Consider the following 57,671-nt stretch of genomic DNA (forward strand, 5'->3'; position numbering starts at 1 on the left):
TCATGAGCGAGCTGGAGAGCGTGAAGCAGGCGCTGGCGCGGGCCGTCGAGCAGGCGGCCGGGGCGGCGGAGCTCGCCCGGCTGCTCACGGATTACCAGCGGCGGCTCGACGAGGCGGCCCATTCTGAGGCCGAAGCGGTGACCAGGCTGCGGGAGGCCGAGGCGCGGCTCAAGGTGGTCGGGCGGCAGAACACGCAGCTCGCGAAGAACCTCGCCGAGCAGCGCTATCAGACCGAGGTAGCCAACTGGAAGCTCGTCTCGGTCCAGGAGAGCCGCTGGATCAAGCTCGGCGACGCTCTCCACACCAAGAACCCCGGTGTCGTGGCCAAGACGCTCAAGACGCCGGTGAAGAAGCGTCCCGCGCCCAAGCGGTCGGACTTCAAGCCGGAGCTTCCGGCGGTCGCCGAGGAGAAGGCCGCGGCAGCCGTACCGGACGCGAACGCGCCGGAGGTCTCCGCCGCCCTCGCCGACGGGTTCGCGGTGCCGAAGGGGCCGCTGGCCAGGCCGTACCTCACGGTCGCCGCGATCGTGGACAGGCAGACCGAGGCGCTGCTGCGCTACGAGTGGCGGCAGGTGACCAACTTCGGCCCGGACAACTGGGAGACGATGCTCGACCAGCATCAGCCGCACGTGCTGTTCGTCGAGTCCGTACGGCCCGGCCCCCGGCAGGGCAACGGAGGGCGCTGGCTGGAGGCGCTGTCGGGGCAGTCGCGTGCGCTGCGGGACCTGGTCGAGGCGTGCCGCAAGCGGGGGATCAAGACCGTTTTCTGGCATTCGAGCGGCGCCGTATCGCGGTCGGTCCCGGCGGCTGAGCATTTCGAGTACGTCGTGACGACCTCGGAGGCGCGGGCCCGCGAATGGAAGTCCGCGTTGCGGCACGAGCGTGTGGGCGTCCTGCCACACGCGATCCAGCCTCGCGTCCACAACCCGATCCCGGCTGTCGGCGGCCGCACCGGAGAGGTCGTTACCCTCGGCTCCGTCACCCTGCCGGTCCACACGCCACCGGCGATCGAGACGTCCCCGGCAGGCGCGGCGTCCGGAGCGGGCCAGGCCGGCCTCACCCCCCAGCCGGGGGCCCCGGTGGCCGGGCACGGAACGTCGCGGCCCTGGGCCGTTCTGGCCGGGCAGGGCGACGACAAGACGACCTACGACGACATGCTTACGGCCTACCGGCGGCCCGCCCTGGTGGTGGCCGGCGCCGACGCCGAGCCGAGAGTGATCGCGGAGGTCGCCGCCTGCGGCACCCCGGTGCTCCAGGTGAGAGCGGGAGCCAAGGGCGAGGAGACCGTCGCGGCCGCCGACGTCCTCCTCGCCGATCCCGAACGGCTGGCCAGGGAGGCGCACCTGGCGTGGCGTGCCCGGCCGAGTGTGACTCCGCTGCTGGACCCGATCCTCGACATCCTCGGCGTGCCGAGCGTCCGGAACAACGAGACGATCAGCGTCATCACCGCCATCGACGGTGAGGCCGAGCTGGAGCGCCTGCTCACCCAGGTCGGTCGGCAGGCGCACCGGCCGGGCCAGCTCGTCATCGTCGCCGACGGCGTGGACGCCGCCCTGGTCGAGAAGACCGCCCGCCAGCACCCCGCACTGGCGGCGGAAGGCGCGGGAGGCACGCAAGGCGCCGCCATGCCGGACCTCGTCGTCCGGGTCGCCGCCGCTCCCATCACGCGGGGTGCGGGTCTGGACCGGGCGCTGCGGCTCGCCGAGGGCGACTTCGTGGCGGTCCTCGACCCCCGGGACCTGTACGGCGAGCACTATCTGGCAGACCTCGTCCGGCACTTCGCTTCGACCGACGCCGAGATTCTGGGCAAGGCCGCGTTCTACGCCCATCTGCCGGAGGCAGGCGCGACGCTCCTCCGGCAGCCGGAAGCCGAGCACCGGTTCCTCCCCGAGGTGGCGGGAGGGACGGTCCTGGGCCGCCGCCAGACGCTCGTCGACCTGGGCTTCGCCGACGTCTCCGAGGAGTGGGGCGAGGTCCTGATGCGGCAGTGCCGCGCCGACGGGGTCCGCGTCTACTCGGCCGACCGGTACTCGTACGTCTGCGTGCGGAGCTCGGCCTCGGCGGAGGGTGGCCTGCTGGGCTCGGCCCGCCTGGAGGGATACCTCCCCGCCGAACCTCTCGCGTTGCTCTGAGGACGACAACCGGCGCCGGCAATGCATGATCACGCACATGTACGGCCGGGCCCGCGGCCATGTGCGGGAATCCGTGCATGATCACGCCAGGTGGTTGGTGTGGCGGGGTGGTTGGTGCGGCTGGGTGGTTAGTGTGGGCGGTGTGACGCCCGCGCGGCTCGGCCGGTTTCTGGGAGCGCCGCCTGTGCCCTCTGGTTCGTGGGAGCGGGAGGCGGCGCTGGCGTCCCCGATCGCGCTCAAGGCCGCGTACGGCAGGCCGCCGCGCGACGTGGCGGAGGAACTCGCGGCCCGGCTGCGCGGCCGGGAAGGGATCGCCGCCGTCCGGGTCCAGCCCAACGGTTTCCTGCTGATCGTGCTGACGACCCCCGGCGAGATCGTCCGGGAGATCGTGGAGCGGGACTCCGCGCCGTTGCCGGATAGGGCAGATCAGCTGGATGGGGCGGCCTCGGGCAGCCCCGCGGACCAAAATGATCGGGAGCGTGCGGGGCGGGTGCCGTCCCCGCTGTGGCCTGACCTTCCTCGCACTTGGGATAACCCGGGCTTCGTCGTGAGGTTCGCGCATGCGCGGGCGGCGGCCGTACGCCGATGGGCGCGTGATCTCGGTGTGCCGTGGGAGGGCTTCCGGCCGGAGTCGCTGGACGACCCTCGCGACCGCGCGGTGCTGAGGGCGCTCGCGGAGTTGCCCAGCCGTACGGCGAGCCGCGACCCGGCGTGGACGGCCTACGCCGAGCAGCTCGCGCTGGCCTACCACGACGCGCACGAGCGCGCTCCGGCCACTCCGATGGGGGACGGCCCGCCCACCGAGGTTCACACATCACGGCTGTGGCTGGCGAGAGCCGTACAGGTCGTCCTGGTAGATATTCTGGGTCCGGCGTTGCCGGACAGACTGTGACAGACGGGGCCAAGAGGCGTCTCGTCACGTGGGCGGCCGTCTCATGCGGACGGTGAGGTCGGATAGCCTCGTTCGGGTGAGTCGATTCGCCCACCCCGCCGGCGACAGGCATGCCGAGGTGCTGCCCGAAGAACGTCCGCCGCATGTGCCCGCCGACCTGAACGCGCTCGATCACGTGATCTGGCCGCGAACGTCCGGCCGGACCGGTGGCGCCATCACGATCGGCGGCGTCGACGTCAGGGATCTGGCGAAGGAATACGGCACTCCTCTCTACGTCATCGACGAGGAGGACTTCCGCTCCCGCTGCCGGGACCACAAGGCCGCCTTCCACGACGGCGAGGTCCACTACGCGGGCAAGGCGTTCCTGTGCCGTGAGGTGGCCCGCTGGATCGACCAGGAGGGTCTCGGCCTCGACGTGTGCAGCGCGGGCGAGCTCGCGGTCGCGCTCAGCGTCGGCTTCCCGCCCGAGCGCATCACGATGCACGGCAACAACAAGTCCCTGGCCGAGCTGGACAAGGCCGTCGAGGTCGGCGTCGGCCACATCGTGGTCGACTCCTTCGAGGAGATCGCCCGGCTGGGCTTCCTCGCCGACCGGCACGGCACCCGGCCCAAGGTCATGATCCGCGTGACCGTCGGCGTGGAGGCGCACACCCACGAGTTCATCGCGACCGCCCACGACGACCAGAAGTTCGGCCTGTCGCTGAGCAGCGGCGCGGCGGCGGAGGCGGCGCGGCGGATCCTCGCCCTTCCGCAGCTCGAACTGGTCGGGCTGCACTCGCACATCGGGTCGCAGATCACCGACACCGCCGGGTTCGAGGTGGCCGCCCGCCGTCTGGCCGGCCTGCTGGTCCAGATCAAAAAGGAGCACGGCGTCTTCCTCCCCGAGCTCGACCTGGGCGGCGGTTACGGCATTCCGTACGTGACGGGCGACGAGGCGCCGGACATCAAGGTCATCGCGGACGGCCTCACTGAGATCGTCGCCAAGATCTGCGCGTCGGCGGGGCTTCCCGTGCCGCACCTGACGGTGGAGCCGGGCCGCGCGATCACGGGACCCGCGGGCGTGACGCTCTACGAGGTCGGTACGGTCAAGGACGTGGAGGGCCTGCGGACCTACGTCAGCGTCGACGGCGGCATGAGCGACAACATCCGCACCGCGCTGTACGGCGCCGACTACACGGCCGTGCTCGCCTCCCGCGAGACCGAGGCCGAACCGATGCTGTCCCGCCTGGTCGGCAAGCACTGCGAGAGCGGGGACATGATCGTTCGCGACCTGTGGCTGCCCGCGGACCTCGCTCCAGGTGACATGATCGCGGTAGCGGCGACCGGCGCGTACTGCCGCTCGCTGGCGAACAACTACAACTACCTGCCGAAGCCCGCGGTGGTCGCGGTGTCCAGGGGCAAGGCACGGCTGATCGTGCGCCGGGAGACCGAGGACGACCTGCTGAGGGGGCAGCTGTGACCACTCGCCCGTCGACGGGTGAAACGAGGAGGGCCCGTGACTAACCCCATCGGCAAACCGGCGCTGAAGGTCGCGCTGCTGGGCTGCGGCGTCGTCGGTTCGCAGGTCGTGCGGCTGCTGGGCGAGCAGGCCGACGACCTGGCCGCCCGCGTCGGCGCTCCGCTGGAGCTGGCCGGGGTGGCCGTGCGGAGGCTCGGCCGCAAGCGCGACGCGGAGATCGACCCCGCCCTGTTGACGACCGACGCCGAGGGCCTGGTCACCCGCGACGACGTGGACATCGTCGTCGAGGTGATCGGCGGCATCGAGCCCGCCAGGTCGCTGATCCTGGCGGCGATGTCACGTGGCAAGTCGGTGGTGACCGCCAACAAGGCGCTGCTGGCCGAGGACGGCGCGACCATTCACCGGGCGGCCCGCGAGAACAACGCCGACCTCTACTTCGAGGCCAGCGTGGCGGGAGCGATCCCGCTGCTGCGCCCGTTGCGCGAGTCGATGGCCGGTGACCACGTCCGCCGGGTGCTGGGCATCGTCAACGGCACCACGAACTACATCCTCGACAAGATGGACTCCTCGGGCGCCTCGTTCGGAGACGCGCTGGAGGAGGCCCAGTCGCTCGGGTACGCCGAGGCCGACCCGACCGCCGACGTGGAGGGCTTCGACGCCGCCGCCAAGGCCGCCATCCTCGCCGGGATCGCCTTCCACAGCCGGGTGACGGCGGCCGACGTGCACCGCGAGGGCATCACGGAGATCACCGCGGCCGACGTCGCCTCGGCCAAGGGCATGGGCTACGTGATCAAGCTGCTGGCCATCTGCGCGCGCTCCGACGACGGCCGCTCGGTCGGCGTGCGGGTCCACCCGGCCATGATCCCCCGGTCGCATCCCCTGGCGGGGGTCCGGGAGGCGTACAACGCCGTGTTCGTGGAGGCCGAGTCGGCCGGGCGGCTGATGTTCTACGGCGCCGGCGCCGGGGGAGCACCCACGGCCTCGGCGGTCCTGGGGGACATCGTCGCGGTGGCCCGCAACCGCCTCGCCGGGACCCGCGGCCCCGAGGAGTCGACCTACGCCGACCTGAAGGTCCACCCGATGGGAGACACGGTCACCCGCTACCACGTGTCGGTGGACGTGGCGGACAAGCCGGGCGTTCTCGCCCGCGTGGCCGACGTCTTCGCCAGCCACGACGTGTCCATCCAGACGGTCCGGCAGGAGGGCCGCGGCGACGACGCCCAGCTCGTTCTGGTCACCCACAGGGCGAGCGACGCCGCCCTGTCGGCCACGATCGAGGACCTCCGGGAGCTCGACATCGTCCGGGCCGTGGCCAGCGTGATGCGCGTCGAGGGCGACGACACCCCCTGAGCCGTAACGTGGCGGATTCAGGCGATCACTGGATAATCTACGTCGGTTCCCTCTGATCGCCTGAAAGCTTCTTGCGCGCACGCCGTGCGCGATGCCCCCGGAGATTTGATGACGACTGTCCATGCGCGCACTGATCTCGTGGCGCGCTAAAAGGTGGTGTTGACCTAGAATCGCCCGGTGTTCCCTTCGTCCCCCGCTTCGTTCCTGCGGCGTGCCGGTGCCGTCGCGCTGGTGGTGCCAGTGCTGGTCATGGCCGCCGGGCAGATGGCCGAGGCCAGGACGACAGGGGCCGTGACGACAGGGGCCGCGACGACCGAGCACGGATCGCCCAAGGTGACGACCGTCGTGGCCTTGACCTTCGATGACGGCGACGCGAGCCACGTGCGGGTGGCCCGGCTGCTGAAGAGCAGAGGTATGGCCGGGACGTTCTACGTCAACAGCGCGCAGATCGGCACGGCTGGCAAGCTGACCCGCGCGCAGCTCGCCGCCATCGCCAGGGCGGGCCACGAAATCGGCGGCCACACCTTGACGCACCCCAAGCTGCCCGAGCTGACGCCCGCGGAACAGCGCGCCGAGATCTGCGATGACCGGCGGGCGCTGCTCGCGATGGGCTTTCAGGTTCGCACGTTCGCCTACCCCTACGGCGCGTGGGACGGCAGCGCCAAGCGGATCGTGCGCGCGTGCGGGTACAACGGCGCGAGAGGAGTGGGCGGTCTTTCCTCGCGCCCGTGCGCCGGTTGCGAGGTGGCCGAGCCGTACCGTCCAGAGAGCCTCTACCTCGTCCGGACCCCGGGATCCGTGCGGGAGACGACCACACTCGCGCAGATCAAGGAGTCGGTGCTCAACGCGGAGAAGGCGGGTGGCGGCCTGGTGCCGCTGGTCTTCCACCGGTTGTGCGCCGATGACGGCGGGTGCGGCGTCTATTCGGTGAGCGACCGGACCCTCACCGCGTTCCTCGACTGGCTGGCCGGGCGCAGGACCCGGGGGACGGTCGTGCGGACCCTCGGCGCGGCGATCGGCGGCAAGGTCCGGCCCCTCGCATGATCAGGCCGAGGCGGCGATCCAGGACTACGGCGCCCAAGCGGCTCATATGCCACAATGCGAGATCGTTGAGCAGACTGTGAAGACCGGCCGAGGGCGGGCGTCATGACAAGCCCCAGAGGCTTCCTCCGCACGCCGAGCGCGGAGATGGCGGACGCGTCCTGGGACGGGAGCCGGTGGGTCGTCGCCGGAGCCCCGCTCCAGGCAGAGCTCGCGGAAGACGACGTGGCACGCCTGCGTGGCCTCCGCGGCGTCCACGTCCACTGGCCGCCCGGCGTGGTGCCTCACGACGTGATCGTCCGGCTCGCCGCCGCCGGGGTCCCGCTCCACTCGGCCTCGGTGCCCGGCTGGCTCGCCGACGCCACGCTCCGTGAGCTGATCACCGACCCCGGCTGGCTCGCCTCCGAGACCGACAGCGCTGGAGCGCCGGTCGCCGACCTCCGCCGCGAGGAGCACAGCGTACGGCTCCGCAGGCACGCCCTCCGCCACGCCGGCCGTACGGGCTCGAACGCCGGCACGGGCTCGAACGCCGGTCTGTCCGGCGAGGGCCGGGCCGGGGGCAGCGAGGGCAGGGCCGCGGCGAGCGGCGGCGGGCCGCGCATCGGCGGCAGGCTGGGCGGCGGGGGGCTGGTCAGCGTCGTGGTGGCGAGCAGGCGGCCGCGGATGGCGGCCTTCGCGCTGGCGCAGATCGCCCGGCAGCGTGACGTGGACCTGGAGGTCGTCTACGCCGCGCACGGCTTCCCCGCGGACGTCGTACGGCAGGCCGCCGAGGGCTTCCCCTTCCCGATCGAGGTTGTCGAGGTCGGCGGCGAGATCCCGTTCGGCGACGTGCTGAATGAAGCGGTACGGCGGGTAACCGGCGACTATGTCGCGAAATGGGATGACGACGACTGGTACGGCCCTGACCATCTCTCCGACCTCCTCCTGGCCAGGGCGTACTCGGGAGCCGACGTGGTGGGGACGGCCGCCGAGTTCTTCTACCTGGAGCCGCTGAAGGTGACCGTCCGCAGGACCGACTACACGAGCGAGGTGGCCTCCCCGCACGTGGCGGGAGGGACGATCCTGCTGGAGCGCGCCGCGTTGCGCGAGGTCGGCGGCTTCCAGCCGCTGCCGCGTGCCGTCGACGAGCGGCTCCTCAAGGACGTGGAGGCGGCGGGAGGGGCGATCTACCGGACGCATGGCCTGGGCTACGTGCTCAGGCGCTCCACGATGGAGGAGCACACCTGGCGGCTGCCGCTGGCGCACTTCCTCCGAGTCGCGACCAACCAGTGGCGCGGTTTCCGGCCGAGCCGGATCCTGGAGGCGGAATGACGCCGGCCGAGACACCGCGAGTTCGCGGAAACGACTACTCCGTCCTCCGGCCGCCCGACGTCGGGACGTGGACGCCCGGCCTGCGGGTGAGCGTCGTCGTGCCCGCCTACAACGGCCAGGAGAAGCTCGACCTCGTGCTGGCCGGGCTCGCCGACCAGACCTACCCGGCCGCGCTGACCGAGGTGATCGTCGTCGACAACGGCAGCGTGCCCCCGCTGCGCCTGCCCGAGGTCCGCCCGGAGCGGACCCGGCTGATCGTCTGCGCCAGTCCTGGACGGGCCAACGCCCGCAACGCCGGCCTCCGGGCCGCCGAGGGCGACGTCATCCACTGGCTGGACTCCGACATCGTGCTGGAGCGCACGGCCCTGGAGGCCCACATGCGCTGGCACCATCTCGCGCCCTACCTCGTCGTGACCGGCTACCTGCGCTTCTCCGCCGCGCCGCTCCCGGAGCCCCGTGAGATCGTCTCCGCCGGGGAACGGGGGAAGCTGTTCGAGCCGGCCGAGCCGCACGACTGGATCGTCGAGCTGGTCGAGCGCACCGACGGCCTGCGGACCAACGCGCACCGGGCGTTCAGCATCCACATCGGCGGCGCGACGTCGGTCAACGCCCGGCTGATCGAGGCGGCCGGGCCCATGGACGAGGAACTGATCCTCGGTCAGGACACCGAGATGGGCTACCGGCTGTCCCAGGCGGGGGCGGTGTTCATCCCGGAGCCCGTGGCCCGCGGCTACCACCTCGGCCCCACGATGCGGATGCGCGACGCGAAGTCGATCGGCCGCAACAGCCACGCGCTCATTCCCGACCGCATCCCGCACTACCGGTGGCTGCGGTCCCATCCGGCCCGGCAGTGGCTCGTGCCGTACGCCGAGGTGGAGATCGACGCGAGCGCCGCCACCTATGAGGACGTCCGCGCGACCGTCGACGCGGTGCTCGCGGGCACGGTCCCGGACGTCGCCGTCGTCCTGGTGGGGCCCTGGGACGAGCTCGATCCCGAGCGCCGCTCGCCGCTCACCGATCCCCGCCTCGATCTCGTGCTCATCCGCGGCCACTACGCGAACGACGGCCGGGTCCGGCTGGGGGAGACGACGCGGGCCGGGGAGGCGGGGCCCACCTTGGACAGTGCGCCGTTCGTGCTTCGCCTGCCGCCAGGCTGGGTGCCCGGCGAAGACAGCCTGGCGGGCCTCCTCGACCTGGCCAGGGACCGCGGCCTCGGCCTGCTGTCCGTGCTGCTGGAGGAAGGCCCCGAAGGGATCGTCGCCGCCCGCCTTGAGCGTACGGCGGCGTTCGCCCGCGCCCGGATCGTGGCGGAGCCCGGCGAAGATCTCGACGGCGCCGTGACCGAGGTGTACGGCTCTATGTGGGTGAGCGGGGAGACGTGGGGCTTCCTGCCCGCCGCCTCCGCGCGAACCCCGGTGGGCCGCCGGACCGCCTATCGCGCCCGGATCGAGGCCGAAGCCGAGGTCGAACGCCTGACCAAGGAGGTCGAGCGGCTCAAGGGCAAGGTGGCCGACTGGCGGGGCGACGCCCAGCGCTGGCGCGCGAGCGCCGTCGAGTTGCGGCGCGAGGTCGGCAGTCTCCGTAAACAGGTGAGCGCGTTGAAGCGGGCCCAGGGCTTCAGGGGCCTCGCGCGCCGCCTCCGCCGGCCGTTCACCGACACCTGAGCCAGGCCATAGAAAGCCGCTGTCCTTAATTATCCGTAATTGGCGGCACATCCGTCCTGATCACGGCACTGCTGGACTAAATACCGGCTTGACCTGTGGAAACGGCAGATAGGGAACGTTCGGACGCTGAAGAGAGTCGCCGAGACGCGCGTTGGCGTGCTTGAGTCAGATCTTTATTCGCGTAATGACAGGTTTAACGATCCGGCTATACCATCGCCGTTCGTGACTGAAGCCGATCTTTCAGGCCCAAGGCTGGCCAACGATCTGTTCTTCGTCATACATGACGACATAACGGGTCGAATGCGACTGCATCCGCGGCTCACCGGGCTTGGGCTGGCCGCCGCCGTCCTGGGCGAGCTGATGCTGGCCGGGAGGATCTCCGTGGACCTCACGGCCGGCGAGGTGCGGCTGGCCGTCCTGCACGGCACGCCCACCGGCGACGAGGTCACGCAGAACGCTCTCGACCACGTCGTCGCCGAGCCCGCGCATCGCTTCCGGATCTGGCTGCAGTTTCTCGCCCGTACGGCACACGCCGACGTGGCGGCCCGGATGACCGCCGCCGGGCTGCTGCGCCCGGCGAGGCGCCTGCAGTCCAGACAGGTGCCCGCCGACCCGAACGCGGCGGCGTGGCCGATCGGGCGCCTCAACCTGGCGATCCAGCGCCGTCAGCCGCTCAGCGCACAGGACGGCGTCCTGCTGGGCCTGGTCGTCGCGACCGGCGGTGGCCGGCTCGTCCTGTGGGACCGGAACCCGCGATACCTCTCCGACTCGACCGCCGCGCTTCCGGCGCCGCTCCAGGAACTGATCGCCCAGACCGAGGCCGCTATCGGCGACTCCGTCATCAGCCGTAGATAACCCAATGCTCAGGAGGAGCGGCGGAACCTTCCGAGGCGGTCGCGGAGGGGGGTGAGCCGCTTACCCCTCGGACGAGGCTGCGCGGCGCGGGTCTCCGCCGGCTCACAGGGCTCCTTCTGCTCACGGGCGGGCCAGAAGGAGGCCGCGGCGCTGTGCCGTACGCCGTGGGTCTCCTCGATCACCTCGTCGAGGGGCTCTCCGGGAGCGGCGACCAGGAGGGCGCGGCCGACGGCCTCGGTCCGTTCGAGGCGGGCGGCGTGGCCGTCGGCGAAGGCGACCTTCAGAACGCCCAGCCGGTCGCCGGTCACCCGCTCGATCATGCCCTCCAGCGACGCCGGTTCGAGCGGCACGTCGATCGGACCGATGTAGCGGAACGGGGCAGGCGCGGCCGTGGGCGTCACCTCGTCCGCGAGGCGGACGCGGGGGTCGTGGCGGTAGCCCTCGCGGAGCATCCGCAGCTCGAACGCCGGATCAGTGAGCACGGAATGGCGGCCGGCCGGCAGCTTCGACCAGGGCGCGACGAGGGTGACCGACACATCCGGGAGCGTTCCCGACAGAGCCGCGCGGACGGCCTCGTGCGTCTCCCGTTCGGTCGCGTCGCCGACGTCCAGCACCACCTCGACGTACGGCACGAGCCAGCCCCGGCCCGGGTCCTTGCGGAGATCGCGGCGGAGCGGGATGCGCTGCGCGAGATAGGGCTGCACCGCGCGGACCGTCGCCGTCCGGTCCCGCCGCTGCGCGGGCAACCCGAGATGTACGGCTTTCGCCTCCAGGTCCGGGACGAAGACGGCGCCCTGCTGGGCCAGCCGATAGGCGAACTCGGTGTCCTCTCCCCGGATCACGAGGGGGTCGATCGCGCCCGCGGCGTCGAATAGTGACCGGTGGAGCGACACGGTCGGCCCGGTGCACACGTGGTAGGGGTTCTTGCTGCGGCGCAGCCCGTCGAGACGGACGATCGTCTTCTCCGTGGAGCTGGGGATCGCCCGCGACATGTCCACGATCTCGTCCACGACGTCGTCCAGCACGGCCCGCCGCACGTCCCCGGCCGTGACCGCGGGCTCCTCGACGAACTGCTTCGCCCCGATGGCGACCACGTAGTCGGTCAGGTGATGCCATCGCATCAGCGTTTCCAGGTGGTCGCGGTGGATCACCATGTCGGCGTCGAGCCGCTGGATGACCGTGCCCCCGGACGCCTGCACGCCGCTGTTGATCGCGTGGCCGGGCCCCCAGCCATCGGGGGCGGCGGGGACCAGGCGGGTGTTCTCCGGCCGGATCTCGGGCAGGCGCAGGGGAGGATCGCTGCCGTCGTCGACGACGAGGACCTCGACGAGATCGGCCGGGTAGGTCTGCGCGGACAGGGCGGCAAGAGTGAGGTCGAGCCGGTGCTGCCCGCCGTGGGCGGGGATGACCACGCTGACCGAGAGCTTCGGCGTCCATCGCCCCACGGCAGCGGGCTTGAGCGGGGAAAAGTCGTTGTGCCGGATCATCGGTCGGGCCCTGCTGCCCGTCACAATGGCAACTCCTCCGTTGTTACACATCCAGTCAAATTACCGGGCAACCCTAGCGAGAGAGTCTGAGCGTTTCCTAAGGTGACGCTCAGCATGTCCATCAGGTGGACAGCGCTTCTCGCATTTCAGGCGGTTGGCCGTAGACTCGTTGGCCAATACCCCAGGTTGCACGCGTGAGCAAGCGCGTGGAGGGAGCAATACATGTCCAGGGCATGGCGTGGCCTCATCGAGGAGTACCGTGACCGGCTTCCGGTTTCCGCGACGACGCCCGTGGTCACCCTGCTCGAGGGCGGCACGCCTCTGATCCCCGCGCGGCGGGTCTCCGAGCTCACCGGTTGTGAGGTCCACCTCAAGGTTGAGGGTCTGAACCCCACCGGCAGCTTCAAGGACCGCGGCATGACCGTGGCGATCAGCAAGGCCGTGGAGGAGGGCGCCCAGGCGGTGATCTGCGCCTCTACCGGCAACACCAGCGCCTCGGCGGCGGCCTATGCCGTACGGGCGGGGCTGACCTGCGCCGTGCTCGTGCCGCGCGGGAAGATCGCGATGGGCAAGCTGGCCCAGGCGCTCGTTCACGGGGCCAAGCTGCTCCAGGTCGAGGGCTCGTTCGACGACTGCCTGGAGATGACGAGGAAGCTCGCGGAGAACTACCCGATCGCGCTGGTCAACTCCGTCAACCCGCATCGCCTCCAGGGTCAGAAGACCGCCGCGTTCGAGATCGTCGACACTCTCGGCGACGCGCCCGACGTTCACTGCATCCCCGTCGGCAACGCCGGCAACATCTCGGCCTACTGGATGGGCTACAAGGAGTACGCCGACGACGGCGTGGCCACGAAGAGGCCGCGGATGCTGGGATTCCAGGCCAGCGGCGCCGCGCCCCTCGTCGGGGGGGCTCCCGTCACCCACCCGCACACGATCGCCACCGCCATCAGGATCGGCAATCCCGCTTCCTGGAAGCTCGCGGTGGCGGCGCGCGACGAGTCGGGCGGCGACATCCAGGCCGTCACCGACCGTCAGATCGCCGCCGCCTACAAGCTGCTGGCCCAGGAGGAGGGCGTCTTCGTCGAGCTCGCCTCGGCCGCGAGCGTGGCGGGGCTGCTGCAGGCGCACGAGCAGGGCCTGCTCACGGCGGGGGAGCGGGTGGTCTGCACGGTCACCGGCAACGGCCTCAAGGACCCCGACTGGGCGATCTCGGGCGCTCCCGCTCCCGTGACGATCCCCATCGACGCCTACGCGGCCGCCTCCGCCCTGGAACTCGCCTGACCCTTGCCTCTCCTCCCCCACCTCTTGGCCGTGATCATGTACAGGTTCCCGGGCTGGGCCGCCGACGTGGCCAAACCCGGGTCGTGATCATGCGCAGGGTCCCGCGAAGGCCCGTTGACCAGCCGTAATCCCGTTCGTGATCATGTACGCGGCTGACCGCGCATGGTTTCAGGTGACGCACGTGAGTTCAGGTGACCAATGACGAGTAGTGCGAACGACGGGCGTGACGGCGTCGTCGTCCGTGTCCCGGCGACCAGCGCCAATCTCGGCCCCGGCTTCGACAGCCTCGGCCTCGCGCTCGATCTGTACGACGAGGTGGAGGCCGAGTTGCCCGACGCCGAGGGCGTGAGCGTCGAGGTCGAAGGGGAAGGCGAAGGCGCCGGAGAGCTGGACCGCGGCGAGGGGCACCTGATCGTCCGCACGATGCGGACCACGTTCGACCGCATGGGCGTCCCCCAGCCTCCCGGCATCCGGCTCCGCTGCGTCAACCGGATCCCGCACGCCCGCGGCCTCGGCTCGTCCTCCGCCGCGATCTGCGCGGGCATCCTCGCCGCCAGAGCCCTCGCCCGTACGGCGGGCGCTTCCGGCCACCCGTCGTACGGCGGCTCGCAAAGCGGTTCGGCGGGGGCGGGAGCCGTACGGGACCTGTCGGACGCCGAGGTGTTCGCGCTGGCGACGGAGCTGGAGGGGCACCCGGACAACGTGGCGCCCTGCCTGGCCGGCGGGCTGACCATCGCCTGGACGGACCAGTCCGGAGCAGCGAGTATGGTGAAACTGACGCCACACGAGGACGTCCGGCCGGTCGTGATGATCCCGGGGTTCCGGTTGTCCACGGAGGAGGCGCGGGGGCTGCTGCCGAAGGACGTACCGCATTCGGACGCCGCGGCCAACGCGGGGCGGGCGGCGCTGCTGATCGCGGCGCTCACTCAGAGACCGGAATCCGGCCTCCTGCTCGCCGCCACCGAAGATCGGCTACACCAGGATTACCGGGCGCCCGCCATGCCGCGGACCGCGGATCTGGTACGACGCCTCCGTGCCGCAGGGGTGCCTGCCGTGGTCTCTGGGGCCGGTCCGACCGTTCTCGTGTTTTCGACCCGGGATACCCAGGATTTGATCGCGCCAGAAGTGGGTAATGATTGGCACATCCAGCCAATGAACGTCGACCCGATCGGTGCGGGCGTTCGGTTTCCCGAGACACGCTGATGCCTCTTCGACCTTCAGGGAATAGCTGTGCGCGCTGGTGATGTTAAGGTGATAGCCGCACCAGGTGCCCCCGTGTTGGGTGCGTGCTTGTCATTCGCACATCGCTGCACTTCGCCTCGCGTCCTTCGACGCGGGCAGGGCGATTTCCCCGAAACCGTTTCCTCCAGTTGGCTCACCTCCGGGTGGCATGACGGGAGGCGGCGTTCTCGGAGACATGCGCGTTCGAACCACCAAGACATCTGGTCGGTGGCGGCAATCCGGGGGACGACCCCCGGGCACCTACCGCTCGCGAGTCCCAAGGGTCATCGACACATGGAATTCGCGAAGCCCGACCCGGTCTGTCCCGCCGGGTCGCACCACCGGGACGCCTGGACCATCAAGCCCGGCGCCCGACCCCTGGGAAGGACCCTTAGTTGAGCGACACCACCGAACTCCTCTCCGACGGCCAGGCCGCCGGCGACACCCCCCCGACCGCCCCGGCCCGACCGCGTCGTCGCTCCGGCACCGGCCTGGCCGGCATGGTGCTTCCTGAGCTGCAGGCCATGGCCAGCGGCCTCGGCATCAGCGGGACCGGACGGATGCGCAAGAGCCAGCTCATCGCGGCCATCCAGGAGAAGCAGGGCGGACCGGGAGAGACCTCCGCTGAGCCGAAGGCGACCGTCGAGGCCCCCGCCGCCGTTGAGCGCCCCGCCCGTGGCCGCCGGGAACGTTCCCGTGCCGCCGCGCCCGCGAGCGAGCCCGCCGCCGTCGAGCCCGCCGCGGTGATCCGCGAGGAGCGCCCCGCGCTGGAGCGCGTGGACAGCGCCCCCGCCACCGTGACCGCCGCTGCTCCGGCCGACACCACGACCGGCATCTCCGCCGCCTCCGCCGCGGCATCCAGCACGGTCGTGGCCGACCCGCAGGCCGACGCCGCCGCCGGTGAGGCCCGCGCCGACGGCCGCGGCGAGCGCACCGACCGCCGCGAGCGCCGCACCCGCGGTGGCGAGCGTGGCGAGCGCAGTGACCGTGGCGGCGACCGCGCCGAACGTGGCGCCGACCGCCGTGAGCGCTCCGGCGACCGCGACGGCCGCGCCGACCAGCGCGCCGCCGACGTCGGTGACGGCCAGACCCGTGGCCGCGACCCGCAGAGCCGCAGCGACAACCGCGACAGCAGGAACGACAGCCGCGGTGACGTCCGAGGCGACAACCGGGGCGACAACCGTGGTGACGTCCGAGGCGACAACCGCGGTGACAACAGGGGTGACGCCCGAGGCGACAGGGGCGACACCCGGGGCGACCAGCAGGGTGACGACCCCCGCGGCCGCCGTGGCCGGTTCCGGGAGCGTAACCGTCGTGGCCGTGACCGCTTCGACAGCAACGAGCCCGTGATCAGCGAGGACGACGTCCTCATCCCGATCGCCGGCATCCTCGACATCCTCGACAACTACGCGTTCGTGCGCACGAGCGGCTATCTGCCCGGCGCGAACGACGTGTACGTCTCGCTCGCCCAGATCCGCCGCAACGGCCTGCGCAAGGGCGACGTCGTCACCGGCGCCGTCCGCCAGCCGCGCGACGGCGAGCGCCGCGAGAAGTTCAACGCGCTCGTCCGCCTCGACACGGTCAACGGCATGGAGCCGGAGCAGGCCCGCCAGCGGCCCGACTTCAACAAGCTGACGCCGCTCTACCCGCAGGAGCGCCTGCGTCTGGAGACCGAGCCCAACGTCCTGACCACCCGGATCATGGACCTGGTCTCGCCGATCGGCAAGGGCCAGCGCGGCCTCATCGTCTCGCCGCCGAAGGCCGGCAAGACGATGGTGCTCCAGGCGATCGCCAACGCGATCACGCACAACAACCCGGAGTGCCACCTGATGGTCGTCCTCGTGGACGAGCGTCCGGAAGAGGTCACCGACATGCAGCGCTCGGTGAAGGGCGAGGTCATCCACTCGACCTTCGACCGTCCCGCCGAGGACCACACCACGGTCGCCGAGCTCGCGATCGAGCGCGCCAAGCGCCTCGTGGAGCTGGGCCACGACGTGGTCGTCCTGCTGGACTCGATCACCCGTCTGGGCCGGGCGTACAACCTCGCCGCTCCCGCGAGTGGTCGCATCCTCTCCGGTGGTGTCGACTCCACGGCGCTCTACCCGCCGAAGCGCTTCTTCGGCGCCGCACGCAACATCGAGAACGGCGGCTCGCTGACGATCCTCGCCACGGCGCTGGTCGAGACCGGCTCCAAGATGGACGAGGTCATCTTCGAGGAGTTCAAGGGCACCGGCAACATGGAGCTCAAGCTCAACCGGTCCCTGGCCGACAAGCGGATCTTCCCCGCGGTGGACGTCGACGCGTCCAGCACCCGCAAGGAGGAGATCCTCATGGCCAAGGATGAGCTGGCGATCGTCTGGAAGCTGCGCCGGGTGCTTCACGCCCTCGACATGCAGCAGGCGCTGGAGCTCCTTCTGGAGAAGATGAAGGAGACCAAGTCCAACGCCGAGTTCCTGCTCCAGGTGCAGAAGACGACGGTCAGCAACGACCGCGACTAGTTCTCCGCGTTACCGACGCCTCGGGTGGCCCGCCGCCCGGGGCGTCGTCGTTGTGTACGGCCCGGCATCGGGCTGTCGCATCAGGCGGCAGGCCGTACATGTGCATGATCACGCTCACGATGAGGCTGTGGGGCGTGCGCGCGCGGGAATATGTGCATGATCACGGGGTGGGCCGGGCCTGGTGGGGCGGTGTGCGGAGGAGCGTGTGCATGATCACCTCCATGGGAGGCGGGGTTTCGGTGACGCTGAACGCAGAAGACGCAGAAGGCCCGCGCGGATCGCTCCGCACGGGCCTTCCATGGTCCTGTACGGCTTGCGCCAGGGGTTGATGACGCGAGCCGGGCAGTCGGTGTTACTTCAAGTGGTTCAGTGAGCTACTTCACGTCGACGAACTTGATGTTCGACAGCGAGCCGTACGTGCCGCTGGTGCCGGTCGCCTGGGTGCGCCAGTAACCGTCGTACTTCGGCTTGACGACCTTGGTGTACTTACCGGTGGACGTCGTGCCGATGTAGCCGACGAACTTCCACTTCGTGGTGCCCTTCTTCTTGAAGTAGAGCTTCACGATCTTCTTGCTCCACCCCTTGGAGCCGCGGTAGACCGTGCCCGAGAGCTTGGTGGTCTTGCCCTTCTTCACCTTGGCCGGCGAAGCCAGCAGCGTGATCTTCGACTTGGCCTTCGTCGAGCCGGACTTCTTGACCTCGAAGCCCTTGACGAAGCTGTACTTCTTGCCGCTTCGCTCGACGCTGACCTTCAGCTGCCAGTCGCCGGTCGCGGTGCTGTAGTCGAACGCGGTGCTGTCGTGGTACGACTTGTTGTCAGACTCGAGCCCGGTGCCGAGCGCGTACTTCTCGTTCGTGTCCTCGCTCTCGAGGCGCACATCGGTGACCTTCTCGTCACCGTACTTCTCGAGCGTGAACTCGACGTAGACGTCGACTTCCTTGCCCGACTTGAGGTAGACGGGGTCGGGGTCGACGCTAGCGCCAGTGACGCGGGTGGCCGGCTTGACCTCGAACGTCGCGGTGTCGCTGACGGCTGGTGCCGAACCGTCGGGGTCGACCGTGACCTTGAGAGTCCACTTGCCGCTGGCCGTGGTCGGCTTGTCGCTGGACGAAACCGGGATGGTGCCCTTGACCTCAACCGGATTCGCGGGAGGAGTCGGCGCCGGCGACGTGTTCGGCAGATCGTTGAGCTTGGTGACCGTCGCCGCGTGTCCCGCGCTGCTCGTCGACTCCCCTTCCTTCCAGAACTCCGCCTTGATGTCGGGAGCCTTGGTTCCTCCCACGTACGGGTCGGTGACCTTGAACGCGAAGGGAATCGAGTCGCTCCCGCTGGGCGGGATGAAGTTCAGCGTCGAATCGACGCCGAGGCTGCTGATAGGCGAGTCGGCGTTTGCGGGGGAAGCTACGGTGATGGCCGCACCTGTAGCGAAGACTGCCGCCCCCGTTGCGGCGGTGATTACCAGCCGCAGGCTCTTCCTCATGGATACCCCTTACATTGGTAAAATTGAGGGAAAAGTCGGGTTTGAACATCGGAGCCTAGTGGGGCTGATGTGACTCGTCCACCTGAACGATAAGGTTCCTCCCGGTTCGCGCGGAGTTCCACTGCAGTTCAGCGCTGGTGTGCGGCCTTGACAAGAGACGAGGAATAGCCGACGGCCTGGGAAGGTTGAGGGATCTGGCACACTGGAACCCGAACCGCAGCGGTACCGGTTCCCGCCCGCGCATCACGAGTGTGCCGATGCGCGAAAGCCGTACGAGGCGCAAGCGACCCGGCGACCGCACCTGAGCGTTAGGACTGAGACATGAAGCCCGACATCCACCCGGAGTACGTGGTCACCGAAGTGACCTGCACCTGCGGGAACTCCTTCACCACGCGCAGCACCGCGAAGAGTGGGATCATCCACGCCGACGTCTGCTCGGCCTGCCACCCGTTCTACACGGGCAAGCAGAAGATCCTCGACACCGGTGGCCGGGTGGCGCGCTTCGAGGCGCGCTTCGGGAAGAAGGCCCAGAGCAAGTAGCTCGCTCAGGACGCCGGCTCGGATGCGGCCCTCGACAAGGGGGCCCATCTGGGTCGGCGTTCTTGGTGATTACGGCCGAAATCCCGATGAAAGGAGCGTGCGGTGAACCTCGACGAGATCATCAGCGAGTACGAGGACCTGGAGAAGCGGCTCGCCGATCCCGCCGTGCACGCCGACCAGGCGAAGGCCAGGACGTACGGCAAGCGCTACGCGGCGCTCACGCCCATCGTGGCGACCTATCGGGAGCTGGAGGGGGTCCGGCAGGACCTCGCGGCGGCCCAGGAACTGGCGGCTGAGGACGCGTCGTTCGCGGAGGAGGCGGCCGACCTCGAAAGCCGCATCCCGATACTGGAGGAGAAGCTGACGCATCTCCTCGTCCCGCGTGACCCGAACGACGACAAAGACATCATCATGGAGATCAAGGCGGGCGAGGGCGGCCAGGAGTCGGCCCTGTTCGCGGGCGACCTCCTGCGCATGTATCTCCGCTATGCCGAGCGGATCGGCTACAAGACCGAGATCATCGACGCCCAGCACTCGGACCTCGGCGGCTACAAGGACGTCACGGTCGCGATCAAGGGCAAGGAGGGCGTCTGGGCCCGGCTCAAGTTCGAGGGCGGCGTCCACCGCGTCCAGCGGGTGCCGGTGACCGAGTCCCAGGGCCGCATCCACACGTCCGCCGCCGGAGTGCTCGTCTACCCCGAGGCTGAGGACGTCGACATCCAGATCGACTCCAACGACCTGCGGATCGACGTGTTCCGGTCCGGTGGCCCCGGTGGCCAGAGCGTCAACACGACCGACTCGGCCGTCCGGATCACCCACATCCCGACCGGTGTGGTCGTCTCCTGCCAGAACGAGAAGAGCCAGCTCCAGAACAAGGAGTCGGCGATGCGCGTCCTGCGCGCCCGGCTGCTCGCGATCGCCCAGGAGGAGGCCGAGGCCGCCGCCATGGCGGAGCGCAAGTCGCAGGTGCGCACGGTCGACCGTTCCGAGCGGGTCAGGACCTACAACTACCCGGAGAACCGCATTTCCGACCACCGTGTGGGCTACAAGGCCTACAACCTCGACCAAGTCCTGGACGGCGATCTCGACTCGGTGGTACAGGCATTGCTGGACGCCGAACTGTCGGAGAAACTCGCCGCCCACTCGTGAGACAGACACATGCCCTCACACGCATACCGTGGGACAGATGCCGTGACACGCCCGTCGTGACACGCGTCGTCCACGCGGATGCTGTAAGACGCAAGACATAGCCCGTGCCGTACGCCCATGCCGTAAGAGACCGATGACCTTCCTGCTCGACGAGATCGCCCTCGCCACCGCCCGGCTCGCCGAGGCGGGCGTGCCGTCACCGCGCACGGACGCCGAAGAGATCGCGGCTTTCGTCCATGGTGTGACGCGCGGCAAGCTGCACACGGTCAAGGACGCCGACTTCGACGCGCTCTTCTGGGAGGGCATCGCCCGCCGGGAGGCCCGGGAGCCGCTCCAGCACATCACGGGCCGCGCGTACTTCCGCTACCTGTCGCTGGAGGTCGGCCCGGGGGTCTTCGTGCCGAGACCGGAGACGGAGGTCGTGGCGGGCTGGGCGATCGACCGGCTGCGCGAGATGGACGTCGCCTCACCGGTCGTCGTCGACCTCGGCACAGGGTCGGGGGCCATGGCGCTCTCGATCGCCCAGGAGGTCGCGCTGGCCCAGGTGCACGCCGTCGAGATCGACCCCGTGGCGTACGGCTGGGCCAAGCGGAACATCCTCGAACACGGTCAGGGCCGGACGTCGCTCCACCCCGAGGACCTCGCCGACTGCCTGCCCGAGCTCAACGGACAGGTGGATCTGGTGATCTCCAACCCGCCGTACATCCCGCCGGGCGCCATCCCGCGCGATCCCGAGGTGCGCGACTACGACCCGTCCCGCGCGCTCTACGGGTCGGGCAGGGACGGCCTGGACGAGGTCAGAGCCGTGGAGCGCACGGCCCGGCGGCTGCTCAGGCCGGGAGGCTTCGTGGCCGTCGAGCACGCCGACGAGCAGGGAAACTCGGTGTACTGGCTGTTCCCGGAGGAGAACGGCTGGCGCGATGTCCGGCTCCGCCAGGATCTGACCGGCCGCGACCGTTTCGTCACCGCCCGCCTCACCCACGACTGAACCCACGTGATCATGCACAGGCTCTTCGCGGCCCCCACCAACTGAGCGTGATCATGCACAGGTTCCTGGAAATGCACGCGACCAGCGACGATCGTTGGCGTGATCATGCACACTTTCCCTGGAACAGTGCTTGACCTCGGTCATCGGCCAACGTGATCAAGCGGCTGCGGCTGCATGATCGCGATAGGCGTTTCCCCATGTGGAGGCCGGTCAACGGGAAGGTGTGCATGATCACGCGCAGTGTTGGGGCAGGTGGAGACGCCGATGAGGGAGCCTGTGCATGATCACGGCGAAGGTGGGGCGCGGACGTGGGAAGATGGGGATCGTGAGTCGACGGTACAACTGTGCTAACCAGGGTGAGCGGACCTCTGGACTGATCGACGGCGCCTCGGTGGTGCGGCGGGGCGAGCTCGTCGTCCTCCCCACCGACACGGTCTACGGCATCGGCGCGGACGCTTTCACCCCGTCCGCCGTGACTGCCCTGCTGGAGGCCAAGGGCCGGGGCAGGGACATGCCGGTCCCCGTGCTCGTCGGCACCGTCCGGGCAGCCAACGCGCTAGTCGAGGGCCTCGGCACGTACGGCCAGGACCTCGTCGACGCCTTCTGGCCCGGCCCGCTGACCCTCATCCTGCGGGCCAACCGGTCGCTGTCGTGGGATCTCGGCGACACCAAGGGGACGGTCGCCGTCCGGATGCCGCTGCACCCGGTCGCCCTGGACCTCCTGAAGGAGACCGGCCCGATGGCCGTCTCCAGTGCCAACCGGTCGGGGGCCGCGCCCGCGACCACCGCGGCCGAGGCCGAGGAGCAGCTAGGCGAATCGGTCTCCGTCTACCTCGACGCGGGTCCGTGCACGGACAACGTGCCGTCCACGATCCTCGATCTCACCACGGCCGTGCCCCGGGTCCTGCGCAAAGGCGCGATTCCCGTCGACAAGCTCCGCGGCGTCGTCGGCTACCTCGCCACGGAGGACTGAGGCCCCAGCCTCGGTATCGGTTCCGTACGGCGGTGCGGGCCTCGGGCGTTTGAATCAGGGCGATTCATGCCATCTGGCTATCGGGGTTTTGTACGGCTGCCTCCCCGGCTACCGTGAAGTGCGCCGATATCTCTGTGGAGGCGTGCCCATGGCGAAGCTCGACGGGATGGATCCGAAACTCGTCCGCGAACTGTTGTCGGAGGTCCAGCACGCCGCGAGGCAGATGGACATCATCGAGGCCCGGGTCACGCAGTTGACACGCGGTGCCGGCATCGCCGTACAGACGACACACCGCCCGTCACAGGTCGCCGACGCCTGTTCGACGATGGTCAGGGACGTGACGAACCGTCTGGTTCTCCTGGAGAAGAAGGAGAAACAGCACGGCGCCAACGGCAATGTGGCGGCCGGCAAGGAGTCCTCGTTCACGGAGCAGGACACCACCAAGCCTTCGGACGACCCCAAGCCGCCCGCGGACAAGGCCACCGGTGCCGCTTCCGATCACAAGACGGACCACAAGACGGACCACAAGGCCGATCACAAGGCTGGCGACAAGGCTGACCATTCGGGTGCCAAGTCGGGCCACGACCAGCCGTCCGCGAAGCACTCCGAGGCCCCGTCGACCGCGCCCAAGCACGACTCCGCCAAGCATGACTCCGCCAAACCCGAGTCTGCCAAGGGTGAGACCGGCCACAGGGTCCACGGTGCGAGCGACGGCGAGACCCACGCGAAGACTCACGACAAGACGCACGGCACGGCCGAGGGCACCCTCGCCGAGAAGACCCACGGCACAGCCGAGGGCGGCCTCCCTGAGCTCTCCCACGCTCCCAAACACGACGGCACCAGCACCGGCGCTGCCAACGGCGCTGCGAACGGGACCGGAAACGGCGCTGCCAACGGCGTCGGGAATGGCACTGGCCAGGGCGTGGGCAACGGCACCGGCAACGGGGTCGCCAACGGCGTAGGCAACGGCACGAACGACGGCACCGGCAACGGGATCGCCAACGGCGTAGGCAACGGCGTTGCGAACGGAACCGGGAATGGCGCTGCCACCGGGACCGGGAATGGAAGTGTCCCGGGAGCCGGCAACGGAGTCGGCGACGGCACTGGTCACGGCACTGGTCACGGCGCGGGCAACGGCACCGGCGACGGGGTTGCCAACGGCGTGGGCAACGGCACCAACGACGGCACCGGCAACGATGCCGGTGGCTCTGGTGGCACGTGCGACGGCCCAGGCAACGGCGGCAACGGGGCCGGGAACGGCACGGGCAACGGCGTTGCCCAGGTTGGCAATGGCACGGGCAGCGGCGCCATCCAGGGTGTCGGCAACGGCATCGGGGACGGCACCGGTCACGGCGTCGGCAACGGAACCGGGAATGGCGTCGGTAACGGCACGGGGAACGGCGCTGTCCAAGGAGTTGGCCAGGGCGTCGGCAACGGCGTCGGGAGCGGTGGGGCGGGTGGCGCCCACGTCACCGGTGTGGGCGGGCACCAGGTCGATCATCCCGGCCAGGGCGGCGGTGTCGGCCAGGGGGGTGCCGAGCAGGGCACGTCCGACGGGACGAAGTCGGGCAGTGAGCAGCCCTCGACCTCGCGGGACGACTCGCAGATCATCGACACACCGAAGAAGGACCACCCCGACGACATCGACCAGACGGTGGGCCGCCAGGTGATCGTCGTCGATGGCGTCAAGGTCGTCTCGACGCCCATGAACCAGCCGGACGGGGACTCCATCGCCTGGATCAACGACCACATGGACCAGGCCAAGCCCATGGAGATGCCGAGCATCCACGCTCACCCCGGCAGCGGCACCGGCCCTCACCCGGACGGCCCGCCCGGCTTCGTCGAGCCCCTGGAACCCGGCACTCCGATCTCCGGCACGGCTGGACACGCCGGTCATGCGGGCGACCCGGCCCACACAGGGCACGTGACCGGCCACACCAATCCTCCCGGCCACTCCACCAATCCCGCCGGCCAGTCCGGCTCGGGCCACACCGGCAGCACCGGCACCACCAACCACCATCCAGGGCTGGCGCCGGGCGACCCGGAGGGGGACTACGTCGGCACCCCCGAGGACAACCTCACGGAGGATCCGTACGCCACCGGCAACGGCGACTCGGTGCCCGGCACGCCCGAGCACCACGGGAGCGGGAGCACGGGCGGGTCGAGCGGCAGCGGCGGGCTCGGCTACGCGAGCACGTCAGCCGGCCCTTCCGGCTACGGCGATCCCAGGTCGGAGGCGGCGGCCCAGCCGGGCGACGTGCTGTCCTACCCGGCGGGCCCGGAGGACGACAACGTGCTGCGGACGCTGGTCGACCACCATCGGGAGATCGAGCCCATCGACATGCCGAGCGTCAGCGTCCCCGAGGGGGAGTGGGGCAAGGGCGAGTGGGCGCCGATGAAGCTCGAGCCGGATGGCCCGTCCGGCAGCGTCGATCCCGGGGACCCCGGCAGGGCCATCCCACCGCCGGGAAGCTGACGGCATGCCCGGCCGCGTCCCCGTCCCCGATGGCCCGGTTCACCACACGTTCGACCGCATGCCCGTCCCCGCCCGACCCCGGAGACCCCGCGCAGGCGGAGTCGCCGGAGTCACCCGAGTCACAGAAGAGGCTGAAAGCTCAGTGGAGGCGCAATCGTGATGTACGTCGACCCTCCGGCACCGACTCCGCTGCAGCCGGGGGAGGCGCCGCCCGCGCCGTCGGACACGGAGTTGCTCGCCCCCGGCGGCCAGCCGACCGGCTGGGTCTTCAACCCGGAGTATCAGCGTCTCGTGGACCTGTGGTTACAGGTCGTCCCGCTGATGGACCAGCTCACTGGCTCGTTGGACAAGCCGTACCAACAGGCGCGGAGCAGGGACGTCTGGGACGCCCCGGTCGCGGGGCGGTACGTCCAGGACCTGGCCGAATGGCGCAACCGGCTCGGGATGTACCGCCAGGCGGTGCTGACCGCGATCAGCGACCAGGCGGCCGACACCCCGCGCTGGGTGCCGAGCCGCGCGGGCGCGCCGCACGCCTTCTCCTGACCTCGCTTCCGTACAGCTTGTGCAAAGGGCCGCCGGACAGGGAGCGATCCGGGGGCCGGGGTTTACATTGAGAGGAGTGTCGTCGCTGGGATGTGAGCCGGTTCTATGGACAAGACGGAGCCGTTCTACGGGCCAGATTTCTCCCAGCTTGCACGGCAGGACCCGGACGTCGCCCAGGTGCTGCTGGACGAGCTGGCCAGGGCGCGCGGCGGGCTCCAGCTCATCGCCAGTGAGAACTTCACCTCCCCCGCGGTGATCGCGGCGCTCGGATCGACCCTCACCAACAAGTACGCCGAGGGCTATCCGGGCCGCAGATACTACGGCGGCTGCGAGGTGGTCGACCGGGCCGAGCGGCTGGCCATCGACCGGGCGAAGCTGCTGTTCAAGGCCGATCACGCCAACGTGCAGCCGCACAGCGGCGCCTCGGCGAACCTCGCCGCGTACGCGGCGCTGCTCCAGCCGGGTGACACGGTGCTGGCGATGGCCCTGCAGCACGGCGGCCACCTGACCCACGGGTCCAAGGTCAATTTCTCCGGCAGGTGGTTCGACGTCGTCTCCTACGGCGTCCGCCGGGACACCGAGCTCATCGACTACGACGAGGTCCGCGAGCTCGGGATCAGGCACCGCCCCAAGCTGATCATCTGCGGGACGACGTCGTACCCCCGTGTGATCGACTACTCCGCCTTCCGGGGGATCGCGGACGAGATCGGCGCCTGGCTGCTGGTGGACGCCGCCCACACGATCGGCCTGATGGCCGGGGAGGCGATCCCGTCGGCCGTGCCGTACGCGGATGTCGTCACGTTCACCACGCACAAGGCGCTGCGCGGGCCGCGCGGGGGAGGGGTGCTGTGCACTGAAGAGCTCGCTCAGCGGATCGACCACGCGGTCTTCCCTTTCACGCAGGGCGGCCCGCTGATGCACGCGGTCGCGGCGAAGGCGGTGGCGTTCGGGGAGGCGCTGCGGCCGGAGTACAAGGACTACGCGGCCTCCGTCGTCGAGAACGCGATGACGCTCGCCGAGGGCCTGGCCGCCGAGGGCATGCGCCCGGTTTCCGGCGGCACCGACACCCACCTCGCCCTGTTCGACCTGCGGGGGCTGACCGACTTCCGGGGTCTCCCGGTGAGCGGCGCTGAGGCCGAGCGGCGCTGCGCGCAGGCCGGCATCACGCTCAACCGCAACGTGATCCCATATGATCCGGAGCCCCCGACCGTCACCTCCGGGATCAGGGTCGGCACCCCGTGCGTCACGACCCAGGGCATGGGTGTCGCGGAGATGAAGGAGATCGCTTCCGCCGTCGTGCAAGCGGTGCGCAACCCGGGTGCGATAGCGTCGGTGACCGATCGGGTAAAGGGGCTGACCGCCACGCACCCGGCATATCGCCGAGAGGAATGAGGCGGTCTGTGTCGTTTTCCGGTCACAACTGGTCCCCCAATCCAGGAAACTAGGTCAGTGCGCGAATACACGCTCTTGGCGCTCGTGGCGGCAGCGGTCACCTTCCTGCTGGTGCCGCCTGTCAGGGCGTTCGCGTTGCGCATCGGCGCGGCCCCGGAAGTGCGGGAACGAGACGTGCACAAGGTTCCCACCCCCCGGCTGGGCGGCCTGGCGATGTTCGGCGGGCTTGCCGCCGGGTTGCTCGTGGCCACGCATCTGCCGTATGTGAGCGGTGCCTTCGGCAGCGTCCAGACCGGGCATACGGTGACGGCCGTGCTCGCCGCCGCCGGCCTGATCGTGGTGACCGGCTTCCTGGACGACTGGCTGGGCATGGACGCGCTCGTCAAGCTCGGCGGCCAGATCGGGGCGGGCGGCCTGCTGGTCTACTACGGGATGTACCTGCCGTGGCTTCCCCTGCCCCAGTTCATGGGCGGTCCCACCGGCCTCGACAGCACGCTCCGCCCAGTGATTACGATCCTGATCGTGGTCGTCGTGATCAATGCCGTGAACTTCGTCGACGGGCTGGACGGCCTGGCGGCCGGGATCGTCGGCATCGCGGCCATGGCGACGTTCGCCTACTCCATCGCGCTCTCCCAGACCAGCAGCGGATCGCGCATCAACGTGACGGCGGCGATCGCCGCGATCCTGATCGGGATGTGCGTGGGCTTCCTGCCGCACAACTTCAACCCTGCCAAGATCTTCATGGGCGACACCGGTGCCATGCTGATCGGGCTGCTGCTGGCCACCTCGCTGATCACCATCACGTCGTCCGTCGAGCCGAGCGCCGTCAAGATCAACCGGTTCCCGGTCATCCTGCCGCTGATCCTGCCGATCGCGGTCATGATCCTTCCGTTGGTGGACCTGATAATGGCGGTGGTCCGCCGGACGTCGGCCGGGCTGTCGCCGTTCGCCCCCGACCGCGGCCACCTGCACCACCGCCTGCTCGACATCGGCCACTCGCACCGGCGCAGCGTTCTGATCATGTACGCGTGGACGTTCCTGTTCGCGTTCACCATCGTCGGCCTGTCGATCGGCGGCGTTCCGCTCATCGTCTTCCCGCTGACGATCCTGCTGGCGGTGGGCGTGCTGGTCATGATGGCGCTGCCCCGGTGGCGGTCGCGCCGCGAAGAACTGCGTTACCGGAAGGGCGGCGCGCACGCGGCGCGGCGCCCGGTATCCGATCCCGGCCGCGGCCTCGGCCAACCGGCGACGGAGAAGCCGGCGGGGGAGCCGACAAGGAATCCGGCCGCCTCCGCCGTGCCGGCCGTCCCCGCCCCCGCCGCGCCCGCAGTGCCGACCGTCCCCGCCCCCGCCGCGCCTGCCGTGCCTCCCTCGCGCCGGCCCCCGTACGGGCCCCCGTACCAGGTCCCTTACGGGGCCGACTCCGCGCCGGCCGCCACCCCCACGCACCGGGCCGACGCCAGGCCCACCCGATAGCCGGCCACGAGGGGAAGGGCAGGTCAGGGACCCGAAAGGGCAGGTAAAGGTGGCACTCCGGAGCTTGTGATAGCTTTCACTAGCAGGGGTTGCGTGGTACCGCGTCCCTCTGAGGTAGCAATCGCTCGCTTGACAATCGACCATGGAGTTCCGATGCAGGCCAACGACGTGCGCGTTCTCAAGGGCGCCGCCGTGCCGACTCTGGCAGCGGGTCTCGTCGCCGTGATCCTCGCGGCGGTGCTGACCGGAGCCAAGGGTGCGCTGGGCGCCGGCATCGGTGTCGTTCTCGTCGCCGTCTTCTTCACCATCGGCCTCGCCGTCGTCTCATGGGCCGGCCGGGTTTCGCCGATGGCCATGATGACCGCCGCCGTCGTGGGTTACGTCGTCAAGGTGCTCGCGATCATGGCCATGCTGAGCGCCTTCGACGGCACCACCGCGTTCAACTCTCGCGTGTTCGCCATCAGCGTCATCGTGTGCACGCTCGCGTGGACGGTCGGCGAGATGCGCGGATTCATGAAACTCAAGTTGCTCTACGTGGAGCCCGGTGCTGAAGTGCCCGGCCGGAGCAACCGATGATCAGGCTCGAGGGGCAGCCCGATATGACTAGTCCCCCCGGGTCCTGCTATCGTCGTGCCCGCGATGAGCGAACAGGAGCGCAGGCCCGAGAGCGACGGCCGCGACTTCGCCGACGCCGCCTGGTCGGTCCCGAGCTATCTGCTCTCGGGGATCTTGATGTGGGGCGGCATTGGCTGGTTGCTGAGCTGGTGGACCGGCGTGCACGCATTCATCCCTATAGGCGTCATTCTCGGCGTCGGGCTTGCGATCTACCTGGTCTATCTGAAGTACGGCCGCTAGGGTCTGCCGCACTTCCCCGCTCTTCTGTCGATCAATCACGTTGAAGGGAACGCCCGTGCGCGAGCGTAGCGAGCGGACGAACAAGCACAGCATGGCTCGGGCGTTTGTCCCCGGGCAGGTAGCCGAGGTGGCCAAGTGACCCCCTTGACGCTTCTGGCAGAGGACAATTTCGAGGCGCCGGGGCCGTCGATCTTCGATTTCCCGCCGCTGTACGAGGGCGCCCCCACCTGGCTTACCAAGCCGGTGGTCTTCGCCGTCGTCGGCACTCTCCTGGTCTGCGCCTTCGCGTGGAGCGCCTTCGCCAAGCCGCAGCTCGTGCCGCGCGGCATGCAGAACATCGGCGAGAAGGGCTACGAGTTCGTCCGTGACCAGGTGGCGCGGCCGTTCCTCGGCAAGGACGCCGAGCGCTGGATGCCGCTGCTGCTCAGCCTGTTCTTCCTCATTCTGCTGTGGAACTTCTTCGGCGTCGTCCCGCTGATCCAGATCCCGATCGCGTCGCACATCGCCTTCCCGGTGGTGTTCGCGCTCACGATCTACATCATCAAGATCTACCTGGGCATCAAGCACCAGGGCCTGGGCGGCTACTTCAAGAACATGATGTTCCCGCCGGGGCTCCCCAAGCCGATCTACGTGCTGCTGGCCCCGATCGAGTTCCTCTCGAACCTCATTCTGGCGCCGTTCACGCACGCCGTCCGACTCTTCGCCAACATGTTCGCCGGCCACCTCATCCTGGCCTTCTTCAGCGCCGTCGGTTTCTGGTTCCTCTTCGAGAAGCTCACCCCGCTCGGCGCCGGGCTCGGCGTGCTGGGCGTGGTCATGACGATCGCCATGACCGGGTTTGAGATCTTCATCCAGTTCCTCCAGGCGTTCCTCTTCACGATGCTCGCCGCCATGTACATCGGCGGCTCGCTGCACCCGGATCACTGAACCCCCCTGACGTAAGTCCAGACCGGTGAAACGTTCACCGGCCGACCAGTAAAGGAAGAACACGAATGAGCGTTCTCGCTGCGGTCACCGGCAACCTTGGCGCGATCGGTTACGGCCTCGCCGCCATCGGCCCCGGCATCGGCGTGGGCATCATCTTCGGCCAGGGCGTGCAGGCCATCGCCCGCCAGCCCGAGGCGTACGGCCTGATCCGGCAGAACATGCTGCTCGGCTTCGTCCTCACCGAGGCGCTGGCCCTCATCGGCCTCGTCGCGCCCTTCATCTACCCCACGAGCTGACGTACCCAATCTGACGGAAGGCTGCACCTATGACTACGGCAGCTAGGCTCCTGGCGGCGGAGGGCGCGAACCCTCTCGTCCCGCATCTTTACGAGCTGGTCGTCGGCAGCTTCGCCTTCCTCGTCGTCTTCGTCGTCGTCGGAAAGATCCTCACCCCGCGCATCCAGAAGACGCTGGCGGAGCGGACCGAGGTGATCGAGGGCGGCATCAAGAAGGCCGAGGACCTGCAGGCCGAAGCGCAGCACACCCTTGAGCAGTACCGCTCCCAGCTGGCGGAGGCCCGCCAGGAGGCGGCGCGGCTGCGGGAGGAGGCGCGCGAGCAGGGCGCCCAGATCAAGGCGGAGCTCCGCGAGGAGGCTCAGGCCGAGGCGCGGCGCATCGTCCAGGCGGCGCACGCGCAGATCGAGGCCGACCGTCAGCAGGCGGTCGTCCAACTGCGTGCCGAGATCGGCCGCCTGTCCACCGAGCTGGCCGGCCGCATCGTCGGCGAGTCGCTGGAGGACGAGGCCCGTCAGCGCCGCATCGTCGACCGGTTCCTCGAGGAGCTCGAGGGCCGCCCGGAAGCGGTCCGCTGATGCCGGCGCGAAGCCGGATCCGGAGCCGGCCCGAAAGCCGGTGCGGTGAGCTCCGCGCTGCCGGGCTTCCCGCCCGGCACGACAGCCGGGGAGCGGTGAGCGACCGATGAGAGGTCTGAGCAGGACCGCGCTCGCCGAGGTCGAGGAGCGGTTCAACGCCGTCGCGGCGTCCGCCGACCTCGGCACCCTGGCCGAGGAGCTCTTCGCCGTCGCCGATCTGTTCGACCGCGAGCACGGGCTGCGCCGCGGCCTTTCCGACCCCGCCCGCCCGGCGGAGCAGAAGGAACAGACCATCCGCGCCCTCCTGCAGGGCAAGGTGAGCGAGACCGCGCTCGAGATCACGGTCGCGGCCGTGCGGGCCAAGTGGTCCCGCTCCGGTGACCTGGCGGACGCGCTTGAGCGTATCGGTGTCATGGCCGCCGCGGCGGAGGCCGAGTCGGAGAGCAGGCTCGACGACGTCGAGGACGAGTTGTTCCGGTTCGGCCGCATCCTCGCGGCCAACCCGGGGCTGCGCCGCTGGCTGAGCGCCCCCGCCGTTCCGGCGGAGCGCAAGGGCGAGCTGCTGGCCGACCTCCTCGGCGGCAAGGTCGTGCCCTCGACGCTCCGCCTGGTGACGCAGATCGCCGCACATCCGCGAGGACGTAGCCTGGAGACTGCCCTCGAGGAGTACGGCTACATCGTCGCGCGCACGCGGCAACGCCTGGTCGGGGTGGTGCGCAGTGCCGTACCGCTGGCCGAGGAGCAGAAGCAGCGGCTCGCCACCTGGTTGCGAGCCACATACGGGCGAGACGTCCACCTGAACGTCGAGGTGGACCCGGAGGTGCTCGGCGGTTTCTCCGTGAGGATCGGAGACGACCTGATCGACACCACCATCGCTGGACGTATCGAAGAAGTCCGCCGCCGGTTGGCCGGCTAAGGCGAATAGGGAGACAGAAGAGAGATGGCGGAGCTTACGATCCGGCCGGACGAGATCCGGGACGCGCTTGAGCGCTTCGTCCAGGCGTACGAGCCGGAAGGCGCCGCGCGCGAGGAGATCGGGACCGTCGTCGACTGTGGCGACGGCATCGCCCATGTCTCCGGCCTGCCCTCGGCGATGGCGAACGAGCTGATCGAGTTCGAGGACGGCACGCGTGGCCTGGCACTGAACCTGGACGTCCGGGAGATCGGTTCGGTTATCCTGGGCGACTTCAGCAAGATCGAGGAGGGCCAGCAGGTCCGCCGGACCGGTGAGGTCCTGTCGGTCCCCGTGGGCGACAACTTCCTCGGTCGCGTGGTCGACCCCCTCGGCAACCCGCTGGACGGCAAGGGCGCCATCGAGGCCGAGGGCCGTCGCGCCCTCGAACTCCAGGCCCCCTCCGTGGTCCAGCGCCAGCCGGTGAAGGAGCCGCTGCAGACCGGCCTCAAGGCGATCGACGCCATGACGCCGATCGGCCGCGGCCAGCGCCAGCTGATCATCGGTGACCGTGGCACCGGCAAGACCGCCATCGCCGTGGACACCATCCTGAACCAGAAGGAGAACTGGCTCTCCGGCGACCCCGACAAGCAGGTGCGCTGCATCTACGTCGCGGTCGGCCAGAAGGGCTCGACGATCGCGCAGGTCAAGGGCCGCCTGGAGGAGGAGGGGGCGATGGAGTACACCACCATCGTCGCCGCCCCGGCGTCCGACCCCGCGGGCTTCAAGTACGTCGCCCCCTACACCGGTTCCGCCATCGGGCAGCACTGGATGTACCAGGGCAAGCACGTCCTGATCATCTTCGACGACCTGACCAAGCAGGCCGACGCGTACCGCGCGGTCTCGCTGCTGCTGCGCCGCCCGCCGGGCCGTGAGGCCTTCCCGGGCGACGTCTTCTACTTGCACTCGCGTCTGCTGGAGCGCTGCGCCAAGCTCTCCAACGACATGGGCGCGGGCTCCATGACCGGTCTGCCGATCATCGAGACCAAGGGCAACGACGTCTCGGCGTTCATCCCGACCAACGTCATCTCGATCACCGACGGCCAGTGCTTCCTGGAGACCGACCTGTTCAACGCCGGCGTCCGCCCGGCGATCAACGTCGGTGTCTCGGTCTCCCGAGTCGGCGGCTCGGCGCAGGTCAAGGCCATGCGGAAGGTCGCCGGAACGCTGCGCCTGTCGCTGTCCCAGTTCCGTGACCTGGAGGCGTTCGCGGCCTTCGCCTCCGACCTGGACGCGGCCTCCCGCGCTCAGCTGGAGCGGGGCTCCCGTCTGGTCGAGCTGCTCAAGCAGCCGCAGTACAGCCCCTTCCCGGTCGAGAAGCAGGTCGTCTCGGTCTGGGCCGGCACCACCGGCGAGCTGGACGACGTGCCGATCGAGGACATCCGCCGCTTCGAGGGCGAGTTCCTCGACTACATCTCCAGCCAGTACAAGGGCGTGCTCGACAGCATCCGCGAGACCAGGGACCTGGCCGACGACACGGTCACCATGCTCAAGGAAGCGATCAGCGAGTTCAAGAAGGGCTTCACGACCTCGTCCGGCGAGCTGCTGGTCAAGGACGTGCCCGTGGAGGCGCTCGAGGCCGGCGAAGTCGGCCAGGAGAAGATCGTCAAGCACGTCCGCAAGACTGAGAAGAAGTAGCGTATGGGTGCCCAGCTAAGGCTGCTGCGGCGGCGGATCAAGTCGGTCAAGTCGACCGCCAAGATCACGCGTGCCCAGGAGCTCATCGCCTCCTCGCGCATCGTGAAGGCGCAGCAGCGGATGCAGGCCGCTGTGCCGTACGAGCGCGAGATCACCCGGGCCGTGTCCGGCGTCGTGAGCAACACCGCGACCGTCGACCACCCGCTGACGGTCGCCAAGGAGCAGCCGGCCAGCGCCGGCGTGCTGATCGTGACCAGCGACAGCGGCTTCTGCGGCGGCTACAACGCCAACGTGCTGCGCGAGGCGGAGGCCCTGCGCGGGCTGCTCGAAGGTCGCGGCATCCGCGCCGTGCCGTTCGTCGTCGGTCGTAAGGGCGTCACCTGGCACACGTTCCGCAGCCGTGAGATGGGCGGCCGCTGGGAGGGTTTCTCCCGCAGGCCGTCGTACGGCGACGCCAAGGAGATCGCCGGCACCCTCATCGAGTCGTTCAAGGAGAACGACGGGATCGACGAGATCCACGTCGTCTACACCGAGTTCGTCTCGATGCTGACACAGAAGGTCATCGTCAAGCGGATCCTGCCGCTGGAGGTCGAGGAGACGGAGGTGGCCCCCGACGAGGCCATCCCGCCGTACTTCGAGTTCGAGCCGACCGCCGACGAGGTGCTGAACTCGCTGCTGCCGCGCTACGTGGAGTCGCGCATCTTCAACGCGCTCCTCCAGTCGGCGGCGTCGGAGGAGGCTTCGCGTCGCCGGGCCATGAAGTCCGCGACGGACAACGCGAACGAGCTCATCGGTGTGTTCACCCGCCAGATGAACCAGGCCCGCCAGGCCGAGATCACCCAGGAAATCAGCGAGATCGTCGGTGGCGCGAACGCGCTCGCTGACGCCGCAGCGGGGAAAGAGTGAAATGACCGCACAGACTGTTGAGACCAGCGTGGGCCGCGTCGCCCGCGTCACGGGTCCCGTCGTCGACGTGGAGTTCTCGGTCGACAACATGCCCGAGATCTACAACGCCCTCACCGTCGAGACCACGCTCGGCGAGGAGACCAAGACCCTGACGCTTGAGGTCGCGCAGCACCTCGGCGACAACATGGTCCGGGCCATCTCCATGCAGCCCACCGACGGCGTGGTCCGCGGCTCTGCCGTCACCGACAGCGGCGGCCCGATCTCGGTGCCGGTCGGCGACATCGTCAAGGGCCACGTGTGGAACGCCCTCGGCGAGCCTCTCGACGTGCCGAAGGCGTCGCTCGAGGTCACCGAGAAGTGGGGCATCCACCGTCCGTCCCCGGCGTTCGACCAGCTCGAGTCGCGCACCGAGATGCTGCCCACCGGCATCAAGGTCATCGACCTGCTCACGCCGTACGTCAAGGGCGGCAAGATTGGCCTGTTCGGCGGCGCGGGCGTCGGCAAGACCGTTCTGATCCAGGAGATGATCCGCCGCGTCGCGCTGAAGTTCTCGGGCACCTCGGTGTTCGCGGGCGTCGGCGAGCGCACCCGTGAGGGCAACGACCTCTGGCTGGAGATGGAGGAGGCGGACGTCCTCAAGGACACCGCGCTCGTCTTCGGCCAGATGGACGAGCCGCCGGGCACGCGTCTGCGCGTCGCCCTGTCCGCCCTCACGATGGCGGAGTACTTCCGCGACGTGCAGAAGCAGGACGTGCTGCTGTTCATCGACAACATCTTCCGGTTCACCCAGGCCGGCTCCGAGGTGTCCACCCTGCTCGGCCGCATGCCGTCCGCGGTGGGTTACCAGCCGACCCTGGCCGACGAGATGGGTGTGCTCCAGGAGCGGATCACCTCCACGCGTGGACACTCGATCACCTCCATGCAGGCGATCTACGTCCCCGCCGACGACATCACCGACCCGGCGCCGCACAACGCGTTCGCGCACCTCGACGCCCAGACGGTGCTCTCCCGTCCGATCTCGGAGAAGGGCATCTACCCCGCGGTGGACCCGCTCGACTCCTCGTCGCGCATCCTCGACCCGCAGATCATCGGTGACGAGCACTACGCGGTCGCTCAGGAGACCAAGCGGATCCTGCAGAAGTACAAGGAACTGCAGGACATCATCGCCATCCTGGGCATCGACGAGCTCTCCGAAGAGGACAAGGTCACCGTCCAGCGGGCACGCCGGATCGAGCGGTTCCTCTCCCACCCGATGTACGCCGCCGAGGCGTTCACCGGCCAGCCCGGCGAGTTCGTGCCGCTGGACGAGACCATCGCCTCGTTCAAGGGCCTGTGCGCCGGCGAGTACGACCACCTGCCCGAGCAGGCGTTCTTCATGGTCGGTGGCATCGAGCAGGCCATCGCCAAGGCGAAGGAACTCGAGCGCTAGAACGCCTCAGACGCCTGTACGGCTTGCCGGCCGTACAGGCGTCTCCTGGCAGTGGCTCCTTGAAATGTCTCCATGCAGTGTCTTCATGAAAGGGGGAGCTGAGAAGTGGCAAAGCTTCGCGTCGGCGTAGTATCGCCGGAACGTGAAATCTGGTCGGGCGAGGCCGACATGGTGATTGCCAAGACCGTGGACGGCGAGATCGGTATTATGCCGAAACACGCTCCTGTTCTCGGTGTCCTCGTCGAGGGCGGGGTGCTGCGCGTAAAGCGTGACGGCGAGGACGACCTCGTGGCCGCGGTTCACGGCGGGTTCATCTCCGTCGCCAACGACGACGTGTCGATCCTGGCGGAGGCGGCCGAGCTGGGCTCCGAGGTCGACATCGCGAGAGCGAAGGACGCGCTGCAGCGTGCCCAGGCCTCGATCGAGGCCGACCAGGAGGACGCGGACGCGAGGCTCGAAGCCAAGCGGGCCGCGGCCCGGCTGCGCGCGGCCGGCGAAGAGGTCTGATTCTGTAAGAAGGGGGCGGCGATGGCGGCGCTTGAGATACTCCTGGGCGTCTCCGTTGTGGCCGCGCTCCTGGTCTTCCGCGGTTTCGCCCTGGCTCGCAGCCGGGGCACCGTCGTCTGTCGGGTACGTGACGGGCAGCGGGGCTGGAGGAGCGGGGTAGCCCGCTACGCCGGAGGAGAGCTCCACTGGATCCCCTTCATTGGACTGCGACTGAGGCCGCGCCACGCGATCACGAGGCGCGGCCTCACCGTTTCCAGCCGGAGAAGGCTGACGACGGGCGAGGGCCCGGCGGGCTACTGGACGGTCGACTGCTCCGCCGAGAGAGGTCCCCTGTCCCTGGCGATGAGCGAGGACGCGCTGACCGGCTTCCTTGCCTGGCTCGAATCCGCCCCGCCCAGCGCCCACCTCGACGCTGCGTGATCAGCGGGTGGCGCCGGGTTTCCAGAGGATTTCGTGGCCGTCGGCGGCTATCCGGCAGAGGATGAACATCAGGTCGGACAGCCGGTTCAGGTATTTGGCGGTCAGCGGGTTGACGTCGTCGTGGGCCTCAAGCGCCGACCAGGTCGTCCGCTCGGCCCGCCGGACGATCGTGCGGGCGACGTGGAGGTACGCCGTGGCGGGGGAGCCGCCGGGCAGGATGAAGCTGCGCAGCGGCTTCAGCGTCGCGTTGAACCGGTCGCACTGCTCTTCGATCCACGCGATGTAGGACTCCTCGACACGCAGCGGCGGGAACTCCGGATTCTCAGTCACCGGCGTGCACAGGTCCGCGCCGACGTCGAAGAGCTCGTTCTGCACCCGTGCCAGGACGGGGATCAGTTCCTCGGGGAGCCCTCCGGTGGCGAGGGCGACCCCGATGGCGGCGTTGGCCTCCTCCACGTCGGCGTACGCCGCCAGCCTCGGGTCGGTCTTACGGGTCCGGCTCATGTCGCCGAGGGCCGTGGTCCCGTCGTCGCCCGTCCTGGTGTAGATCTTCGATAGCACGACCGGCTTGTCGTTGTCAGCTCGCGTCATGCCGCTCAGCGTAGTCAGCCCGTTCAGGCGCTCCGCTCCGGCACGAGCTCGGGACCGAAGGTGCGGCGGAAGATGTGCACCGAGGCGTCGACCAGCCGATCGGTGGAAGGGGCCGGGTCGGCGAGCACCCATTCGATGAGTAACTCCGTGATGGCCCCGATCAGGCCGAGGGCGAGCAGGTGCAGCTCCAGGGGAGGCCCCGGCGGCAGGTCCTCGACCGCCGCCTCGATGATCTCGGTGAAGGCCTTGACCGTGTGCTGCCTCGCGCTGGTGAGGACGCTTCCCGCGCGGCGCACTTCGAGGTGCATGACGCGGGCGCGGCGGACGTCCTGTGTTACGAAACGGACGTATTCCCCTATCCCGGCGACGATCCGGTCGTCCAGCGTCGGCGGCGCCTTCTCGATCGCGGCGTTGACCGAGGTGAGCGTCTCCTCGACGCACCGATCGTAGACGGCCCGCATGAGGTCCTCGCGGCTGGAGAAGCACTCGTAGAAGGCTCGGTTGGAGATGCGGGCGGTCGCGCACAGTCGTTCGATGGTCGTTGCGTGGAAGCCCGGGTGAGCGAACAGCGTGTAAGCCGCTGTTATGAGCCTTTCCCTCCGATCTGCAAGCCTTTCGGCTGCGGACATCCCCCGATAGTCACGTCCCACCACTATTCACCTCGCGCCGTCATGGCCCCCCAGAACTAATCATTATGAACGCAAGATCCTTTATGTGGAAGTGCCGTAAAACTAGCACTTCCGGTGTATGCCGAGGTGGCTAACCGGCTTGACAAGTGGGTCAAGGTCCTATCCGGGTGTATCTCGCCGGCCTCGTAGACCTCCCACCCCTACCGGCGGCACGCCGTACCGGGCTCAGAGGAGACCTCGATCGAGGGCGGTGGTCACGGCCGCGGTGCGGTCCGAGACGCCGAGCTTGCCGAAGACGCGCAGCAGGTGGGTCTTCACTGTCGTCTCGCTGATGAAGAGTGCCTTGCCGATCTCGGCGTTGGTGAGCCCGCGGGCGACGAGGGACAGGACCTCGGTCTCACGCCGGGAGAGGGAGTCGGGCATGGGCGCCCGCATGCGGGTGACCAGCTTGGTGGCGACTGACGGCGACAGCACGGTTTCGCCCCGTACGGCTGACGCGATCGCCAGCAGGAGATCGGAACGAGAGGTGTCCTTCAGAAGATATCCGGCGGCTCCCGCCTCGACCGCGCGCACGATGTCCTGGTCGGTCTCATAGGTCGTGAGGACGATCACCCGGGATTCCGGGTGGTCGGCCAGGATCCGGGTGGTCGCGCTCACTCCGTCACCTCCCGGCATCCTGAGGTCCATCAGGATCACGTCAGGTCGCAGCTCGCCCGCGCGGATCACCGCCTCGTCGCCGGAGCCGGCCTCGCCGACGATCTCGATTCCGGGGTCGGACTCCAGCATGCCGCGCAGCCCCTCGCGTACGACGGGGTGGTCGTCCACGATCAGCAGCCGAATCACTGCAAGATCACGCTCCATATCAGGGCTGGTCGGGGGAGTGCCCGGGAACCTGTGCATGATCACGATAGGTATTCGCGCCGGTTCTGGGGCCGCCGGGGAAAGTCTGCATGATCACGCCGGGGGGGAGGTGTGCATGATCACTGTGAGGGTCGTTCCGTGGCCGGGGGAGGTGTCGACCGTGACCGTGCCGCCCTCCTGCTCGATCCTCGTGCGCATCGCCCGCAGGCCGTATCCCTGGCACGTCCCCACTCGGAAGCCCACGCCGTCGTCCCGCACAGTGAGCGCCACCTCGGCCGGGCCGTACTCGATGGACACGGCCACCGACGACGCCGCCGCGTGTTTGCGCACGTTCGCCAGGCCCTCCTGGGCGGCTCGGATCAGCACGACCTCGGTGCTGGGCGGCAGCGGCCGCGACGGCCCCGCCGCCGTGAAGGACGCCTCGATCCCGAGCTCTTCCCCGAGCCGGCCGGTGACCCGGCGCAGCGCCTCGTCGAGCGTGGACCCGTCGAGCGGCGCCGGGCTGAGCGCCGCGATCAACCCGCGGGCCTCCGCCAGGTTCTCCCGGGCGGTCTGTACGGCAAGCCCCAGATGACGCGACGGGTCGGCCTGGGCCTCGGCCGCCTGGATCAGCATGATGATGCTGGTGAAGCCCTGGGCCAGAGTGTCGTGGATCTCCCCGGCGAGCCGTTCGCGCTCGGCGAGGGCGCCCCGCTCGGACGACAGCCGCGCGACCTCGGCCCGGCTGGCCTCCAACTCCCCGATGAGGTGGGCGCGCTCGGCGCTCTGGTGGATGATCCGCGTGATCCACGGCCCGAAGACCAGGGTGAACGTGATGGCGATCGCCGCCGTGCCGGCGAACATCAGCACGTCGCCCCCGTCGAGCGTGGGCTGGGTCAGGAACCGGGCCGCCGGGGCCAGGTTCAGAATCAGCACCATCGCCACCGCGTTCCGGGCCCGCAGCAGCATGAAGGTCTGCGGGCACAGCGCGAACAGCCCGAACGACGCGGCGGGGACGATCAGGCACGCCGGGACGAACGCCGCGATCAGCAGGCCGCAGTAGAGGAGGCCGCGGCGGCTGTCGTCCTCGTCCTCGACGATGGCGGGACGGCCCAGCAGCACGTAGGCGAGGGCGCACGCTGCCAGCAGGAGCACGGTCGTGACCCTGGCGGTGACGGAGACGCCGTCATCGAGGGCCACGAACAGCACGGTCACGGCCAGCGACAGTCCGAAGAGGGTCTCCCATCCGCGGAAGGTCTGCCAGGCGTGGGCGCCGGACGGTCCGTCGATCGTGGCGGTCAGGAGCCCCGCCGTCCGGTTCCGACCTTGGAAGGCCGTGGGGCTGAGGGCCGCCACCACCCTTCTCCGCACAGCGCTCGAAGGCCCGTGAGGCCGGCTGACCTCACGGGCGCCCGTGGAGGGCTCGGCCACGGTGGTCATCCGTCCCGGCGGCTCTTCCAGCGGAAGGTCGTCAGGCACAGCACGAGACCTCCCACCAGCCACGCGCCGAGGACCAGCGCGACGCGGTCCAGCTCGTACGACTTCGTCAGCTCCAGGGTGGCCCCCGCGTCACCCAGGAAGACGGAACGGAAGCCCTGGCACATCCATTTGAGCGGGAAGACCGACGCCACGTTGATCAGCCACGTGGGCATCTCCGTGAAGGGGATGTAGACCCCCGAGATGAACTGCAGCACGACGAACGGCATGCTGATCACGGCCGCGGCGCTCTTGGCCGACCGGGGCAGGCTGCTCGCGGCGACCCCGAGGAGCGCCGCGGCGGAGACGCCGAGGACGAACACCCAGCCGAAGGTCACCCATTTCGACGCTTCGCGCGGCAGCTCCAGGTCGTACATCAGGACGCCGATGGCCAACAGAATGATCACTTCGAGGAACGCGATGACGAGGACGTTGAGGATCTTGCCGATGAAGTAGGCGCTGCGCGGCATGGGCGTGCCGGCCAGCCGCTTGAGCGTGCCGTCCTGGCGCTCGGTCGCGATGCCGATGCCGAGGTTCTGGAAGCCCGCGCCCATTACCCCGGCCCCGATCAGGCCGGCGGTGTAGAGCTGCGAGACCGTGAGCCCGGTCCCCTTCAGGCTGCCGGAGAAGATCGACCCGAACAGCACGAGCAGGATGATCGGGAAGGAGAACGTGAAGACGACGGCGTCCTTCTCGCGGAAGAACATCTTCGTCTCGATCGCGGCGCGGGCCAGGCCCACCTTGAGGGCGGACGGCAGTGGGGAGGCGGCAGCCGTACGGGGAGCGGCTGTGGTGATGTCGGTCATGGAGCCTCGATCAGGTCAGGGGGAGTGACGCCGCTCGGGCGCCGGGAAGGACGGGGGCTCGCAGGCGACGGAGGAGCCGCCCGCCGAGGGGCTCGCTCAGGAGGGCTCGATGAGTCGCAGGTAGATGTTTTCGAGCGTGGGCCGGGTGACCGTGAGCTCGGGCACCTCGCCGTCATAGCGCCGGGTCAGCTCCAGCACGGTCTTCGTCGGGGTGTCGGTCTCGACCGAGCCCTCGGACCAGCTCACGCGGGCCTTGGCGGTAGCCCGGCCGCCGAGCGTCGCGGGGTCGCCCTCGGCCACGATCCTGCCGCGTGCGATGACGGCCACGCGGTCGGCGAGGGTCTCCGCTTCCTCCAGGTAGTGGGTGGTCAGCACGATCGTGGTGCCGTCGTGGGCCAGCCCCTCGATCAGCTCCCAGAAGTTCCGCCGCGCCTCGGGGTCGAAGCCGGTCGTGGGCTCGTCCAGGAACAGCAGCTCGGGGCGGCCGATCACGCCGAGCGCGACGTCCACGCGCCGCCGCTGCCCGCCGGAGAGCTGGCGGATCCGCTTGTTCGCGCTCTCGGTGAGCCCCACCTGGGCGATGACCTCGTCCGGGTCCTTGGGGTCGGGGTAGTAGGCCGCGAAGTGCCGCACGGTCTCGCGGACGCTCAGCTCGGGCGCGTCCTCCATCGTCTGCGCCACGATGCCGACTCGGGACCTCCACTCCCTGGTCGGCCGGCCCGGGTCGATGCCGAGAACGCTGACCTCACCGGCGTCCCGCTTCCGGTAGCCCTCGAGTATCTCCACGGTGGTCGACTTGCCGGCCCCGTTGGGGCCGAGGATGGCGAAGACCTCGCCCCGCTTGATGTCAAGGTCGAGGCCCGCGACCGCTTCGACGTCGCCGTACCGCTTCGTCAGCCCGCGCACCTGAATGGCGTGTGTCATGCCTCCAGGGTGATCGTTGTACGGCTTTCGCGACACCCCCGAGCGGTTGACCACCGGTGTCCTCCGATCGGAGGACACGATCTCTCCAGACCGGATCTAGAAGAGCGTCGGGTTCTCGGGCTCGATGCCCCGCAGCGTGTCGTAGTCGAGGGTGACGCACTGGATGCCCCGGTCGGTGGCCAGCACGCGCGCCTGGGGCTTGATCTCCTGCGCGGCGAAGATCCCCTTGACCGGGGCGAGGCGCGGATCCCGGTTGAGCAGCTCCAGGTAGCGGGTGAGCTGCTCGACCCCGTCGATGTCGCCGCGGCGCTTGATCTCGACGGCCACCGTGCCCCCGAGGTGGTCGCGGCAGAGGATGTCCACCGGGCCGATCGCCGTCATGTACTCCCGGCGGACCAGCGACCAGCCGTCACCCAGCGTCGTGATGTGCTCGGCGAGCAGCTCCTGGAGGTGGGCCTCGACGCCGTCCTTCCGGAGACCGGGATCGACGCCCAGCTCGTGGCTGGAGTCGTGCAGGATCTCCTCGATGGTGAGGACCAGCTTCTCGCCGGTCTTCCCATGGATGACCGACCAGCTCAGCACGCCGTCGATGGTCTCCTCGCGGACCTTGCACGGAGGGTTCATCCAGTTGAGCGGCTTGAACGCCCGGTCGTCGGCGTGGATGGACACCGAGCCGTCCGCCTTCATCAGGATGAGCCGGGGCGCCATCGGGAGATGTGCCGTCAGCCTTCCCACGTAATCCACGCTGCACCGCGCGATGACCAGCCGCATGGGCGCCAACCCTACCGGGGGTTGTGGGAGCCGGGAGACGCTCTGGGACACTGTCTCCCATGGCACGGACGTTTGAGACGGTGGGAGTCGTCGGGCTCGGCACGATGGGCGCCGGTATCGCGGAGGTCTTCGCCCGCGCCGGCCTGAGCGTGATCGGCGTGGAGGCGGACGAGGCGGCGCTGGCCCGAGGGCGCGACCATCTGGAGGGCTCCACCGGCAGGGCGGTCGCGAGGGGCAAGCTCACCACCGAGCGGCAGCAGGAGATCCTCGGCCGGATCACCCTCACCACCTCCCGCGAGGACTTGGCCGACGCCGATCTGGTGATCGAGGCGATCCCCGAGGTCATGGAGTTCAAGCGGGGGTTGTTCGCCGACCTCGACCGCATCTGCAAGCCGTCCGCCGTGCTCGCCACCAACACCTCCTCGCTGTCGGTCACCGCCATCGCGGCCACCACGTCGCGCCCCGCGCAGGTGATCGGCATGCACTTCTTCAACCCCGCGCCGATCATGAAGTTGGTCGAGGTCATCCACACGGTCGTCACCGAGGACGGCCTGGCCGCCGACATCGCGGATCTCGCCCGGCGGCTCGGCAAGACTCCGGTCACGGTCGGCGACCGGGCCGGGTTCGTGGTCAACCGGCTGCTGCTCAGCTACCTCAACCACGCGTGCGGCCTGGTGGAGTCGCGGCTCTCCACCCGTGACGACATCGACGCCGCGATGAAGCTGGGCGTCCGCTTCCCGATGGGACCGTTCACCCTGCTCGACCTGATCGGGCTGGACACGTCCTACGAGGTGTGCGAGGTGCTGTTCCGGGAGAGCCGCGACCGCCGCCACGCGCCCGCGCCCGTCCTGCGTGAGCTGGTCACGGCGGGCCTGCTCGGCCGCAAGACCGGCCGCGGCTTCTACCCCTACGCCGAGGGCACGGCTCCCACGCACGAGACCGCGGCGAGGTCCGCCGTGTCGATGGTCGGAATCGTCGGAGACGGGCAGGACGCCGCCGCCCTCCTCGCGCGGTTCGACGCCGCCGGCTTCAAGGCCGTGGTCGCGGAGACCTCGGATCTGACCCCGGTCGCCGGCGCCGACGTCGTCATCGCCCTGTCGGACACCCCCGTCGTCGAGCTCGCCGTACGGCTCCCGCATCCGGAGCGGCTCGTGGGCCTGCACCTGGTGGGCGACGGGGTGGCCGAGATCGCATCGACCGTGCTCACCTCGGACGAGGCGGCGGCGGCCGCGTACGACCTGATGAAGGTGATCGGGCGCGCGCCGGTCAGATGCCGGGACCGGGCGGGCCTCGTCGTCAACGCGCTGCTGTACCCCTATCTGAACGACGCGGTCCGCATGCTGGAGTCGGGCTACTCGACCGTCGAGGACATCGACAACGCGATGAGGCTGGGCTGCGGCTACCCGGCCGGGCCGTTCGAGATGCTCGACGCCATCGGGCTGGAGAAGGTGCGGGACGGCCTGCGCGCGCTGTACGCGGAGTATCGGGAGCCGTCGTTCGCTCCCGCGCCGCTGCTCGACCAGCTCGTGACGGCCGGAGTGCCGAGTATCCGGGAGCACGCGGGCTGACCGTTTCGGCCTGTGCCAGACCCGAGCTTGACCCGGCCTGGAAGAATGGCGGCAGATCCTCCGTTCTGCCTCATATGAACCCCCGGAAGGACCGCTGACGTGAGCCCCCGCCGCGCGCGCCGCCTCGGGCCGTACGAGCGTCCCGACGGTCGCGGTGCCGTACAGCCGGTCGGCGGTTCGGTGTCCGGGGTGGACCGGGTGGAGAGCTCGGCCGACGGCGACTGGGTGGTCCGGAACGTGTCCGGCGCGGCGCTGGCCAAGACCTACCGGTGTCCGGGGTGCGACCAGGAGATCCGGCCGGGCCTGCCGCACATCGTGAGCTGGCCCGCGTGGCCCGGCGGCGAGGAGGAGCGGCGCCACTGGCACACCGCGTGCTGGCGGAACCGGGTCAACCGGGGGCCGGGACGCAGCCGCTACTGAAGGCCGCTCACCCCGCCTGCATGATCACCCTCACCGAACGCGCTGGTCGGGGTAGGGGAGACGGAAGGCATGCATGATCACGACCGGGGCACTGCCTGGTCGGGGATACTGTGTGGGAACTTGTGCATGATCACGGGGGAATGAGGCGGAGGTGGGGATGGAGATCAGGGCGTCCACGGTGTTGCCGGCCCGCCGGGAGAACATCGAGCTGGTCACGGCCGACGAGCTGACCCTGGTGGGGGAGCTGGCGCTGCCCGAGACCAGGCCGCCGGCGGCCACGCTCATCTGCCTGCATCCCCTGCCCACGCACGGCGGCATGATGGACAGCCACGTGCTGCGAAAGGCGTCCTACCGGCTGCCCGCCCTCGCCGATCTCGCCGTGCTGCGCTTCAACACCCGTGGGACGACCTCCGAGCGCGGCACCTCGCAGGGGGCGTTCGAAGAGGGGAACGGCGAGCGGTACGACGTGGCCGCCGCTCTGGAGTACGCCGAGTTCCACGACCTGCCCCACCCGTGGCTGCTCGGCTGGTCCTTCGGCACCGAGCTCGCCCTGAAATGGGGGCGCGACCCGCTGGTCGAGGGCGCGATCCTGCTCTCGCCCCCGCTGCGCCGCGCCACGGACGACGACCTGGACGCCTGGGCCGAGTTCGGCCGGCCGCTGGTCGCCCTCGTCCCGGAGTTCGACGACTACCTGCGGCCGGAGGAGGCCGTCCGGCGGTTCGCCCGGGTGCCCCAGGCCGAGGTCGTCGGCGTCGAGGGGGCCAAGCACCTGTGGGTCGGCGAGCCGTACGTGCGGATCGTCCTCGATGAGATCGTCAAGGGCGTGAACCCCACCGCCGCCCCCCTGCCGACCGAGGTCTGACTCCCGGGCAATCGGCTTGAGACAGCCGAAGAGGCGCCGTCGCGGCCGGCGCCCCAGCCGTCCCGCTTCTGTCGTCGCGAATCGGTGACGAAGGATGGCAAGCGGCCGACCGCGCGTTACCGTGACCTGATGCAGCTCTACTCGCGATCGGCCGGGAGCGGCACGCCCGTCGTCCTGCTCCACGCCTTCCCCTTCTCGTCCGCGATGTGGCTGGCCCAGCGTGAGGGCCTGGCGTCCGCCTGCAAGGTCATCACTCCGGATCTGCGCGGTTTCGGCGGCTCGCGGCTGGGCGTCGACGAGCCCTCCGTCGACGCGATGGCCGACGACGTGGCGGCGCTGCTCGACGAGGAGGGCATCGACCGGGCCGTGGTCGGAGGGCAGTCGATGGGCGGCTACGTCACGATGGCGCTGTGCCGCCGTCACCCCGACCGGCTTCTGGGCGTGATCCTCGCGGACACCAAGGCCGCCGCCGACACGGAGGCGGCCAAGGCCAACCGGGAGCGGATCGCCGCGGCCGTGCTCGACGCCGGAACCGGCATCCTGCTGGAGGAGTCACTTCCGATGCTCGTCGGAAAGACGACCAAGCAGCGTAGAGGGATGGTGCTCGGACGGGTCCGCGGCCTGATCCAGGCGGCTCCGCCGTCTGCGGTGGCCTGGGCGCAGCGCGCGATGGCCGCGCGGCCCGACTCCTTCGACACGCTGCGGAGCCTCGGTGTGCCCGCGCTGGTCGTCGTGGGCGACGAGGACGAGCTGACGCCCCCGTCCGACGCGGAGGCGATGGCCGAGGCCATTCCGGAGGCGAGGCTGGCCGTCATCGAAAAGGCCGGCCACCTGTCCGCCATCGAGCAGCCCGAGCCCTTCAACCGCGTCATCGCGGAGTTCGTCCAGTCCCTCCACCCACCATGCGCGTGATCATGCGGAGATTCCCGCCTGTGCCGTACGGCCCGCGGAAACGTGTCGCGTGATCATGCCCGCACTGTCCGGCCTGGCACGCGGGCCGGTGCCGCTGCGCAAGAACGGCGCCGGGGACGGGCGCCACGGAACGGGCGCCACGGGAAGGGCGGCAGGGGAAGGGCGGCAGGGGAAGGGCGCACGTGGAAACGAGCAAGGGCCCGGCGGAGCGAATCCGCCGGGCCCTGCTGCGATAGCCGTCGCAGAACTCCCCGAAAGCGTCAGCCCTTGTGACTACTCCTGCCACCACTCCGCATCGTCGTCGCTCTTCGCGGCGGGCTCGGTGGGCTTGGGCGAGGCCACCGGCTTCTCGCTCAGAGAAGGCGCGGCCGACAGGGCCGGCTTGGAGGGGGCCGCCGCGACCGGGGCCGGCTCCGGGTCCATGCCCGGCAGCGCCGCGCCGCCGAGCAGCTGGCGCAGCTGGGCGAGGTGACTGGTGATGCTGTCGCGCTGACGCGTGAGCTCGTCGACCTGACGCTGCATCGCGGTGCGGGTCCGCTCCGCCTCGCTCTTCGCGTCACTCACTATCGAATCGGCGCTGGCCTTCGCCTCGGCCACGAGCTGGTCGGCGTTCTTGCGCGCGTTGGCGAGAAGCTGCTTCGCGTGGGTGTCGGCCTCGCGGCGGGTCTGCTCCGCCTGCTGGGTGGCCTTGGTGGCCCGCTGCTCCGCGGTGGCGGCGCGCTGCTCGGCCTCGGCGACCAGCTTCTGGGTGTTGGCCTGCGCGGTGGCGTGGCGCTCGGCCTCCTGGCGCTCGGCGTCCTCGCGGCGGGCGGCGAGCTGGATCTCGAACTCGGCCTCGTCCTGCGCCCGCTTGGCCTCGGACTCCTCCAGGACCCGCTGCGCCTGGGCGCGCATCTCGTCCGCCTGACGCTTGGCGGTGGTCAGCACCTCGTCGCGCTCGCGCTTAGTGGACGCCCGGAGCTGGGCCACCTCGCGCTCGGTCGTGGTGCGCAGCTTGGCGATCTCGCGCTCGGCGTCCGCGCGCTTCTCCGCGACCTCGTGGTCGGCCGTGGCGCGGAGCTTGGCGACCTCGCGCTCGGTCGTGGAGGTCAGCTCGTCCGACTCCCGCTTGGCGGTGGACCGGATCTCCTCGGCGTCGCGCTCGGCGGTGCTCCGCATGTCCTCGGCCTCACGGGCGGCGAGGGCACGCTTCTCGGCGGCCTCGTTCTCCGCGGCGGCGCGCAGGTCGGCGGCGTCCACCTTGGCCGCGGCCTTGATCTCGTTGGCCTCCGACCTCGCAGCCTGCACGAGCTCCGTGGCCTGCTCTTCCGCCAGGCGCAGCAGCTGCTCGATGCGGGCGCCGAGACCGGAGTAGGTCGGACGCTCCTGCTCCTGCAACTGCCGCTGCGAGTCGGACAGGTCACGCTGGAGAGCGGAAACCTGTTCCTTGGCCTGACGCAGCTCGGTGTCGAGCGTCTTCAAGTGGTCGTGGACCTGGTGCCGGTCATAGCCGCGGAGCACCACGTCGAATTCCCGAGAAGGGGCGTCTTCAAAGAAATTGTTGAGCTGGGCGTCGATGTCGGACTGCATGAGGCTCGATCCTGGTTGTCGAGACGGCTACACGGGCCGGACGGGGGGGTTCGGACATCCGAGGCGAGGAGCCCATAGGGATCCACGTCCGGTGGTACGCCAGCGTACTCCGGTACTGCCGCGTTGGAGGCCCCCTCCGACTTTCTGCGCGACTTGTTACGTATGAGCCTTTCTTGCGTTAGGTCAGCGCCTTGATGTCTACCTTGATGTCTGCCTGGATGTCTCGACAAGCTCCGTGAGAACTCCTCCCACGTCCTTTGGATGCAGAAACGCGATCGAGGCACCCATTGACCCATGCCTGGGTCGCTGATCGATCAAGCGGACCCCCTTCGCGCCGATGTCCTCGAGCGCCTTGGTCACGTCGGCCACTCCGTAACCGATGTGATGCACACCCTCGCCGCGCTTGGCGAGGAACTTCCCCACGGCGGTGTCGGGGTGCAGCGGCTCCAGGAGCTGGACGTAGGACGCGCCCCGGTCGCCGTCCGCCACGTGCAGCATGGCCTCGCGCACTCCCTGCTCCTCGTTGACCTCCCGGCTCACCACCGTGAGGCCGAACACGGACTCGTAGAACTCGATCTTCTCTGCCAGATTGTGGCAGGCGATGCCCACGTGGTCGATCCTGAGCAGCATCGTTGCCCTCCTTTCGCCAAGGGGACGGCCGTGATGGTCGCCCGCATACTGATGGGTCACATACTGATGGGTATGGTGACACCGTCGCCCTGATCCCATGATGGAGGCCCCCGTAATGTCTGGATCCGTCATCGTCGCCGGAGCCCGTACGCCCATCGGGCGGCTTCTGGGTTCGCTCGCCGATCTGGCCGCCGTCGAGCTGGGCGGCATCGCGATCCAGGCCGCGCTGTCGCGCGCGGGCGTGGCGCCGGAGCAGGTGCAGTACGTGATCATGGGTCAGGTGCTCCAGGCGGGAGCAGGCCAGATCCCGTCCCGGCAGGCCGCCGTGAAGGCGGGCATACCCATGACCGTCCCGTCGCTCACCATCAACAAGGTCTGCCTCTCGGGCCTCGACGCGATCGCCCTGGCCGACCAGCTCATCAGGGCCGGCGAGTTCGACATCGTGGTCGCGGGCGGCATGGAGTCGATGACCAACGCGCCGCACCTGCTCCCCGGCCTGCGCAAGGGCGTGAAGTACGGCAATGCCGGCATCGTCGACTCGATGGCCTTCGACGGGCTGACCGACGCGTTCGACCAGATCGCGATGGGGGAGTCGACCGAGCGGCACAACGCCCGCCTGGGGCTGACCCGCGAGGAGCAGGACGAGTTCTCCGCCCGGTCGCACCAGCTCGCCGCCCAGGCCACGAAGAACGGCCTGTTCGACGACGAGATCGTCCCGGTGTCGCTGCCGCAGAAGAAGGGAGATCCGATCGTGTTCTCCGCCGATGAGGGAATTCGTGAGGACACGACGGTGGACACCCTCGCGCGGCTCCGGCCCGCCTTCACGAAGGACGGCACGATCACGGCCGGCTCGGCGTCCCAGATCTCCGACGGCGCCGTGGCCGTGGTGGTCATGTCGCGCGCCAAGGCCGAGGAGCTGGGCCTGGAGTGGCTGGCCGAGATCGGCGCGCACGGGAACGTCGCGGGGCCGGACAACTCCCTGCAGTCCCAGCCCGCCAACGCCATCGGCCAGGCGCTCGCCAAGCAGGGCCTCACGGCCGGCGACCTCGACCTGGTCGAGATCAACGAAGCGTTCGCCCAGGTCGTGCTCCAGTCGGTCAAGGAGCTGGGCATCCCGCTCGACAAGGTGAACGTGAACGGCGGCGGCATCGCCCTCGGCCACCCCATCGGCGCCTCCGGAGCCCGCATCGTGCTCACGCTGGCCCACGAGCTGAAGCGCCGGGGCGGTGGACTCGGCGCCGCCGGCCTCTGCGGGGGAGGCGGCCAGGGCGACGCCCTGATCATCCGCGTCCCCGCCCCCCATTGATGTGGTGATCATCCGCGTGGGATGTGGTGATCATGCGCAGGTTCCGTGAAATGCCGCGCGACCAGGCCCACCCCGAGGCGTGATCATGCAGCGATTCCCGATCACCCCCGCCCACCAGGGTGATCGTCGTACGTGATCATGCATTAGTGAGAGTGACCCCGCAGGCTGGAGGTGAAGATGGACGTCCGGGAGCTCGTCTATGAGGCGCGACGAGGACGGCCGCGCGCGGTGGCCCGGCTGATCTCGCTCGTCGAGAACGCCATCTCGTCTCCCGGCTCGGCCAAGGCCCTCCGCGAGGTCATGGCGGAACTCGCGACCGGGACGCGGAAGCCGTACACCGCGAAGGTCATCGGCCTCACGGGCTCACCCGGTGTGGGGAAGTCGACGGCCACGGGCATGCTCATCAAGGCCTTCCGCCGTCGCGGCAGCCGGGTGGGCGTGCTCGCCGTGGACCCGTCCAGCCCCTTCACCGGAGGGGCGCTGCTCGGTGACCGCGTCCGGATGCAGGAACACGCCACCGATCCCGGCGTCTTCATCCGCAGCATGGCCAGCCGCGGTCACCTCGGAGGGCTGGCCTGGGCGACGCCTCAGGCGCTCCGCGTGCTCGACGCGGCCGGGTGCGACGTGATCCTCATCGAGACGGTGGGGGTCGGCCAGGCCGAGGTGGACGTCGCCCGCCTGGCCGACGCCACGATCGTGCTGCTGGCCCCGGGGATGGGCGACGGCATTCAGGCCGCCAAGGCCGGCATCCTGGAGGTCGCCGACGTTTTCGTGGTCAACAAGGCCGACCGTGACGGCGTTCAGGCGACCGTACGCGAGCTGCGGAACATGGTCTCCCTGATCGACGCGCCGTGGCGGCCCCCCATCGTCACCACGATCGCCTCCAAGGGCGAGGGCGCCGACGAGTTGCTGGCCGCGCTCGACAAGCACGCGGCCTACCTGGAGGAGTCCGGCGAGTCCCGCCGCCGCAGGCTCGCCCGCGCGAGGGACGAGATCGAGGCCGTCGCGCTCGCCCAGCTCAGATCCCGGTTCGCCGATCTCCACGGCGATCGGCTCGACGCGCTCGCCGAGCGGCTGCTCGCCGCGGACACCGATCCCTACACCGCCGCCGACGACCTCATCGCCGCCCTGGGCTGATCGCTTCCAGACGCGTACGGCTCTCGCCAACCGGCGGCCGACGGGTCAGGGCTCGTCGGCGTATTTGATGACGACGGTGGTGAAGCCGAGGGATTTCAGCATGCCCTCCAGCATCACCTTCGTGTTCTGGTCGGCACGGTTACGGAGGTCGCTGCCGACCGCCGCGTCGGCGATCTTCTTCTCGGCCAGCAGATAGAGCTCCTGCTGGTTCTGTGGTGAGGACGACAGGAAATCCGACACCCGGTCGAAGAGCCCCCGCTGCTGCGCGAATACATACGACCGCTTGTTGTCCAGGTTCGGCTTCTCCAACTGGGCGTGCGGCAGCCGTACGGTCACGGTTTTGCGATCGGGGGAGACGGTGATCGCGTCCTTGGGGAGCGTGGAGAAGTCGACGTAGGCGTCCACGTTGCCGGCGCCCACGAACAGCGTCCGGGTGCCCTTGATGGCGTCGGGCAGGAAGTTGGCGTCCTTCTCCAGGTCCACCACGACCTGGAAGTTGCCGGTCGCCGCCTCGAACCTACTCAGGTTCTGCATCGACTGCAGCAGCACCGGGCCGCTGCGGTCGATGGTCTGCTCCCCGAGCGGGTTCAGCCAGAACCAGGTCAGTCTCGCGCCCACCACGAGGAGGAGGACGACGAAGAGGAAGCCGGCGAGCCAGCGCCAGCCTCGTCGGGAACGCCGCGTAGCGGGCTCGGTGGGGGCCGGCGCGCGGGGGGGTCGGGTCTGGCGGTCCACGGGAAGACATCTTCCCCCGATTCCCCCGAACTCACCTCGGGCCCGCGAAGCGATCTCCGTCCGTACGGCTGTGCCGCCGGAGTCCGCTGCCGCCGGGGTGGCGGAAACCGCCGGGGCGGCCATCGGCCGACTCGATCTGGTTCCGGAGACCGGGAGCGCGCGAGGAGTCCTGTGCCGCCGTGGGGTCCGAGGCCGGTGCCGGCGGACCATTAGGGTCCGGCGGTAATTCGGTTCTCGGGGAGGGACCCGCGCCGGGACCCGTTCCGCCCGGCACCCCGCCCGGACCCGATCCACCAGAGCCAGGCCCACCAGAGCCCGATCCACCAGAGCCATGCCCGGAGCCCGATCCGGAGCCTGAGCCGGACCCTGAGCCGGATGCAGCGCCCGAGCCGGCTCCGCCGGATCCAGACGCACCCGACCCCGATCCCGTGCCCGACCCAGCAGAACCTGTCCCGGCACCCGGGCACGACTCTCTGGGACCCGACCCGGCGCCCGGGCCGTACTTTGCGCCCGGCCCGGATGGCCCGTGCGGACCGAATCCCGCGCCCGGATCCGATGCGGCGCCTGAACGGAACTCCGGACCAGGGCCGGACTTCGCGCGCGAACCGTCTCCCGCGCGCCGGCCGAATCCCGCCCCGTGGCCGAAGCCCGAGTGGGGGCCCGATCCGGCGCCGGGCCGGCGGAACCGGCCAGGACCCGATGCGGCGTCTGGCCTGAACGCAGCGGCTGGGCCGAATCCTGGCCTGGCGGCCAGGCCTGAGCCGGCAGCGGCACCCGGGCACGGATCCGGACCCCCACCCGGACCTCCGCCCGGCACCTGGCCCGGCACCGGGCCGGGCGCCTGCCCGAGACCCGTGCCCTGTCCTGTGCCCTGGCCGGCACCTGGCCCGGCACCCTGCCCGACGCCCTGGCCCGGGATGCCGCCGGACATACCCGGCGAAGGCGCCGTGATCGGCGTGGCCGGGTAGGCCGGGCTCGGGTCCACGGGGTAGATCGGCGCGTACGCCGGGGCCGAATTCACGGGGTAGCCCGTCATGTTCGGATCGATGGGCCTGGCCCCGCCGCCGAAGTGCCTGCTCTGCAGCCGGCAGGAGACGAAGTCGGAATAGAACATCCGCAGCCAGTCGCGCCGCTGGTTCTCGGAGAGTTCGGAGAACCACACGGCGGCGTACTGGTGCTCGGGCAGCGACCCGCCGGGCAGCGGCTGGCTCCGCAGCCAGGCGACGACGATGGCACGGTAACCGGCCGAGATCGTCCCGGGACACGGCTTGGCCAGCCGGTTGAGGAACTCGGCCGCCGCGCGCTCGGCGTACCCCACTCCGAGGTCGTCGACGTGGATGAACACGACGCCCGGATCGGCGGGGGCGTCGTCCCCCCGCGCGTGCTGCTCGACCCGCTTGAACGCCGCCGGGGTGCCCGCCAGCCTGGCGGCGATGATCGTGAAGGTCCCGGCCAGCTCGGTCAGGCCGGCGCGCATCGCCGGATGGACGCACACGCTGATCGGCCACTCCTGGCAGCTGTAGACGAGACGCTCGCTGGCGGCCAGCGTCTGCGGCTCCATCACCAGCCGGGCGCCGCCCGTGCCCGCGGCGAGCACGGCGATCACAGCGGCGGCGAGCGCCAGAATCCGCCTGGTCACGAGCGCCACCCAGCCGAGCAGCAGCGCGGTGCTGAGGCCCAGGAGCCACAGCGTCTGGTCACTGAACGCCGCCGCGCTCAGCCCTTCGAACACGTCGTACGGCTCACGCGTCGCGGGGGCGAGCCGGTCGGCCCACGGGCAGCCGTTGGCCAGCCCGGTGAACAACCCGTAGGTGCCGATCCCGGCGAGGACCGGCGTGACCAGCAGAGGCACGAGCCAGCCGACGATCCAGCCCACCACCACGTACAGCGCGAGCGAGGCGACGCACATCGCGAGACCACTCGGCAGCAGGTGGCCCGGTTGCTCGCCCAGCGCCGCCCGCAGGCAGAGCACCAGGACCGTCGCCCCGAACGAGCCGGAGACCACGACGAGTATGGCGAGCGGGGCCTTCACGGCCCGCCACGGGGTGAGGGCGCGGCCGTTGTTGGCGCGGCGACTGCGCACCGCCACCCACGCGGCGAACGCCGCCGCCACCGGGCCCGTCAGCCGCAGTGAGCCGATGACGGCCACCACGATGTCGTCCCAGTCCATGAAGCCGGGTATGAGGACGCTCCACGCGGTGACGAGGCCGAGCGCCAGCAACACGGTCACCGTGACGACCGCGCCGTGTCTCAGCTCCTCGCGTGAAACGCCTCTGTGGTTACCCACAGGCCGGCGCGGCCCCCGGCCACGCCAGCGTCGATATCCGGCGCGTGTTACGCACCGGGACAGGCATGCTGCCCATCTATCAAGCACCCCCCGTGCCTGTGTGAGCGGGGCGTGGAACCGCGCCGTTCCCCTTGGCGCTGGTCCGCCGGCCGACCTCACCACGTCTGCCGCCACGTCGTGTCCGACGTCCTAGCAGACGTGACTCCCCGTGCCCCCGGGTTTGCCGCCGCCTCACCGTTTGACGTGGCAACCATAACGGAGGGTGACCCTGGGGGAGGGAGTTCTGGGGTCAAGGAATGAATTCGGTTACGCTACGTGCCCGAAGCGATCAGGAATGGGGCCGCGATACCGTATATCGCTGTGTCCGTCCCGCCCAGCTCAGGCCCATCGTCCGCCGGTGGTCCGAAGCCTTTGAACCTGTCCTTCGACCCCATACAGCAGGCCGCGGAAACGTGGCGTGCCAAGTTCGGGCCGTCCTCCGCCATGGCCGCGGTCACGTCGATCATGAGAGCCCACCAGATCCTGCTTGCGCAACTGGACACGCTGCTCAAGCCGTACGATTTGACCTTCGCGCGCTACGAAGCTCTGGTGCTGCTCACGTTCAGCCGGACAGGGGCGCTGTCGCTGTCCAAGATCGGCGAGCGGCTCATGGTCCACCCGACGAGCGTGACGAACACCATCGACCGCCTGGAGCGGGCCGAGCTGGTCCGCCGGATGCGCAACCCCAAGGACGGCCGCGGCGTGCTCGCCGAGATCACTCCTCAGGGCCAGGACGTCGTACGGCGGGCCACCGACGATCTCATGCGGGCCGGCTTCGGCATGGGCATGTACGGCGAGGCCGACCTGGCCGAGATGTTCGACCTCCTCAAGACCCTCCGGGTCGCCGCCGGGGATTTCACCGCCTGACCGCCCTCATGAGGCGCGCTTGAGGAGGGTGAAGGAACCGTAGATCAGGGAGAGCAGCTCGCCGGCGGCGGGGCCCTCCTCCAGCATGGCGCGCGGGTTGGCGGCCGTCGCGGTGACCACGTAGGTCCTGCCCTGGGCCGTGCGGGCGAGGAACCCCATCGCGACGAGGCCGGGCTCCGAGCCGCCCTTGTACCAAACGGTCGGCCATTCCTCGCGGTCGAGGTTCAGCCCGGCGTCGTTGACGGACATCACCGCGTCGAGCGGCTTGCTCCGCAGCGCGGCCAGCCCGGCGTAGGCCTGGCAGACGTCCTTCGGCGAGGCGAACCACTCCAGGCGGTTGATGTCCCGGGGCTTGTCCCACGGCGCCACCTTCGACAGGGGCGTCTTCGCCACGGTGTTCTTGAGGTAGTCGCGTCGCCCCTCGCGGCTGAGGGACAGGTATGTCCGGGCGAGGCGGGGATAGTCGGCCCCCTTGAGGAGGAACAGCTCCCGCGTGGTGAGGAACGGAGTGTTGAGTCTGGTCCGGCCGGACCACTTGCGGACCTCGGCCTCGACCCTGGAGCGGCCGACCTTGGCGATGAGCAGGTCGGCGGCGGTGTTGTCGCTGATCGAGATCATGAGCTCGGCCGCCTCGCGCAGTGGCACCGTGCTGTTGTCCGGCCGGTCCTGCAGCTCGCCGCTCGGCAGGCTCTTCAGCTTCGGCCTGATCGTCAGAGGGGTGTCCCAGGAGAGGCGGCCGGCGCGGATCCGCTCGGCCACGGCGCCCAGCACGTACAGCTTGAACATCGAGCCCATCGGCTGCGGGGCGTCGGGCGCGACGGTGTGAACCGGTCGGCATTCGCCGTTCGCGATGATCTCAGCCGCCAGGAAGCCCACCTGGGGGGCGGCCGCGCGCAGGCGCTTGTCGAGCTCCTCCCAGCTGGTGGGTGCGTTCGGAGGCGGCTCCGCGGCGGCGAACACGAGTTGGCCGATCTTGCCGTCGTCGTTCACCGAGATCGAGAGCTTCACGTCCTTCCCACTGGCCGTCACCAAGGCTATGAGGGCGGTGGGCTGGACGTAGATCAGGTTCTTCAGCCGCAGGGCGCTGAGACCCTGGATGGCCTTGTTGAACTCGGCGGGAGGGAACTGTGCGAGGAAGCCGGCGCTCAGATGGGCCGTCAGCTCGTCCTCCGGGATCGGCGGAGTGGCCGCGGCACTCAGGAACCACCGCAACTGCCGGCCGACGGGCGTGTCGGGGATGGCCACCTCCCCGGGCGGCGTGGCCGTGCTCGTGGGCCCGGGAGTGGCCGTGACCGTGCTTGTGGCCATGCTTGGGGTCGGGGTTGTGGCGCCGTTCAGGGGCGTGGCGGTCGTCGGCCGCGCGGCAGCCGTACAGGCCGTGAGAGCGACGGCCGAGGCGACGAACGAGGCCGTCAAAGTACGCGCCGGTCTCGATGAAATGTACGAAGGGACGGACACGGAGGGCTCCTTGACGTGATGAGGGACGGATACTCGGACGCTTGCCCCGGCGGCTGCGATTGGACGGGCCGTGTGCCACATGGCTCGCCTGGGGAGACACCCGGCACTGCCGGGAACGCGGAGATGTCACTTACCGTACGAAGAGGCCTTTCAGGCCGGTACCCGGCAGGCCTCCGCTTTCGCCACTGCGGCCGACCGCACCGAATATGAGGACAACCTCATAGACGGCGGTCATCGTCCCCGGTCACGATGCCCTCCTTGAAGCCCTTGAAGCCCTTGAAGCCCTTGAAGCCCTTGAAGCCCTTGAAGCCCTTGAAGCCCAGGAGTCCGGTGAAGTCATGACGTTACGGTGCGGGTCATGAAAGCGAGCAGGGGGACGAGGACGGTCGCGGCGGGAATGGCCGCCGTCGCGGCCACGGGCGTCGTCGCCGGGGCTCTGCTGGAGACCGGCCTGCCCGTTCCCGCCTCGCAGTGGCTCTTCATCGTGGTGGCTCTGATCTTGCCCGCCCTCGGCTGGCTCATCGCGGCCCGGCGGCCGGACAACGCGTACGGATGGCTGCTGCTGGCCGCCGCCGACTGCATGGGGCTCGGCGGTCTCGGCATCGGGTCGCTGATCCGGCTCGGCCCCGGCCACCCCGCCCTCGCCGTGCCCGCCACCCTGCTGGCTTCACTGTTCGGCGTCTTCTACGGCCTGTCCTGGGTCTTCATCCCGCTGCTGTTCCCCGACGGGCGGCTGCCCTCGCGGCGCTGGCGGCCGGTGGCCTGGGTCAGTGCCGTGGCCACCGGCGCGCACACGCTGGGCTCGCTGTTCGTGCCGGGCAAGCTCCAGGAGGCCATGCGGATCGCTAATCCGCTGGGCGTTTCCGGGCCGCCCGGCATGCTGGCGGGGCTCATCGCGACGGTGGGCCAGCTGGTGCTCCTGATCGTGGCCTTCGCCGTCCTGGTCAACCTGGTCTCGCGCCTGCGGCGGAGCCGTCCTCCTGAGCGAGGCCGGCTCGGCTGGATGGTGGCGGGCGTGACGGCCAACCTCGCGGGTTTCGTGACGATCGCGATCTACAACTTCGCGCATGCGCCGGGAGCCGCGGTGGCCTTCGGCGTCATCGGCGTGGTGGGCGCGTTGCCCGCCGCGA

General features: G+C 69.7%; 52 protein-coding genes (1 of these 52 only partly in view). 38 read left to right on the forward strand and 14 right to left on the reverse strand.

Going from position 1 to position 57,671, the window contains the following annotated elements; translation table 11 throughout:
• Positions 1–2 precede the first annotated feature (2 nt).
• The 8 genes from ABH927_RS16235 to ABH927_RS16270 all read left to right on the forward strand — a co-directional run bounded on the left by ABH927_RS16235 (position 3) and on the right by ABH927_RS16270 (position 10,704).
• Positions 3–2,132 carry a hypothetical protein gene (locus ABH927_RS16235; RefSeq protein ID WP_370022303.1) on the forward strand — a complete coding sequence of 710 codons (2,130 nt, stop codon included), beginning with the start codon at positions 3–5 and terminating at the stop codon, positions 2,130–2,132.
• Between the two features lie 142 nt (positions 2,133–2,274).
• A complete protein-coding gene (locus ABH927_RS16240) occupies positions 2,275–3,024 on the forward strand; it encodes an anticodon-binding protein (RefSeq protein WP_370022305.1) in 750 nt (249 codons plus the stop codon).
• A 76-nt stretch (positions 3,025–3,100) separates the two neighbouring features.
• Positions 3,101–4,483, forward strand: coding sequence for a diaminopimelate decarboxylase (lysA, locus tag ABH927_RS16245; RefSeq protein ID WP_370022306.1), 1,383 nt, complete (start codon positions 3,101–3,103; stop codon positions 4,481–4,483).
• A gap of 36 nt (positions 4,484–4,519) precedes the next feature.
• Positions 4,520–5,833: a homoserine dehydrogenase gene (locus ABH927_RS16250; protein ID WP_370022308.1), complete on the forward strand. Its 1,314-nt coding sequence runs from the start codon at positions 4,520–4,522 to the stop codon at positions 5,831–5,833.
• A gap of 177 nt (positions 5,834–6,010) precedes the next feature.
• Entirely contained in the window at positions 6,011–6,877 is an 867-nt protein-coding gene (locus ABH927_RS16255; RefSeq protein ID WP_370022310.1) for a polysaccharide deacetylase family protein, read from the forward strand.
• A 102-nt stretch (positions 6,878–6,979) separates the two neighbouring features.
• A complete protein-coding gene (locus ABH927_RS16260) occupies positions 6,980–8,185 on the forward strand; it encodes a glycosyltransferase (RefSeq protein WP_370022312.1) in 1,206 nt (401 codons plus the stop codon).
• The gene (locus ABH927_RS16265) at positions 8,182–9,849 is read left to right on the forward strand and encodes a glycosyltransferase (protein WP_370022314.1); all 1,668 of its coding nucleotides are present in this window, start codon (positions 8,182–8,184) and stop codon (positions 9,847–9,849) included. The genes ABH927_RS16260 and ABH927_RS16265 overlap by 4 nt, the downstream gene beginning before the upstream one ends.
• A gap of 222 nt (positions 9,850–10,071) precedes the next feature.
• Positions 10,072–10,704, forward strand: a complete 633-nt coding sequence (locus tag ABH927_RS16270; protein ID WP_370022316.1) for a GPP34 family phosphoprotein — start codon at positions 10,072–10,074, stop codon at positions 10,702–10,704.
• Between the two features lie 8 nt (positions 10,705–10,712).
• Here ABH927_RS16270 and ABH927_RS16275 read toward each other — a convergent pair whose 3' ends face one another.
• Positions 10,713–12,215, reverse strand: coding sequence for a glycosyltransferase family 2 protein (locus ABH927_RS16275; protein ID WP_370022318.1), 1,503 nt, complete (start codon positions 12,213–12,215; stop codon positions 10,713–10,715).
• Positions 12,216–12,413: 198 nt separating this feature from the next.
• Here ABH927_RS16275 and thrC point away from each other — a divergent pair, with 198 nt between their 5' ends.
• From thrC to rho, 3 genes are all read left to right on the forward strand, one after another.
• The gene (gene thrC, locus ABH927_RS16280) at positions 12,414–13,472 is read left to right on the forward strand and encodes a threonine synthase (RefSeq protein WP_370022320.1); all 1,059 of its coding nucleotides are present in this window, start codon (positions 12,414–12,416) and stop codon (positions 13,470–13,472) included.
• A 198-nt stretch (positions 13,473–13,670) separates the two neighbouring features.
• The gene (locus tag ABH927_RS16285; protein WP_370022322.1) at positions 13,671–14,675 is read left to right on the forward strand and encodes a homoserine kinase; all 1,005 of its coding nucleotides are present in this window, start codon (positions 13,671–13,673) and stop codon (positions 14,673–14,675) included.
• A 413-nt stretch (positions 14,676–15,088) separates the two neighbouring features.
• Positions 15,089–17,191: a transcription termination factor Rho gene (gene rho / locus ABH927_RS16290; RefSeq protein WP_370022324.1), complete on the forward strand. Its 2,103-nt coding sequence runs from the start codon at positions 15,089–15,091 to the stop codon at positions 17,189–17,191.
• 374 nt (positions 17,192–17,565) lie between these two features.
• Here rho and ABH927_RS16295 read toward each other — a convergent pair whose 3' ends face one another.
• Complete coding sequence (locus ABH927_RS16295) at positions 17,566–18,672, reverse strand: hypothetical protein (RefSeq protein WP_370022325.1); 1,107 nt, start codon at positions 18,670–18,672, stop codon at positions 17,566–17,568.
• A gap of 321 nt (positions 18,673–18,993) precedes the next feature.
• Here ABH927_RS16295 and rpmE point away from each other — a divergent pair, with 321 nt between their 5' ends.
• The 19 genes from rpmE to ABH927_RS16390 all read left to right on the forward strand — a co-directional run bounded on the left by rpmE (position 18,994) and on the right by ABH927_RS16390 (position 36,714).
• Complete coding sequence (gene rpmE, locus ABH927_RS16300) at positions 18,994–19,212, forward strand: 50S ribosomal protein L31 (RefSeq protein WP_370022327.1); 219 nt, start codon at positions 18,994–18,996, stop codon at positions 19,210–19,212.
• Positions 19,213–19,314: 102 nt separating this feature from the next.
• The gene (gene prfA, locus ABH927_RS16305) at positions 19,315–20,361 is read left to right on the forward strand and encodes a peptide chain release factor 1 (protein ID WP_370022329.1); all 1,047 of its coding nucleotides are present in this window, start codon (positions 19,315–19,317) and stop codon (positions 20,359–20,361) included.
• 133 nt (positions 20,362–20,494) lie between these two features.
• Positions 20,495–21,349, forward strand: a complete 855-nt coding sequence (prmC, locus tag ABH927_RS16310) for a peptide chain release factor N(5)-glutamine methyltransferase (RefSeq protein ID WP_370022331.1) — start codon at positions 20,495–20,497, stop codon at positions 21,347–21,349.
• 316 nt (positions 21,350–21,665) lie between these two features.
• The gene (locus tag ABH927_RS16315) at positions 21,666–22,322 is read left to right on the forward strand and encodes an L-threonylcarbamoyladenylate synthase (RefSeq protein WP_370022529.1); all 657 of its coding nucleotides are present in this window, start codon (positions 21,666–21,668) and stop codon (positions 22,320–22,322) included.
• Positions 22,323–22,470: 148 nt separating this feature from the next.
• Entirely contained in the window at positions 22,471–24,798 is a 2,328-nt protein-coding gene (locus ABH927_RS16320) for a hypothetical protein (RefSeq protein ID WP_370022333.1), read from the forward strand.
• Between the two features lie 159 nt (positions 24,799–24,957).
• Positions 24,958–25,341, forward strand: a complete 384-nt coding sequence (locus tag ABH927_RS16325) for a hypothetical protein (protein WP_370022531.1) — start codon at positions 24,958–24,960, stop codon at positions 25,339–25,341.
• 105 nt (positions 25,342–25,446) lie between these two features.
• Complete coding sequence (glyA, locus tag ABH927_RS16330) at positions 25,447–26,733, forward strand: serine hydroxymethyltransferase (RefSeq protein ID WP_370022335.1); 1,287 nt, start codon at positions 25,447–25,449, stop codon at positions 26,731–26,733.
• Between the two features lie 57 nt (positions 26,734–26,790).
• Positions 26,791–28,209, forward strand: a complete 1,419-nt coding sequence (locus tag ABH927_RS16335; protein WP_370022337.1) for a glycosyltransferase family 4 protein — start codon at positions 26,791–26,793, stop codon at positions 28,207–28,209.
• A gap of 153 nt (positions 28,210–28,362) precedes the next feature.
• Complete coding sequence (locus tag ABH927_RS16340; protein ID WP_370022339.1) at positions 28,363–28,785, forward strand: hypothetical protein; 423 nt, start codon at positions 28,363–28,365, stop codon at positions 28,783–28,785.
• Positions 28,786–28,848: 63 nt separating this feature from the next.
• Positions 28,849–29,064: a hypothetical protein gene (locus ABH927_RS16345; RefSeq protein ID WP_370022341.1), complete on the forward strand. Its 216-nt coding sequence runs from the start codon at positions 28,849–28,851 to the stop codon at positions 29,062–29,064.
• 135 nt (positions 29,065–29,199) lie between these two features.
• Positions 29,200–29,991: a F0F1 ATP synthase subunit A gene (atpB, locus tag ABH927_RS16350; protein ID WP_370022343.1), complete on the forward strand. Its 792-nt coding sequence runs from the start codon at positions 29,200–29,202 to the stop codon at positions 29,989–29,991.
• A gap of 65 nt (positions 29,992–30,056) precedes the next feature.
• On the forward strand, positions 30,057–30,287 hold the full coding sequence (gene atpE, locus ABH927_RS16355) for an ATP synthase F0 subunit C (protein WP_346226161.1): 231 nt from the start codon (positions 30,057–30,059) through the stop codon (positions 30,285–30,287).
• A gap of 29 nt (positions 30,288–30,316) precedes the next feature.
• A complete protein-coding gene (locus ABH927_RS16360) occupies positions 30,317–30,862 on the forward strand; it encodes a F0F1 ATP synthase subunit B (protein WP_370022345.1) in 546 nt (181 codons plus the stop codon).
• Positions 30,863–30,968: 106 nt separating this feature from the next.
• Positions 30,969–31,778 (forward strand): F0F1 ATP synthase subunit delta, encoded by an 810-nt coding sequence (locus tag ABH927_RS16365; protein WP_370022347.1) that lies wholly within the window; start codon positions 30,969–30,971, stop codon positions 31,776–31,778.
• 24 nt (positions 31,779–31,802) lie between these two features.
• Positions 31,803–33,452: a F0F1 ATP synthase subunit alpha gene (gene atpA, locus ABH927_RS16370; protein ID WP_370022349.1), complete on the forward strand. Its 1,650-nt coding sequence runs from the start codon at positions 31,803–31,805 to the stop codon at positions 33,450–33,452.
• 3 nt (positions 33,453–33,455) lie between these two features.
• Positions 33,456–34,358, forward strand: a complete 903-nt coding sequence (locus ABH927_RS16375; protein ID WP_370022350.1) for a F0F1 ATP synthase subunit gamma — start codon at positions 33,456–33,458, stop codon at positions 34,356–34,358.
• 1 nt (position 34,359) lies between these two features.
• The gene (atpD, locus tag ABH927_RS16380; RefSeq protein ID WP_370022352.1) at positions 34,360–35,787 is read left to right on the forward strand and encodes a F0F1 ATP synthase subunit beta; all 1,428 of its coding nucleotides are present in this window, start codon (positions 34,360–34,362) and stop codon (positions 35,785–35,787) included.
• A gap of 105 nt (positions 35,788–35,892) precedes the next feature.
• Positions 35,893–36,294, forward strand: coding sequence for a F0F1 ATP synthase subunit epsilon (locus tag ABH927_RS16385; protein ID WP_261581651.1), 402 nt, complete (start codon positions 35,893–35,895; stop codon positions 36,292–36,294).
• Positions 36,295–36,315: 21 nt separating this feature from the next.
• Positions 36,316–36,714 carry a DUF2550 domain-containing protein gene (locus tag ABH927_RS16390; RefSeq protein ID WP_370022354.1) on the forward strand — a complete coding sequence of 133 codons (399 nt, stop codon included), beginning with the start codon at positions 36,316–36,318 and terminating at the stop codon, positions 36,712–36,714.
• Here the strand turns inward: ABH927_RS16390 and ABH927_RS16395 are convergent, their stop codons facing one another.
• From ABH927_RS16395 to nucS, 7 genes are all read right to left on the reverse strand, one after another.
• Entirely contained in the window at positions 36,715–37,305 is a 591-nt protein-coding gene (locus tag ABH927_RS16395; protein WP_370022356.1) for a cob(I)yrinic acid a,c-diamide adenosyltransferase, read from the reverse strand. It lies immediately after the preceding gene.
• A 23-nt stretch (positions 37,306–37,328) separates the two neighbouring features.
• Positions 37,329–37,934: a TetR/AcrR family transcriptional regulator gene (locus ABH927_RS16400; RefSeq protein WP_370022357.1), complete on the reverse strand. Its 606-nt coding sequence runs from the start codon at positions 37,932–37,934 to the stop codon at positions 37,329–37,331.
• A 225-nt stretch (positions 37,935–38,159) separates the two neighbouring features.
• Positions 38,160–38,777 carry a response regulator gene (locus ABH927_RS16405; RefSeq protein WP_370022358.1) on the reverse strand — a complete coding sequence of 206 codons (618 nt, stop codon included), beginning with the start codon at positions 38,775–38,777 and terminating at the stop codon, positions 38,160–38,162.
• Positions 38,778–38,888: 111 nt separating this feature from the next.
• Positions 38,889–40,253, reverse strand: coding sequence for a sensor histidine kinase (locus tag ABH927_RS16410; protein WP_370022360.1), 1,365 nt, complete (start codon positions 40,251–40,253; stop codon positions 38,889–38,891).
• The gene (locus ABH927_RS16415; RefSeq protein ID WP_370022362.1) at positions 40,211–41,056 is read right to left on the reverse strand and encodes an ABC transporter permease; all 846 of its coding nucleotides are present in this window, start codon (positions 41,054–41,056) and stop codon (positions 40,211–40,213) included. Before ABH927_RS16415 ends, ABH927_RS16410 begins: the two co-directional genes overlap by 43 nt.
• A gap of 96 nt (positions 41,057–41,152) precedes the next feature.
• Positions 41,153–41,980, reverse strand: coding sequence for an ABC transporter ATP-binding protein (locus ABH927_RS16420; RefSeq protein ID WP_370022364.1), 828 nt, complete (start codon positions 41,978–41,980; stop codon positions 41,153–41,155).
• 96 nt (positions 41,981–42,076) lie between these two features.
• Positions 42,077–42,751 (reverse strand): endonuclease NucS, encoded by a 675-nt coding sequence (nucS, locus tag ABH927_RS16425; protein WP_370022366.1) that lies wholly within the window; start codon positions 42,749–42,751, stop codon positions 42,077–42,079.
• Between the two features lie 59 nt (positions 42,752–42,810).
• On the opposite strand from nucS, the gene ABH927_RS16430 reads away from it, so the two are divergent.
• From ABH927_RS16430 to ABH927_RS16445, 4 genes are all read left to right on the forward strand, one after another.
• Positions 42,811–44,319: a 3-hydroxyacyl-CoA dehydrogenase family protein gene (locus ABH927_RS16430; protein WP_370022368.1), complete on the forward strand. Its 1,509-nt coding sequence runs from the start codon at positions 42,811–42,813 to the stop codon at positions 44,317–44,319.
• 99 nt (positions 44,320–44,418) lie between these two features.
• On the forward strand, positions 44,419–44,739 hold the full coding sequence (locus tag ABH927_RS16435; protein ID WP_370022370.1) for an ATP/GTP-binding protein: 321 nt from the start codon (positions 44,419–44,421) through the stop codon (positions 44,737–44,739).
• Between the two features lie 157 nt (positions 44,740–44,896).
• Entirely contained in the window at positions 44,897–45,601 is a 705-nt protein-coding gene (locus ABH927_RS16440; RefSeq protein WP_370022372.1) for an alpha/beta hydrolase, read from the forward strand.
• Between the two features lie 129 nt (positions 45,602–45,730).
• Positions 45,731–46,513, forward strand: coding sequence for an alpha/beta fold hydrolase (locus ABH927_RS16445; RefSeq protein ID WP_370022374.1), 783 nt, complete (start codon positions 45,731–45,733; stop codon positions 46,511–46,513).
• A 273-nt stretch (positions 46,514–46,786) separates the two neighbouring features.
• Here ABH927_RS16445 and ABH927_RS16450 read toward each other — a convergent pair whose 3' ends face one another.
• Together ABH927_RS16450 and mce are read right to left on the reverse strand one after the other, a co-directional pair.
• Positions 46,787–48,082: a DivIVA domain-containing protein gene (locus tag ABH927_RS16450; protein ID WP_370022376.1), complete on the reverse strand. Its 1,296-nt coding sequence runs from the start codon at positions 48,080–48,082 to the stop codon at positions 46,787–46,789.
• 198 nt (positions 48,083–48,280) lie between these two features.
• Positions 48,281–48,712 (reverse strand): methylmalonyl-CoA epimerase, encoded by a 432-nt coding sequence (mce, locus tag ABH927_RS16455; RefSeq protein ID WP_370022377.1) that lies wholly within the window; start codon positions 48,710–48,712, stop codon positions 48,281–48,283.
• Between the two features lie 115 nt (positions 48,713–48,827).
• Between mce and ABH927_RS16460 the strand changes: the two genes are divergently transcribed.
• Positions 48,828–50,018: an acetyl-CoA C-acetyltransferase gene (locus tag ABH927_RS16460; RefSeq protein ID WP_370022378.1), complete on the forward strand. Its 1,191-nt coding sequence runs from the start codon at positions 48,828–48,830 to the stop codon at positions 50,016–50,018.
• 177 nt (positions 50,019–50,195) lie between these two features.
• Complete coding sequence (gene meaB, locus ABH927_RS16465) at positions 50,196–51,155, forward strand: methylmalonyl Co-A mutase-associated GTPase MeaB (protein WP_370022380.1); 960 nt, start codon at positions 50,196–50,198, stop codon at positions 51,153–51,155.
• A gap of 45 nt (positions 51,156–51,200) precedes the next feature.
• Here meaB and ABH927_RS16470 read toward each other — a convergent pair whose 3' ends face one another.
• Together ABH927_RS16470 and ABH927_RS16475 are read right to left on the reverse strand one after the other, a co-directional pair.
• Positions 51,201–51,890, reverse strand: coding sequence for a DUF4230 domain-containing protein (locus tag ABH927_RS16470; protein WP_370022382.1), 690 nt, complete (start codon positions 51,888–51,890; stop codon positions 51,201–51,203).
• Positions 51,891–51,921: 31 nt separating this feature from the next.
• Entirely contained in the window at positions 51,922–54,120 is a 2,199-nt protein-coding gene (locus ABH927_RS16475) for a hypothetical protein (RefSeq protein WP_370022384.1), read from the reverse strand.
• A 468-nt stretch (positions 54,121–54,588) separates the two neighbouring features.
• Here ABH927_RS16475 and ABH927_RS16480 point away from each other — a divergent pair, with 468 nt between their 5' ends.
• Positions 54,589–55,083, forward strand: coding sequence for a MarR family winged helix-turn-helix transcriptional regulator (locus ABH927_RS16480; RefSeq protein ID WP_370022386.1), 495 nt, complete (start codon positions 54,589–54,591; stop codon positions 55,081–55,083).
• 6 nt (positions 55,084–55,089) lie between these two features.
• Here the strand turns inward: ABH927_RS16480 and ABH927_RS16485 are convergent, their stop codons facing one another.
• The gene (locus ABH927_RS16485) at positions 55,090–56,391 is read right to left on the reverse strand and encodes a serine hydrolase (protein ID WP_370022388.1); all 1,302 of its coding nucleotides are present in this window, start codon (positions 56,389–56,391) and stop codon (positions 55,090–55,092) included.
• Between the two features lie 508 nt (positions 56,392–56,899).
• Here ABH927_RS16485 and ABH927_RS16490 point away from each other — a divergent pair.
• A protein-coding gene (locus ABH927_RS16490) for a sensor histidine kinase (protein WP_370022390.1) crosses the window boundary here: on the forward strand, positions 56,900–57,671 show its 5' portion. The gene runs 998 nt beyond the window's last position; only the first 772 of its 1,770 coding nucleotides appear in the window; the start codon lies at positions 56,900–56,902; its stop codon lies beyond the right edge, outside the window.

Origin of the sequence: Planotetraspora sp. GP83 (genome assembly GCF_041262585.1) — a bacterium.
GTDB lineage: Bacteria > Actinomycetota > Actinomycetes > Streptosporangiales > Streptosporangiaceae > JAOEGB01.

Coding starts and splice junctions, on each gene's coding strand:
- ABH927_RS16235 (WP_370022303.1), top strand. CDS start 3: ATGAGCGAGCTGGAGAGCGTGAAGCAGGCGCTGGCGCGGGCCGTCGAG.
- ABH927_RS16260 (WP_370022312.1), top strand. CDS start 6,980: ATGACAAGCCCCAGAGGCTTCCTCCGCACGCCGAGCGCGGAGATGGCG.
- ABH927_RS16265 (WP_370022314.1), top strand. CDS start 8,182: ATGACGCCGGCCGAGACACCGCGAGTTCGCGGAAACGACTACTCCGTC.
- thrC (WP_370022320.1), top strand. CDS start 12,414: ATGTCCAGGGCATGGCGTGGCCTCATCGAGGAGTACCGTGACCGGCTT.
- ABH927_RS16285 (WP_370022322.1), top strand. CDS start 13,671: ATGACGAGTAGTGCGAACGACGGGCGTGACGGCGTCGTCGTCCGTGTC.
- ABH927_RS16295 (WP_370022325.1), bottom strand. CDS start 18,672: ATGAGGAAGAGCCTGCGGCTGGTAATCACCGCCGCAACGGGGGCGGCA.
- rpmE (WP_370022327.1), top strand. CDS start 18,994: ATGAAGCCCGACATCCACCCGGAGTACGTGGTCACCGAAGTGACCTGC.
- prmC (WP_370022331.1), top strand. CDS start 20,495: ATGACCTTCCTGCTCGACGAGATCGCCCTCGCCACCGCCCGGCTCGCC.
- ABH927_RS16315 (WP_370022529.1), top strand. CDS start 21,666: ATGGGGATCGTGAGTCGACGGTACAACTGTGCTAACCAGGGTGAGCGG.
- ABH927_RS16320 (WP_370022333.1), top strand. CDS start 22,471: ATGGCGAAGCTCGACGGGATGGATCCGAAACTCGTCCGCGAACTGTTG.
- ABH927_RS16325 (WP_370022531.1), top strand. CDS start 24,958: ATGTACGTCGACCCTCCGGCACCGACTCCGCTGCAGCCGGGGGAGGCG.
- glyA (WP_370022335.1), top strand. CDS start 25,447: ATGGACAAGACGGAGCCGTTCTACGGGCCAGATTTCTCCCAGCTTGCA.
- ABH927_RS16340 (WP_370022339.1), top strand. CDS start 28,363: ATGCAGGCCAACGACGTGCGCGTTCTCAAGGGCGCCGCCGTGCCGACT.
- ABH927_RS16345 (WP_370022341.1), top strand. CDS start 28,849: ATGAGCGAACAGGAGCGCAGGCCCGAGAGCGACGGCCGCGACTTCGCC.
- atpE (WP_346226161.1), top strand. CDS start 30,057: ATGAGCGTTCTCGCTGCGGTCACCGGCAACCTTGGCGCGATCGGTTAC.
- ABH927_RS16360 (WP_370022345.1), top strand. CDS start 30,317: ATGACTACGGCAGCTAGGCTCCTGGCGGCGGAGGGCGCGAACCCTCTC.
- ABH927_RS16365 (WP_370022347.1), top strand. CDS start 30,969: ATGAGAGGTCTGAGCAGGACCGCGCTCGCCGAGGTCGAGGAGCGGTTC.
- atpA (WP_370022349.1), top strand. CDS start 31,803: ATGGCGGAGCTTACGATCCGGCCGGACGAGATCCGGGACGCGCTTGAG.
- ABH927_RS16375 (WP_370022350.1), top strand. CDS start 33,456: ATGGGTGCCCAGCTAAGGCTGCTGCGGCGGCGGATCAAGTCGGTCAAG.
- atpD (WP_370022352.1), top strand. CDS start 34,360: ATGACCGCACAGACTGTTGAGACCAGCGTGGGCCGCGTCGCCCGCGTC.
- ABH927_RS16390 (WP_370022354.1), top strand. CDS start 36,316: ATGGCGGCGCTTGAGATACTCCTGGGCGTCTCCGTTGTGGCCGCGCTC.
- ABH927_RS16395 (WP_370022356.1), bottom strand. CDS start 37,305: ATGACGCGAGCTGACAACGACAAGCCGGTCGTGCTATCGAAGATCTAC.
- ABH927_RS16400 (WP_370022357.1), bottom strand. CDS start 37,934: ATGTCCGCAGCCGAAAGGCTTGCAGATCGGAGGGAAAGGCTCATAACA.
- ABH927_RS16415 (WP_370022362.1), bottom strand. CDS start 41,056: ATGACCGACATCACCACAGCCGCTCCCCGTACGGCTGCCGCCTCCCCA.
- ABH927_RS16420 (WP_370022364.1), bottom strand. CDS start 41,980: ATGACACACGCCATTCAGGTGCGCGGGCTGACGAAGCGGTACGGCGAC.
- nucS (WP_370022366.1), bottom strand. CDS start 42,751: ATGCGGCTGGTCATCGCGCGGTGCAGCGTGGATTACGTGGGAAGGCTG.
- ABH927_RS16430 (WP_370022368.1), top strand. CDS start 42,811: ATGGCACGGACGTTTGAGACGGTGGGAGTCGTCGGGCTCGGCACGATG.
- ABH927_RS16440 (WP_370022372.1), top strand. CDS start 44,897: ATGGAGATCAGGGCGTCCACGGTGTTGCCGGCCCGCCGGGAGAACATC.
- ABH927_RS16445 (WP_370022374.1), top strand. CDS start 45,731: ATGCAGCTCTACTCGCGATCGGCCGGGAGCGGCACGCCCGTCGTCCTG.
- ABH927_RS16450 (WP_370022376.1), bottom strand. CDS start 48,082: ATGCAGTCCGACATCGACGCCCAGCTCAACAATTTCTTTGAAGACGCC.
- mce (WP_370022377.1), bottom strand. CDS start 48,712: ATGCTGCTCAGGATCGACCACGTGGGCATCGCCTGCCACAATCTGGCA.
- ABH927_RS16460 (WP_370022378.1), top strand. CDS start 48,828: ATGTCTGGATCCGTCATCGTCGCCGGAGCCCGTACGCCCATCGGGCGG.
- meaB (WP_370022380.1), top strand. CDS start 50,196: ATGGACGTCCGGGAGCTCGTCTATGAGGCGCGACGAGGACGGCCGCGC.
- ABH927_RS16485 (WP_370022388.1), bottom strand. CDS start 56,391: ATGGCCACAAGCACGGTCACGGCCACTCCCGGGCCCACGAGCACGGCC.